At 68.8% G+C, this 56,599-nt stretch carries 55 protein-coding genes and 2 pseudogenes (1 of these 57 running past the window's edge); 38 read left to right on the plus strand and 19 right to left on the minus strand.

Features of this window, described 5'->3' with window-relative positions; all coding sequences use genetic code 11:
* Window positions 1-245: 245 nt before the first annotated feature.
* The 12 genes from AB0K02_RS24200 (at window position 246) to AB0K02_RS24255 (ending at window position 10,782) form a co-directional block, all read left to right on the plus strand.
* A complete protein-coding gene (locus AB0K02_RS24200) occupies window positions 246-734 on the plus strand; it encodes an ATP-binding protein (protein ID WP_365994603.1) in 489 nt (162 codons plus the stop codon).
* A gap of 39 nt (window positions 735-773) precedes the next feature.
* The gene (locus AB0K02_RS24205) at window positions 774-1,316 is read left to right on the plus strand and encodes an AAA family ATPase (protein WP_365994604.1); all 543 of its coding nucleotides are present in this window, start codon (window positions 774-776) and stop codon (window positions 1,314-1,316) included.
* Between the two features lie 729 nt (window positions 1,317-2,045).
* Complete coding sequence (locus tag AB0K02_RS24210) at window positions 2,046-3,575, plus strand: hypothetical protein (protein WP_365994606.1); 1,530 nt, start codon at window positions 2,046-2,048, stop codon at window positions 3,573-3,575.
* Between the two features lie 47 nt (window positions 3,576-3,622).
* On the plus strand, window positions 3,623-4,081 hold the full coding sequence (locus AB0K02_RS24215; protein ID WP_365994607.1) for a roadblock/LC7 domain-containing protein: 459 nt from the start codon (window positions 3,623-3,625) through the stop codon (window positions 4,079-4,081).
* A gap of 1 nt (window position 4,082) precedes the next feature.
* On the plus strand, window positions 4,083-4,454 hold the full coding sequence (locus tag AB0K02_RS24220) for a DUF742 domain-containing protein (protein WP_365994608.1): 372 nt from the start codon (window positions 4,083-4,085) through the stop codon (window positions 4,452-4,454).
* A 22-nt stretch (window positions 4,455-4,476) separates the two neighbouring features.
* Window positions 4,477-5,049 (plus strand): ATP/GTP-binding protein, encoded by a 573-nt coding sequence (locus tag AB0K02_RS24225; protein WP_365994609.1) that lies wholly within the window; start codon window positions 4,477-4,479, stop codon window positions 5,047-5,049.
* Window positions 5,046-5,573, plus strand: coding sequence for a GAF domain-containing protein (locus tag AB0K02_RS24230; protein ID WP_365994610.1), 528 nt, complete (start codon window positions 5,046-5,048; stop codon window positions 5,571-5,573). The genes AB0K02_RS24225 and AB0K02_RS24230 overlap by 4 nt, the downstream gene beginning before the upstream one ends.
* A 56-nt stretch (window positions 5,574-5,629) precedes the next feature.
* Complete coding sequence (locus tag AB0K02_RS24235; RefSeq protein ID WP_365994611.1) at window positions 5,630-6,841, plus strand: acyl-CoA dehydrogenase family protein; 1,212 nt, start codon at window positions 5,630-5,632, stop codon at window positions 6,839-6,841.
* Window positions 6,842-6,901: 60 nt separating this feature from the next.
* Entirely contained in the window at window positions 6,902-8,806 is a 1,905-nt protein-coding gene (locus AB0K02_RS24240) for a glycoside hydrolase family 15 protein (RefSeq protein WP_365994612.1), read from the plus strand.
* A gap of 44 nt (window positions 8,807-8,850) precedes the next feature.
* Entirely contained in the window at window positions 8,851-9,357 is a 507-nt protein-coding gene (locus tag AB0K02_RS24245) for a helix-turn-helix transcriptional regulator (protein ID WP_365994664.1), read from the plus strand.
* A 313-nt stretch (window positions 9,358-9,670) separates the two neighbouring features.
* Window positions 9,671-10,153, plus strand: a complete 483-nt coding sequence (locus AB0K02_RS24250; RefSeq protein ID WP_365994613.1) for a LuxR C-terminal-related transcriptional regulator — start codon at window positions 9,671-9,673, stop codon at window positions 10,151-10,153.
* The gene (locus tag AB0K02_RS24255) at window positions 10,153-10,782 is read left to right on the plus strand and encodes a hypothetical protein (protein ID WP_365994614.1); all 630 of its coding nucleotides are present in this window, start codon (window positions 10,153-10,155) and stop codon (window positions 10,780-10,782) included. The genes AB0K02_RS24250 and AB0K02_RS24255 overlap by 1 nt, the downstream gene beginning before the upstream one ends.
* A gap of 185 nt (window positions 10,783-10,967) precedes the next feature.
* On the opposite strand, the gene AB0K02_RS24260 is transcribed toward AB0K02_RS24255, so the two are convergent.
* The gene (locus AB0K02_RS24260) at window positions 10,968-12,377 is read right to left on the minus strand and encodes a Twin-arginine translocation pathway signal (RefSeq protein WP_365994615.1); all 1,410 of its coding nucleotides are present in this window, start codon (window positions 12,375-12,377) and stop codon (window positions 10,968-10,970) included.
* A 266-nt stretch (window positions 12,378-12,643) separates the two neighbouring features.
* Here AB0K02_RS24260 and AB0K02_RS24265 point away from each other — a divergent pair, with 266 nt between their 5' ends.
* The 13 genes from AB0K02_RS24265 to AB0K02_RS24325 all read left to right on the plus strand — a co-directional run bounded on the left by AB0K02_RS24265 (window position 12,644) and on the right by AB0K02_RS24325 (window position 22,990).
* On the plus strand, window positions 12,644-13,054 hold the full coding sequence (locus AB0K02_RS24265) for a 6-carboxytetrahydropterin synthase (protein ID WP_365994616.1): 411 nt from the start codon (window positions 12,644-12,646) through the stop codon (window positions 13,052-13,054).
* Complete coding sequence (locus AB0K02_RS24270; RefSeq protein WP_365994617.1) at window positions 13,051-13,797, plus strand: 7-carboxy-7-deazaguanine synthase QueE; 747 nt, start codon at window positions 13,051-13,053, stop codon at window positions 13,795-13,797. The genes AB0K02_RS24265 and AB0K02_RS24270 overlap by 4 nt, the downstream gene beginning before the upstream one ends.
* A gap of 49 nt (window positions 13,798-13,846) precedes the next feature.
* On the plus strand, window positions 13,847-14,485 hold the full coding sequence (gene folE / locus AB0K02_RS24275) for a GTP cyclohydrolase I FolE (protein WP_365994618.1): 639 nt from the start codon (window positions 13,847-13,849) through the stop codon (window positions 14,483-14,485).
* Window positions 14,486-14,523: 38 nt separating this feature from the next.
* A complete protein-coding gene (locus AB0K02_RS24280) occupies window positions 14,524-15,054 on the plus strand; it encodes a phosphoribosyltransferase family protein (RefSeq protein ID WP_365994619.1) in 531 nt (176 codons plus the stop codon).
* 73 nt (window positions 15,055-15,127) lie between these two features.
* Window positions 15,128-15,850 (plus strand): thymidylate kinase, encoded by a 723-nt coding sequence (locus AB0K02_RS24285; protein ID WP_365994620.1) that lies wholly within the window; start codon window positions 15,128-15,130, stop codon window positions 15,848-15,850.
* Window positions 15,840-16,874, plus strand: coding sequence for a radical SAM protein (locus tag AB0K02_RS24290; RefSeq protein WP_365994621.1), 1,035 nt, complete (start codon window positions 15,840-15,842; stop codon window positions 16,872-16,874). Before AB0K02_RS24285 ends, AB0K02_RS24290 begins: the two co-directional genes overlap by 11 nt.
* On the plus strand, window positions 16,871-17,983 hold the full coding sequence (locus tag AB0K02_RS24295) for a DegT/DnrJ/EryC1/StrS family aminotransferase (protein WP_365994623.1): 1,113 nt from the start codon (window positions 16,871-16,873) through the stop codon (window positions 17,981-17,983). Before AB0K02_RS24290 ends, AB0K02_RS24295 begins: the two co-directional genes overlap by 4 nt.
* A gap of 80 nt (window positions 17,984-18,063) precedes the next feature.
* Entirely contained in the window at window positions 18,064-18,834 is a 771-nt protein-coding gene (locus AB0K02_RS24300) for a thymidylate kinase (protein WP_365994624.1), read from the plus strand.
* Window positions 18,831-19,607: an HAD family phosphatase gene (locus AB0K02_RS24305; RefSeq protein WP_365994625.1), complete on the plus strand. Its 777-nt coding sequence runs from the start codon at window positions 18,831-18,833 to the stop codon at window positions 19,605-19,607. The genes AB0K02_RS24300 and AB0K02_RS24305 overlap by 4 nt, the downstream gene beginning before the upstream one ends.
* A gap of 31 nt (window positions 19,608-19,638) precedes the next feature.
* A complete protein-coding gene (locus AB0K02_RS24310; protein WP_365994626.1) occupies window positions 19,639-20,607 on the plus strand; it encodes a phosphoribosylaminoimidazolesuccinocarboxamide synthase in 969 nt (322 codons plus the stop codon).
* Between the two features lie 91 nt (window positions 20,608-20,698).
* A complete protein-coding gene (locus AB0K02_RS24315) occupies window positions 20,699-21,361 on the plus strand; it encodes a 3'-5' exonuclease (protein ID WP_365994627.1) in 663 nt (220 codons plus the stop codon).
* A gap of 55 nt (window positions 21,362-21,416) precedes the next feature.
* Complete coding sequence (locus AB0K02_RS24320) at window positions 21,417-22,061, plus strand: disulfide bond formation protein DsbA (RefSeq protein WP_365994628.1); 645 nt, start codon at window positions 21,417-21,419, stop codon at window positions 22,059-22,061.
* A gap of 92 nt (window positions 22,062-22,153) precedes the next feature.
* Window positions 22,154-22,990 (plus strand): class I SAM-dependent methyltransferase, encoded by an 837-nt coding sequence (locus AB0K02_RS24325; protein ID WP_365994629.1) that lies wholly within the window; start codon window positions 22,154-22,156, stop codon window positions 22,988-22,990.
* 87 nt (window positions 22,991-23,077) lie between these two features.
* On the opposite strand, the gene AB0K02_RS24330 is transcribed toward AB0K02_RS24325, so the two are convergent.
* Window positions 23,078-23,638 carry an NUDIX domain-containing protein gene (locus tag AB0K02_RS24330; RefSeq protein WP_365994630.1) on the minus strand — a complete coding sequence of 187 codons (561 nt, stop codon included), beginning with the start codon at window positions 23,636-23,638 and terminating at the stop codon, window positions 23,078-23,080.
* Between the two features lie 354 nt (window positions 23,639-23,992).
* Entirely contained in the window at window positions 23,993-25,315 is a 1,323-nt protein-coding gene (locus AB0K02_RS24335) for a hypothetical protein (RefSeq protein WP_365994631.1), read from the minus strand.
* 308 nt (window positions 25,316-25,623) lie between these two features.
* Here AB0K02_RS24335 and AB0K02_RS24340 point away from each other — a divergent pair, with 308 nt between their 5' ends.
* The gene (locus AB0K02_RS24340; protein WP_365994632.1) at window positions 25,624-26,622 is read left to right on the plus strand and encodes an endonuclease/exonuclease/phosphatase family protein; all 999 of its coding nucleotides are present in this window, start codon (window positions 25,624-25,626) and stop codon (window positions 26,620-26,622) included.
* A 512-nt stretch (window positions 26,623-27,134) separates the two neighbouring features.
* Here the strand turns inward: AB0K02_RS24340 and AB0K02_RS24345 are convergent.
* On the minus strand, window positions 27,135-28,457 hold the full coding sequence (locus tag AB0K02_RS24345; RefSeq protein ID WP_365994633.1) for a hypothetical protein: 1,323 nt from the start codon (window positions 28,455-28,457) through the stop codon (window positions 27,135-27,137).
* A gap of 142 nt (window positions 28,458-28,599) precedes the next feature.
* Between AB0K02_RS24345 and AB0K02_RS24350 the strand changes: the two genes are divergently transcribed.
* The gene (locus AB0K02_RS24350; protein WP_365994634.1) at window positions 28,600-29,073 is read left to right on the plus strand and encodes a hypothetical protein; all 474 of its coding nucleotides are present in this window, start codon (window positions 28,600-28,602) and stop codon (window positions 29,071-29,073) included.
* 401 nt (window positions 29,074-29,474) lie between these two features.
* On the opposite strand, the gene AB0K02_RS24355 is transcribed toward AB0K02_RS24350, so the two are convergent.
* Window positions 29,475-30,368: a Ku protein gene (locus tag AB0K02_RS24355; protein WP_365994635.1), complete on the minus strand. Its 894-nt coding sequence runs from the start codon at window positions 30,366-30,368 to the stop codon at window positions 29,475-29,477.
* Between the two features lie 915 nt (window positions 30,369-31,283).
* On the opposite strand from AB0K02_RS24355, the gene AB0K02_RS24360 reads away from it, so the two are divergent.
* The 5 genes and pseudogenes from AB0K02_RS24360 to AB0K02_RS24380 all read left to right on the plus strand — a co-directional run.
* Entirely contained in the window at window positions 31,284-32,174 is an 891-nt protein-coding gene (locus AB0K02_RS24360; protein WP_365994636.1) for a phosphotransferase, read from the plus strand.
* Between the two features lie 173 nt (window positions 32,175-32,347).
* Window positions 32,348-34,114: an ABC transporter ATP-binding protein gene (locus AB0K02_RS24365; protein ID WP_365994665.1), complete on the plus strand. Its 1,767-nt coding sequence runs from the start codon at window positions 32,348-32,350 to the stop codon at window positions 34,112-34,114.
* A 517-nt stretch (window positions 34,115-34,631) separates the two neighbouring features.
* Window positions 34,632-35,458: pseudogene (locus AB0K02_RS24370) on the plus strand (IS110 family transposase); the annotation flags it as partial.
* A 390-nt stretch (window positions 35,459-35,848) separates the two neighbouring features.
* Complete coding sequence (locus AB0K02_RS24375) at window positions 35,849-37,096, plus strand: IS110 family transposase (protein WP_365994666.1); 1,248 nt, start codon at window positions 35,849-35,851, stop codon at window positions 37,094-37,096.
* Between the two features lie 20 nt (window positions 37,097-37,116).
* Window positions 37,117-37,509 (plus strand): annotated as a pseudogene (locus AB0K02_RS24380) (transposase); the annotation flags it as partial.
* On the opposite strand, the gene AB0K02_RS24385 reads toward AB0K02_RS24380, so the two are convergent.
* Entirely contained in the window at window positions 37,502-37,987 is a 486-nt protein-coding gene (locus AB0K02_RS24385) for a hypothetical protein (protein WP_365994637.1), read from the minus strand. The pseudogene AB0K02_RS24380 and the gene AB0K02_RS24385 sit on opposite strands and share 8 nt — an antisense overlap.
* Window positions 37,988-38,575: 588 nt before the next feature.
* On the opposite strand from AB0K02_RS24385, the gene AB0K02_RS24390 reads away from it, so the two are divergent.
* A complete protein-coding gene (locus AB0K02_RS24390; RefSeq protein WP_365994638.1) occupies window positions 38,576-38,851 on the plus strand; it encodes a hypothetical protein in 276 nt (91 codons plus the stop codon).
* 106 nt (window positions 38,852-38,957) lie between these two features.
* The gene (locus AB0K02_RS24395; RefSeq protein ID WP_365994639.1) at window positions 38,958-39,389 is read left to right on the plus strand and encodes a hypothetical protein; all 432 of its coding nucleotides are present in this window, start codon (window positions 38,958-38,960) and stop codon (window positions 39,387-39,389) included.
* Between the two features lie 9 nt (window positions 39,390-39,398).
* Here the strand turns inward: AB0K02_RS24395 and AB0K02_RS24400 are convergent, their stop codons facing one another.
* Both AB0K02_RS24400 and AB0K02_RS24405 read right to left on the minus strand, forming a co-directional pair.
* A complete protein-coding gene (locus tag AB0K02_RS24400) occupies window positions 39,399-39,734 on the minus strand; it encodes a hypothetical protein (protein ID WP_365994640.1) in 336 nt (111 codons plus the stop codon).
* Between the two features lie 40 nt (window positions 39,735-39,774).
* Window positions 39,775-39,975 (minus strand): hypothetical protein, encoded by a 201-nt coding sequence (locus AB0K02_RS24405; RefSeq protein ID WP_365994641.1) that lies wholly within the window; start codon window positions 39,973-39,975, stop codon window positions 39,775-39,777.
* A gap of 399 nt (window positions 39,976-40,374) precedes the next feature.
* Here AB0K02_RS24405 and AB0K02_RS24410 point away from each other — a divergent pair, with 399 nt between their 5' ends.
* Both AB0K02_RS24410 and AB0K02_RS24415 read left to right on the plus strand, forming a co-directional pair.
* Window positions 40,375-40,734, plus strand: a complete 360-nt coding sequence (locus tag AB0K02_RS24410; RefSeq protein ID WP_365994642.1) for a DUF805 domain-containing protein — start codon at window positions 40,375-40,377, stop codon at window positions 40,732-40,734.
* A 613-nt stretch (window positions 40,735-41,347) separates the two neighbouring features.
* Complete coding sequence (locus AB0K02_RS24415) at window positions 41,348-42,610, plus strand: PQQ-binding-like beta-propeller repeat protein (RefSeq protein WP_365994643.1); 1,263 nt, start codon at window positions 41,348-41,350, stop codon at window positions 42,608-42,610.
* A 389-nt stretch (window positions 42,611-42,999) separates the two neighbouring features.
* Here AB0K02_RS24415 and AB0K02_RS24420 read toward each other — a convergent pair whose 3' ends face one another.
* From AB0K02_RS24420 to AB0K02_RS24430, 3 genes are all read right to left on the minus strand, one after another.
* The gene (locus AB0K02_RS24420) at window positions 43,000-43,554 is read right to left on the minus strand and encodes a hypothetical protein (protein WP_365994644.1); all 555 of its coding nucleotides are present in this window, start codon (window positions 43,552-43,554) and stop codon (window positions 43,000-43,002) included.
* A gap of 134 nt (window positions 43,555-43,688) precedes the next feature.
* Window positions 43,689-45,497, minus strand: a complete 1,809-nt coding sequence (locus AB0K02_RS24425) for an RNA-binding domain-containing protein (protein ID WP_365994667.1) — start codon at window positions 45,495-45,497, stop codon at window positions 43,689-43,691.
* A gap of 248 nt (window positions 45,498-45,745) precedes the next feature.
* The gene (locus tag AB0K02_RS24430) at window positions 45,746-45,976 is read right to left on the minus strand and encodes a hypothetical protein (protein WP_365994645.1); all 231 of its coding nucleotides are present in this window, start codon (window positions 45,974-45,976) and stop codon (window positions 45,746-45,748) included.
* 871 nt (window positions 45,977-46,847) lie between these two features.
* Here AB0K02_RS24430 and AB0K02_RS24435 point away from each other — a divergent pair.
* Window positions 46,848-47,333, plus strand: coding sequence for an ATP-binding protein (locus tag AB0K02_RS24435; RefSeq protein ID WP_365994646.1), 486 nt, complete (start codon window positions 46,848-46,850; stop codon window positions 47,331-47,333).
* A 196-nt stretch (window positions 47,334-47,529) separates the two neighbouring features.
* On the opposite strand, the gene AB0K02_RS24440 is transcribed toward AB0K02_RS24435, so the two are convergent.
* Window positions 47,530-48,762, minus strand: coding sequence for a class I SAM-dependent methyltransferase (locus AB0K02_RS24440; protein WP_365994647.1), 1,233 nt, complete (start codon window positions 48,760-48,762; stop codon window positions 47,530-47,532).
* Window positions 48,763-48,860: 98 nt separating this feature from the next.
* Between AB0K02_RS24440 and AB0K02_RS24445 the strand changes: the two genes are divergently transcribed.
* Entirely contained in the window at window positions 48,861-49,013 is a 153-nt protein-coding gene (locus tag AB0K02_RS24445) for a hypothetical protein (RefSeq protein ID WP_365994648.1), read from the plus strand.
* A gap of 66 nt (window positions 49,014-49,079) precedes the next feature.
* On the opposite strand, the gene AB0K02_RS24450 is transcribed toward AB0K02_RS24445, so the two are convergent.
* From AB0K02_RS24450 to AB0K02_RS24480, 7 genes are all read right to left on the minus strand, one after another.
* Window positions 49,080-50,705 (minus strand): ABC transporter substrate-binding protein, encoded by a 1,626-nt coding sequence (locus AB0K02_RS24450; RefSeq protein WP_365994649.1) that lies wholly within the window; start codon window positions 50,703-50,705, stop codon window positions 49,080-49,082.
* 231 nt (window positions 50,706-50,936) lie between these two features.
* Entirely contained in the window at window positions 50,937-52,154 is a 1,218-nt protein-coding gene (locus AB0K02_RS24455) for an ABC transporter substrate-binding protein (protein WP_365994650.1), read from the minus strand.
* Window positions 52,155-52,684: 530 nt separating this feature from the next.
* Window positions 52,685-53,098: a RidA family protein gene (locus AB0K02_RS24460; protein ID WP_365994651.1), complete on the minus strand. Its 414-nt coding sequence runs from the start codon at window positions 53,096-53,098 to the stop codon at window positions 52,685-52,687.
* A 267-nt stretch (window positions 53,099-53,365) separates the two neighbouring features.
* Window positions 53,366-54,505 carry an FAD-binding oxidoreductase gene (locus tag AB0K02_RS24465; protein WP_365994652.1) on the minus strand — a complete coding sequence of 380 codons (1,140 nt, stop codon included), beginning with the start codon at window positions 54,503-54,505 and terminating at the stop codon, window positions 53,366-53,368.
* A 50-nt stretch (window positions 54,506-54,555) separates the two neighbouring features.
* A complete protein-coding gene (locus AB0K02_RS24470; protein WP_365994653.1) occupies window positions 54,556-55,359 on the minus strand; it encodes an ABC transporter permease in 804 nt (267 codons plus the stop codon).
* On the minus strand, window positions 55,356-56,219 hold the full coding sequence (locus AB0K02_RS24475) for an ABC transporter permease (RefSeq protein ID WP_365994654.1): 864 nt from the start codon (window positions 56,217-56,219) through the stop codon (window positions 55,356-55,358). The genes AB0K02_RS24470 and AB0K02_RS24475 overlap by 4 nt, the downstream gene beginning before the upstream one ends.
* Window positions 56,180-56,599 carry the final stretch of an ABC transporter ATP-binding protein gene (locus AB0K02_RS24480; protein ID WP_365994655.1) on the minus strand. 693 nt of this gene lie beyond the right edge of the window, so 420 of the gene's 1,113 nt are visible here — the last part of the coding sequence; its start codon lies beyond the right edge, outside the window; it ends in the stop codon at window positions 56,180-56,182. Before AB0K02_RS24480 ends, AB0K02_RS24475 begins: the two co-directional genes overlap by 40 nt.

Consider the following 56,599-nt stretch of genomic DNA (forward strand, 5'->3'; position numbering starts at 1 on the left):
CGTTTTCATCGCAGATCTGTGAAGCCAGTTGCGACTGCGTGATGCCCGCGTCGCATATCTGTGACTCGTGACAGTTGCCCAGCAGTGTCCTGTCCGGGGACTGTGCTGCTCTCGGAAATCCGAGACTCAAGCGGCTCAATGGCCGGCGGTCCTGAGGCCGCTGCTGGCGAGCCTGCGGGAGCTGTGTGGGCTGCTCTTCGGATGCCCGCGGCAGCTCCCGCCGTATAAGTGGGAGGTGGATCACGGTGACGGCCGTGAAGACGAGCCCAGCAGTGTTCCTGAGCGCTCTGGAGCGCCAAGACGGCGTCGAGCGGGCCACCGTCGAAGTCAAGTCTGAGGTCAGTTCCGTGCCGCTGGCTCGGCGCTTCGCTCGTGACTGCCTTGCAGGTTGGGGCTTCACTCGGGAGGGCGACCTTACTGAGCGCGTCGTTCTCACCGTCAGTGAGCTTGTCACCAACGCGATTCAGCATGCCCGGACCCGGGCCGCAGGTGAGATCGAACTCGTCGTGCTCTCCTGCTGCTACAGCCCGGGTACCGCTCTCGGGGTTTCGGTGACGGACAACTCCTCCACCTTGCCAGCGATCCGCCCGTCATCGTGCGACACCCGAGGTCGTGGCCTGGTGCTCGTTTCCGCGGAAGCGGACTGCTGGACGACTACGCAGAGCAGCGCGGGTGGGAAGGAAGTCTGGGCGTTCTTCTGCAGCCCGGCTGCCGAGCTCTGCACATCGGCCTGACACGCGCCTAAAGCCCTTCGCTTCGTATGGGAGACGTTGATGATCGTCGCCGTTGGCGGCCTGCCGTGGACTGGTAAGTCGACACTGGCCAGGAACCTGGCTGAGAGGCTGCCCGGGTTCCTGCTCGACAAGATCGCGGTGCGCGATCAGCTGTTCCCCGGCGGGCGCAGCACGGCATCCCGGGAACAGAACGACTGGTCCTTCGAAGTCGTTCTCACGGCTGCTGCGTGGAACTTGGAAGCGACACCTGGCGGGGTTGTCGTACTCGACGGCCCCCCACTCACTCGGGGGCGGGACGTCCAAGCTCTGAATAGGTTCGCGTCGGGTATTGGGCAGCCACTCAAGGTCATCGAGTGCGTGTGTCCGACCGAGATCGCACTCGAACGGGGGCGAGTCGAGCCGGTGCCCCGGCCAGCATCGATCGACGTCCGCGTGCCATGTCGGGAACCGATCCCGGACCCGAAGATTGTCGTGGATACCACCTTGTCTGAGGACCGCTGCCTTGCGCTAGCCCTTCAGGGTTTGCGACGGCCAGACGTCGGAGCGCAAGCCCCTATTGGGCTGGCCGGCCGGTTTGAGTAAGAGGTACTACCCCCAATCAGCAGGTACAGCTGCCACACCTGCCTTCCCGCAATCGACATGGGAGTTCCGCGATGCGTTCCTCGCCGAAGGTTCGTTCCATCGTCTCGACGGTGGCCGCCGTCGGTACCGGGCGCTCACCAGGCTGACGCCGCCGTTACGGCTGCTGACGGGTCGACACGGTCTCACCAGCCAGTCCCTGGACCGACCCGTGCACGGCAGGGCACCAGAACGGCCCCACCCCCCCAACCCTCCGACGGGAGCTTCCCGTCCTGACCGGAGAGCTGATGACTCCCCTACTGAGCACTCGCCACTCCTGGCGGCTGCATTTCAGCGAGACTCCCCCGCCTGACCTCCCGCGTGACTACGACGTGGTCCGGGTCAGCATGGGTCTGGGCATGTCCGCGATCGATCACCTTGTCGAGACCGGGGCAGCCGTCGGGCCGCTGCTGTGCTGCCTCGCTCACCGGATGCTTCTTGTGCCGGTCGAATTCGGAACCGCCGCTCTGTGGGGAGCCGCGCACTCGTTCTGTGACACCGGGCCGTCACTGCGGTGCTCGAGGCAGGGAGCGCAGTCGGTCTGCCACCACCGCTTCTGGGTCGCCCCGCCCGAGTCCCGGGCGTACGCGACCACAGACCCGCGGACTTTGCACGACTGCCTCAGCCTGGTGCGCTCCCAGATGCGGAACGCCGGACGGCGCCCGATAGGGCTTCGCGTACGGGAGATGTGCCATGTCTGATCCCGCCGCCCAGGTACCGGTGCGCAACAGCCGACGCCGACGCGCGCACGCCAGCACCAGAGTGGACCTTCCGCCCGCGTTCACCGCCAGCGCGCTCACAGGAGCGGTTGTGGCCGGTGGCTGGCTGATCGACGACTTCGACGTCCTGCCCACCCCGGTCGGCATCGCAACAGCTGTAGCCGGCGCCACCTGCGTGCTGTGGTGGACCGGAGCGCGTGCACTCGCCACCCGCCGTGGCCTGGCGCGGGAAGATACAGTCCGCCAGGAGCGTGACGACGCCCTCGGGGCCCTTGAAGCAGTTATTGCTGCCATCGATGAGGGCCGGCAGAGCGTCCGCTGGGCGGCCGAGCAGGCTGAACAGGGCGCAGCGCACACCAACTTCCCGCCGCCTGCGGCCCCGTCGCGCACCGGAGATGTGCGCACCGACGCGGTGGCCCTGCTGAAGCAGGCCTTCGAGGAGTCGTGGAAGACGGTGATGGCGGCAGCGAGCCGCCAGCACCAGAAGCTCAACGCCCAGGCGGAACTCGCCGAGATCTTCAAGTCGATCTCTCCTCGTCTGCAGAGTCTGGTCAACCGCAGCATCACCGTGATCTCCGAGGTCGAGAGGAACATCGAAGACCCGGAGCTGATGGCCGAGCTCTTCCGCGTGGATCACTTGCTGACCCAGATCCGGCGCGCTGTCGAAAGCCTCGCAGTCCTTGGCGGCAACACTCCTTCGCGTGACAGCGCACCGGTCCTGCTGGCCACGGCGATCCGGCGCGCCGTCGCGGAGATCCCCGAGTACCAGCGCGTGCGCGTGGCGCCGTCCCAGCACACAGCTGCCGCACTGCCGGGATACGTCAGTCCGAATGTGGTGCACCTGCTTGCCGCCCTGATGGAGAACGCCACCGCCTTCTCCAGTGACCGAGTGGAGGTCTTCACGCACCAGGCCGGCGGCGGGATAGCCATCGAACTGCTCGACCGCGGCACCGGCATGTCGCAGGGCAAGCGGGAAGCACTCAACCGTCTGTTGGCAGCCCCCGAGGCGGAAGATCCCCGCGCCCGCCTCCGGGAGGGCAGGATCGGCCTCCTGGTCGCCGCCCTCCTCGCGAAGCGCCACAAGATCACCATTCAGCTGGGGCCCAACATCGTCGGCGGAACCCAGGCCGTCGTGGTCATCCCCCCGGATCTGCTGGTTTCCTCCGACATGCAGAGCCTGAACAACCGGCCCGCCGCCCAAGATCCGCGTCCCTCCATGCCGTCCAGCCCTGCGCGACGAGTGCACACGATGCCACGCCCGGACGACACAGCCGAGCTGCCCCGGCACATCCGCGCTGCCCTGCCGGGCGACGCGGCCCCTGCCGCCTTGTCCCAGAGCGAAGGCCGACCGCCCCTGCCGCGTCGCGGCGAGGCCGAGAAGCGCGTTCCGCCTCCCGCCCAGCAGGCGCCGGCAGGAAACGCGACCAGTGGACTGATGGCGAACTTCCGCTCCCGCAGGCCGTCTGGAGAAGACGCCACCGCGCTCCAGCCGCCCGACGCCTGAGACACCCCCTGTCCGCATACACCCCCATCCCTGACCAGGAGACATCCATGCAGAGCGACGGCATCCCCACCCCTGGCACGTCCGCGCGCGAACAGCTCAGCGCACTGCTCGCCGCGCTCCTCAAGAGGGCACCCGGGACCACCGCCGCCCTCCTCGCCGCCGGTGACGGGCTGAAGGTGGCCTGGACCGAACAGCCAGTCGATAAAGCTGACAACACTGCGGCCGTCATCTCCGGCCTGTACTCGCTTGCGCGGCAGCAGTTCAAGGACACCCCGGGCGGAATGCGCCAGATAGTCGCCGAGCACGACAGCGGCCTCCTGTTCGTGATGAGCGCGGGCGTGAAGTTCACGGACGACAGGGCGGTGAACACCGTCCTGGCCGTCGTCGCCACACCCGACGCGGACGCAGGTCAGGTCGGCTACGAGATGGAGGCCTTCATCAGGGGTCTGGACGAGCACCTGGTCGTGCAGGCCCGACCCAACGCCTTCAGCGGGCCGGGGGTGTGACGTGGCGTCCGGCAGCGGCTGGACCGACAGCTCTTTAGGGGATATCCGCCCCTACACGATCACCGGCGGCCGCACCCACTCGAATCACCCGCTACACCTCACCACCTGCCTGATCACCCGGCCGGCCGCCCGCGGGGCGGCCCACCCGAGTCCCGAAGGCGAGGCGCTGCTGCTGCACTGCAGCGGCGCCCCCCGCCCCGTTGCCGAGCTCGCCGCCCGGCTGGGCCAGCCCGTGCAGGTGGTGAAGGTCCTGATCGGGGACCTTCTCGACTGCGATGCCCTGGCCCTGGCGAATCCCGAAGGCGCCACTGCCGGTCACGACGACATACAGCTACTGGAGGCACTGCTTCATGGCCTACACACTCGGCTCTGAACCAGGGAGCGCGGCGGCCCCCATGGCGGAGCTGAAAATCGTGGTGGCCGGCGGCTTCGGCGTCGGCAAGACCACGATGGTCGCCACGCTCAGCGAAATACCGCCGTTGACGACCGAGGAAGTCCTCACCGACGCCGGCCGGGGCATCGACGACCTCACCGGAGTGGCGAACAAGACCACCACCACCGTGGCGATGGACTTCGGCCGGATCACGTTCGCCGACCTGCCCCTCCCCATGATCCTCTTCCTGTTCGGCACCCCGGGACAGGAGCGCTTCTGGTTCGCCTGGCCCGACCTCTCGTACGGAGCAGTCGGGGCTGTCGTCCTCGCCGACACCCGGCGCCTGGAGGACTCCTTCGCCGCGGTCAGCTACTTCGAGCAGTTGGAGACGCCGTTCGTCGTCGCCGTCAACGAGTTCGACGGCGCCTACCGCTACACGCCCGACGAGGTACGTCAGGCCCTCGAGCTCGACCCCGGCGTCCCCGTGCTCACCTGCGATGTCCGCCAGCGCGCATCCGCCATGACCGTTCTGATCCGACTCGTCGAACACAGCCTTCGGCGCCGCCGTCATCTCACCTCCGGAGCCCTCGCATGACCTTCTCCGCTGACCTCCCACGCTCCGACGCCCCGCAGACGGAACGGGATGCCCTACTGCGTGCCCTCGGCCTGGCCGGCCCCCAACCGGAGCTCGACGCGTTCGCCACGCGACTGGCCCAAGAGGCCGACGTCCCCTACGCCATGGTCAACATCTTCGGAGCCGAGCAGCAGTTCTTCGGCCTGCACACGCCCGGTGAGGAGAGCGAACTGCCGACCGTCGGCCGCAGCATGCCCCTCGACCACGGCTTCTGCCCCGAAGTCGTCGACCGCAAGATGGCCCTGGTCCTGCCCGACGTGTTCGCCTCGCCGCGGTTCGCGGGCAACACGGTCGTCGACCTCATCGGGATCCGCACGTACGCCGGTGCTCCCCTTCTCCACGGTGACACGGTGCTCGGCACCGTGTGCTTCGTGGGCCCTGTGCAACGGGACCTGAGTACCGGCCGTAGCTCCCTGGCTCTCATCAAACAGCGACGCGACGACGTCATGAACTTCCTTTACCAGCGTGCAGGCATCCAGCCGTAGCCCACCTTCGCACCGCCGTACGCCATGAGCGACCAACAGGGAGGGGAGCCCCCACAGTGTCCGACGCCTATCTCGACGAGCGACACCACCAACTCCGGTCAAAGGTCCGCGCGTTCGCGGAGTCCAAGGTCGCGCCGCGTGTGGCGGACATGGAGCGCACCGGAGGGATCGAGACCGAGCTCGCGTCGGCCATCGCCCGGCAGGGGTGGATCGGCGTCACCGTCGACAAGGCCTACGGCGGCATGGGGGCCGGTCACCTCGCCAAGACGCTCATCATCGAGGAGCTGTCCCGGATCAGCGGTGCGATGGGCGCCGTGGTCCAGGCGTCCCAGCTCGGTGTCGCGAAGATCATCCATTTCGGCAATGAGCGGCAGAAGCGCATGTGGCTACCCCGGGTCGCCGATGGCTCGTGCCTTCCCACCATCGCCGTCACCGAGCCCGAAGCCGGCAGCCATGTGCTGGGCATGCAGATGACCGCACGCCGCGAGGGGCGCCACTACGTCCTCAACGGCCGCAAGATCTACGTCGGCAACTCTCACATCGGCCACCTCCACGGAGTCGTCGCCCGCACCGGCTGCGGCTCCACGGGGCTCACCGCCTTCCTCGTGGAAGCGGACCGCCCCGGCCTCGTCCTGCCGGCACCGGGCAGAACCCTCGGGCTCCACGGATTCAGCTTCGGCGAGCTGCACTTCGACGACTGTCGAATACCGGTCGGCAATCGCCTCGGCCGGGAGGGAGACGGCCGGGACGTCGCCTACTCCTCCAGCGTGCTGTACGGGCGCCCGAACCTCACAGCGGTGGCGCTCGGCATCCACCAGGCGATCCTCGACGAGACCATCCGGTTCACCACCGAGCGCCACCGCTACGGCAAGCCCCTGCACGACCTTCCCACCATCAGGCTCAAGATCGGGCAAATGCAGTCACGGCTGATGACCGCGCGCCTGGCTGCCTACCACGCCGCGCATCTGCTGGACATGGGTCAGCCGTGCGACGCCGAGCTGATGAACGCCAAGTTCATCAACGTCGAATGGGCCATCGACTCCGCCCGCGCGGCCATGGAGATCCACGCGGCAGCCGGCCTGTTCACCGACCGCCCCATCGAGCGCTACGTACGCGACGCCTTCCACATCTTTGCCCCGGCCGGCACCTCCGACATCCAGCTGCTTCGCCTCGGCGAAGTCGCCCTCGGCCTGGACAAGGGCCAGTGGTCGGCCCGTGTGACCGCGACGACGAACCCCGACGACACCCTGGCGACCGCCGGGGTCTGACGGCCCCGGCGGGCCGCCGCCACCACACAACCCGCAGCCGCACCGTTGAAGGACACGACCGTGACCGTGATCGAGGACTACGCCCTGGTGGGCGACATGCAGACGTCCTGCCTCATCAGCTTGGACGGAAGCGCCGACTGGATGTGCTTGCCCGACTTCGAGGCGCCCGCGGTTTTCGCCGCGCTCCTCGGCACCGACGAGCACGGCTCCTGGCAGATCCGCCCGAAGGGAGAGGCCACATCCACTCACCGCTATCTGCCCGGCACCCTCGTCCTGGAGACGACCTGGCGCCGCGCGGAGGGAACCGTCCGTGTGCTGGACTTCATGCCGCCCCACTCCGCCGGCTCTCCCGGCAGCCCCCAGCTGATCAGGATCGTCCAAGGCGTTGCCGGCACAGTCCGCATGGTCTCCCGGGCCCGCATACGGTTCTCCTACGGGCAGGTCGCCCCCCGCCGCGAGCGCATCCCCCAGGCCTTCGGCTCCACCAGGCACCGCGCGGTGGCCGGCGCCGATGCGGTCTGGCTGGACAGCTCTGTCCCCATGGCCGATCAGGACGGCCACACTCGGGCCGACTTCACGGTTCAGGAAGGCGAGCAGGTGGCCTTCGCGCTCACCTGGCAGCCCTCGCACCTCGGCCCGCCGCCCTACCCCGACCCCGACCAGGCACTCACGGACACCACCCGCTTCTGGACGGACTGGTCCGCCCGCAGCACCTACGCCGGTCCCTACAGCGAAGCGGTGTCTCGCTCCCTGATCACGCTGAAGGCCCTCACCTACGCGCCGACCGGTGCCATCGTCGCCGCACCCACCACCTCGCTGCCCGAGGACATCGGCGGCTCCCGCAACTGGGACTACCGCTACACCTGGCTTCGTGACGCCGCGATCACCCTCGCCGTGCTCGTGCGCACCGGATACCTCGACGAGGCCAGGGCCTGGCGCGAATGGCTCCTGCGTGCCGTGGCCGGCGACCCCAGCCAGCTGCAGATCATGTACGGCATCACCGGACGCCGCGATCTCCCCGAGACGGTGCTCGTCCACCTGCCCGGCTACGAGAACTCCCGCCCCGTCCGCGTCGGCAACGGTGCAGCCCGCCAGCTCCAGCTCGACGTCTACGGCGAAGTCATCGAAACCCTGCACCTCGGCCACCTCGCCGGCCTCGACCACCACGACGACGCCTACCAGCTGCAGATCGAGCTCATCCAGTACCTCGAGCACGCCTGGCAGGAAATGGACGAGGGCATCTGGGAAGTCCGCGGCGAACGGCGCCACTTCGTGCACTCCAAGGTGATGGCATGGGTAGCCGTCGATCGCATGATCAAGCTCGTCGAGTCCGGCGACGCCACCGGCCCCGTCGAACGCTGGCGTCACCTGCGCCAGGCCATCCACGACGATGTGTGCACCAACGGGTACGACGCCGAGCGCAACACCTTCACCCAGTCCTACGGCTCCAAGGAACTCGACGCCGCCCTGCTACTCCTCCCCCAAGTCGGTTTCCTCCTCCCGAGCGACAAGCGTGTCATCGGCACCGTCGAGGCCATCCAGCGCGAGCTGTCCACGCCTGAAGGCTTCATCAGCCGCTACCCGACCGCCGGACACGACACCGGGGTCGACGGCCTTCCGGGGGACGAGGGCACCTTCCTGGCCTGCTCGTTCTGGATGGTCGAGGCCCTGGCAATGATCGGCCGAGAAGAGGAGGCGCGCTGCCTGTTCGACAAGCTCCTAGCCCTGCGCAACGCGGTCGGCCTCCTCGCCGAGGAATACGACAGCGATGCACACAGGCAGGTCGGCAACTTCCCACAGGCCTTCAGCCACTTCGCCCTGATCCAAGCGGCACTCAGACTCGACTCCGTCGCCGCCACCGACGGCCCCCGGGACGACGTCCTTGCTTCTCCTCCACAACCACAGCGGTCGTTCGTCACGAATGACCTCGAGGCGCTGCCGGTCTCACCCGGCCGATCCGCCTAACCCCAACCTCAGCAAGCCCGTCATCGCAGCCCCGAAGGAACATGATGTCCGCCAGACCGCCCTCTGCCTCGACTTTCGTCCGACTGACGCCCACCCAAGTCCTGGTCATGGAACACATCGCCGCTGGAGCCACCAACAGCGAGGCGGCAGCCGCACTGGGGCTGAAGCAGGGAACGCTCGAGGGGCACCTTCGGCAGATCGGCAACAAGACCGGCGTCTCAAGCCGCCCTGCGCGGGTCCATGCCGCCTTGAACACCGGTCAGGCGAAGCCACCGTCGGCCCCCCAGGAGCGGCCCGACTTCTCCCCCGACGAATTGCTCCTGCTGTACGCGGTCGCCATGCGCTCCTCCAGGGAGGAGATCGCCACAGCAGCCGGCGGACTGCCACAAAGCACAGTGCACCCCCGCATCAGGAACTTGGTGAAGAAGGCCGGAGCGAAGGATGCCGCCCACCTGATCGGCCTGGCCCACGCCTGGGAGCTCCTCGGCTCGGGCCCCGATCGCACCACGCACGCGGACTCGGCCTCAACGGGGTCTGGCGGACGGCGATGAAGGGGCGGACTCACGCGCACCTATACGGGCAGGCGGAGCCCACTGCTCCAGAGGCCGTGAAGAGCACCACCGGAACGTCGGCCTACCAGATGCGTCCGATGGTCACCGCTGAGGATTGTGCCGCTGTCTACCAACTGGTCGAGGAGCGCAACCAATGGCGAATGCCCAGTTGATCACCGGGCCCGGCATGGGCGAGGCAGCGCCCGGAGTGCCCAAGGAAGCTCTCGCGCCGGGGGAAGGCCCCGGCCGCCCTCGGCGCAACCCGATCCGCGTCCCCGCAACCACATCCCACCACCGTCGACCAGGACTTCAGATGACCACCGCCCCAACCAGACCGGCAATCCTCACCCCGGAACAGCGTCGCGTTGCCGCACAACTCGTCTACGGCATGCCGAACGTGGCGATCGCCCGCAAGGTCTCCCTGTCCGTGGACGGGGTGGCCAGCCACCTCAGCTCGGCGCGTAGGAGGCTGGGCTGCCCGGGCTCCTCACGCGCCGTCCTCGTGCACGCCCTGCTCACAGCACGGGAAGTTCCCCCGCCGGCCAGCCTCACGCCAGCCCCCGACCTCACCGAAATCGAGCGGAAGACCATCTGTGCGATCGCAGAGCACACCCGCAACGCGGACATCGGCAACGTAATCGGTGTGTCGCCCGATGATGTGCGGGCCGAGATCGACGCTGTCATCGTCAAGGCCGCCGCTGACAGCGCGGCCCACCTGATAGGCCTGGCTCACACCTGGGGCATCCTCGGCGACACGACATCCCGCTCCGCTTCATCCACGGCAGGACCGGTCTGATGGGCGCCGCGGGCACCATCGGCGGGCTGACGGTCAGTAGGTACAACCAGCGGTCGGCGTACGAGATGCTGCCGATTAGCACCGGCGCCTCCCGAGCCGAAGCCTTGGCCCTCGCGCAAGAGGCTGCGCTCCGTCTCGCGGAGCAGCACATCGACCACCCCACCAGTCAACTGGTCGGCCTCATCCGGTCGCAGGCTGACATGCTCGGCCTGTACGAGGACGGAGCCCTCGTCGGCTGCATTGTCGTGCCCCCGGAGCCTGAAATGCGGCACTGGGGTGCTGAGGGCCGGGCCCCCGGGCTCCTCGTGTCCCTGGTACCGCCGGTCCCGGGTGAGAACACCCTGGGAGGACGGCTGCTGACCCTGTGGCTCGCCGACCGGGCGGCACGAAGCGGCCTGGAGTGGGTCTGGTGGGAGATCCCGGCCCCCGCAGACGCCACCAGCGAAGCGAGCACATCGCTGACGGACACTCTGCAGGACCTCGGGTGGGAGTACCTGCCACCCGTCCGCCGCGCTGACGGTGAGCGCGTAGCACGACTGAGGCTGCGCGCCGAGGCCCGAAATGCGCCCGCCGTGGCGATCTCCGCCCCCGACACGGCACTGCGCATGCTGGCGGTGAGCGGACGATGAAGCTCCGTGTGTCCGCCGAGATCCCCGCGGCCCTCGCTCTACCGGCCGCAGATGGTCGGACGGCACCTGAAGAGGTTCGGCAGCTTCAACGCCGTGTACGCGGGGTGCGTCCGCCGGCGGCTGAAGGCGGCATAGTGAGCGGCGAAGCCGTGGTCTGTGTACGCCCCCTCGGCTGCACCAGGCGGCTACGCGGCTGTCCCGTCGGCGCGGATCGGGGCCGGGAGCGTGCGCAGACGCTCGGCGAGCTCAGTGGCCGAGGAGATCGTCGAGCCGTCGAGCAGACGTCCGAGGCGGGCCAGGCGGTTGCGGGCGGTCGCGCGGAGCCTGTGTGGAGGGATGAGGTCGAGCACACCCAGCGCGCGGGTGGCCGCCTGGTCCGGTGTGTCCCGGGCTTCGGCGAGCGCGAGGACGAGCGTGGCCGCGACCCACGCTGGCGTTTCGGCGGGCGCGGCCGCGATCGACTCGTGGGCGACGTCGGCAGCGCGGTCGCGGCGCTCGAGGGTCAAGTAGGCCTCGGCGACGTGAAGACGGTGCTCGGCGCGGTCGTATCCGAAGCGCCCTGGCAACTCGGCCGCAGCGCGCATGATCTCGTCACTCTCGCTGACCACGTCGTCGGCTTCCGAGGCCCGCTGCAGGGCGGCGAGCGCAGGAAGCAGCGCCCAGCCCAGGAGCTGCGCCCGGCGCAGACCCTCGGGAGCATGCTGGAGACCGTACTCGGCATGGCGGCGGGCGTGGTCCCAGTCCCGGCGAGCGGTGGCGACCATGGCCAGGGCCCCACTGGCCCAGGCAGTCAGCGCTGGCTCGTGGGTGGATTCGCCAAGAGCGCCCGCCAGGGTGAGGTGGGTCCGGGCCCCGGCGCGATCGTCCAGGTGATAGGCGAGGTTGCCGAGGAGGGCCGACAGCCAGCCGACCTGCCGACGAAGACCATGCGCAGTTTCGCGGTCAGCCGCTGCCGTCGCGGTGGAGAGCAGGTTGCGGGTCCCGCGGACTTCTTCGAGCAGGACAGCCGGCGGGTGTTTGCTGTAGTTGAGGGCGTAGTGCTCCACGGCCGCCTCGGCCAGGGCAACGAGCGCCGGGGAGCCGCCCGGGGCGTCCAGCACAGCCCACTGAACGGATTCGCGGATGGCGGGCAGCCCGCTGGCGGTCGTCATGGGTTCCTTCCGGCCGATGTTCAACTCTTCTGGCTGATGCTGACCGTAGTGGAGTGGCGGCGGAGTCGCGCACGTGCTGCACCACAGGCAGCGTGTTGCCAGGCCGAGTTGGTCGGGGCGGGCCCCGTACGCCCGGGAGATCATCAGCCGGTACTCGTCCCCGGGATCCGCCTGGCCGTGCTCATAGCGGCAGAGCAGGGCCTGGGTCAGGTTCGGCGGGAGCAGGCCGTCGGCCCGGTAGACGGCAGCCACCTCCCGGATCGCCTGGGGCCGCGACCACCCCAGAGCCAGACGCCACGCCTCCAAGGCCGTCAGCTCCGGCAGCGCCGATCGAAGGTTCGTGACGATCCGCTCCTGAGCGTGCCCTTCGCGCTGGCACTGAGCACGGATCCGGGATGCCTCCCGCTGGATCTCCGCACGACGCTTTCGGGAAACCCCGCCCACTGCCCGCCCCTCCGCAGCTCCGCCACATCCTTGAGCCGTCCAGTTCGTCAGGAGACCCCGGACGGACATTGCGCAGACCCGTCAATGTTCCTACAGAAGCCCGGCAATGACGACCACTCAGGTCTGGGCGCATCGTGGGAGGCAGTCCTCGCACGATGCCGATGCCGGTGTGTACGGCGCGCTGGGGCTCGGGCCCGCTTGTCGACCCATGTGCGGATCCCTCCGGCGGCTGGAGCCGCCCCTTCTCAAACTCGCGAAGGATGATCATGACCCTCGGTTCCGTTCCACTCCCGCCCGGTGCCTTCACCATCGGCAAGACGTTCACCTTCGAAGCCGGCCACCGGCTTCCCGGACTGCCGCCCGAGCACAAGTGCTCCCGCCAGCATGGTCACAGCTACGAGGTGGAGGTCATCCTGACCGCTCCCACCCTGGAGGAGCCGGGCTTCGTCACGGACTTCGGCGCCCTCGCCCCGTTCAAGGTATTCCTGCACACCGAGCTGGACCATCGCAACCTGCACGAGATCCTCCCCTTCGAGCCGACCTCGGAGCGCCTGGCCCAGTTCCTCGCCGGCTGGTTCATCCAGAACCTCGAATCGAAGATATCCGGCCGCCTGATCGCCGTCCTCGTCCGCGAGACGACAAGCAGCTGGGCCCGCTTCGATGTGGAGAACCGATGACCACCGCCGGGCCGATCGACGTCGGCTTGGCGGCCACCGATGCCGGGTTACGGCTGATCGTCGCGGAATGCTTCGGGGTCGAGGTTCCGACCTTCCAGGGGGAGGGCCCGAGCTGCGGGCATCCCGCTCTGTTCATCCGCCTGTCCCGGTGCAACCTCACGTGCACCAAGTGCGACACGAAGTACACCTGGGACAGGAGCCAGTTCGACCTGCGTAAGGAGTCGACCAAGCGGACGGTGGCGGACCTCGTGGCCTGGGCCACGTCGTCGCCAGTGAAACTGGTCGTGATCACCGGCGGGGAACCCCTGCTCCAGCAGACGCGCCTGGTGCCGCTCGTCCGGCAGCTGCTGGCCGCCGGGAAGCGGGTGGAGTTCGAGACGAACGGCACCCTCGCGCCCGTCCCCGAGCTTGTGGCCGACGGGGTCCGCTTCAACGTCTCACCCAAGATCGCCAGCTTCGGCGTGGACGAGGCCAAGAGCATCGTGACCGCCGCACTCGAGGCGTTCGTGGCCTCCGGGCGGGCGGCATTCAAGTTCGTCGCGTCCTCGGTGGCCGACCTCGACCGCATCGCCGAGCTGGCCGACGCCCACCAACTGGCACCGGTGTGGGTGATGCCCGAGGGCACCACCGCAGACGCGATCACCGAAGCGACCCGAGTCCTCGCGGACGCAGTCGCGGCGCGGCACTGGCACTTCACCACCCGACTGCACGTGCTCGCCTTCGCGGACGCACGAGGCCGCTGATTCCTTCCTACCATCCCGTTCCCTAGCCCCCCGAAAGCGAGAGAAGTCCATGACGACCTCGGTCGCCGGCCCCGACGCTGATCGGAGCACAGCCTTCCTTCTGCCCGGTCGGCCCACCGCGGCCATCGACATCGCCCGCGTCACCGACCTGATCGCCCAACTCCTGGTCGAGCTGGGTGAGGACCCCGCCCGCGAAGGGCTGATCGGCACCCCGGACCGCGTCGCGGCCTGGTGGAGCGCCTTTCTGTCCCCGGACGACTCCGCGATGGCCACCTGCTTCACCGAGTCCCAGCTGAGCGGGCAGCTGGTCATCGTGAGCGGCATGAGCGTGTGGTCGCTCTGCGAGCACCACTTGCTTCCCATGCAGTTGCAGGTCATCGCCGGATACGTACCAGACGGCGAGGTGGTGGGCCTGTCGAAGTTCGGGCGGACAGCCCAGCACTTCGCCGGCCGGCTCCAGGTCCAGGAGCGCTTCACCCGGCAGGTCGCCGAATACCTGGCCAGCGTGATCGGACGCGAGGACGTCGCCGTCGTCGTACGCGGGGTGCACCTGTGCATGAGCATGCGCGGCGTGCGGATGGAGGCCGCCCGCACCACCACGGTGCACACCGGAGGCCGGTTCGGCACCGACCCGGTGCTGAACCAGCAGTTCGTCAGCCTCGCCGCCGCCCAGTGGAACGCGGCCTGATCCCGACCGGCAAGCAGACCAGGAAGGAGGTGCAGCAGATGGCCACGTCCCCGATGCCGCCCGCGCCCAACGTTGACCGGCCCGCTCCCCTGTACCTGACGTGGGACGACATCAGCGCCGCTATACAGGCCCTCGCCGATCAGGTGACGTCCGGCGGGGTGCCGCAGGCCGTGGTGGGCATCGTGCGCGGCGGCATGGTCCCGGCCGTGTGGCTCGCTCACCGTCTCGGGATCCGCGACGTTCGGACCGTCGAGGTCACCCGCACCACGGGAGACGGCATCCACGCCGACAAGACCCCGCTGCCGACTGTCCGCAACCCCGCCTCGCTCGGCGACCTGACGGGCCTGGACGTGTTGCTCGTCGATGACATCGCCGGCAGCGGCACGACCCTCACCAAAACGGCCGACCTGCTCCGCGACCTGGGACCCGCCCGGGTACGCACCGCGGTCCTCTGCGTGAACCGGGCCAACTGGACGCAGGAGGCCGACCCCGACCGCGTCATCGACCACATCGCATCGCTGAACGACACCTGGATCGTTTTCCCCTGGGAGGGACAGCATGAGCGCTGAACTGAGCGAGCAGTACCGCCCCCGACCGGGCGCTCCGGTCGCCCGGGCTGGTGTTCGTGTGCCGGAGGCCTGCATGACCACCACCAGGGTTCCCAGGCCCCGGCGCGACAGGAAGGCGAACGGCGGGCCTCTGTGGGTGAGCGTGGAGGGCATCAACGGGGTCGGGAAGACCACCGCCGTGCGTGCGACGGCCACCGCGCTCGGCTCGCGGTGCCTGCGGCTGGACGAGCTGACCGACCAAGCCGCCGACACCCTGGCTGGCCAGGTGATCGCCACCCTCGCCGCAGGCGGGGACGTCTGCCTGCGCACCGGGCACCCGGTCGTGGAGACGCTCGCGCTGCTGGCGCTGAAGTTCCGGGAGTTCGAGCGCCTCACCCCCGAGCGGCTGGACGGCGTCGACGTGATCGTCGAGGACCGCGGCGTGGACAGCGTGGCCGTGTGTCAGGGGGCGATCCTCCACGACGAGCACCGAGCCACGCCCGCCCGGACGGTGGCTGAGCAAATCCTGGCCACCGCGCGTCGGTGGCGGTCGATGCCGGACGCCACCCTCCTGCTGACCGGCGACCGTGAGGTGTGCGTGGCCCGGTTCGCCGCCCGGATCGGGCGCACGCTGCCGCAGAGCGCCTTGGAGGTGATCGAGCAGACCGACCATCTGTACCGGGAGCTGGCCGCTGCCGACCCGGACCGGTTCACCGTGATCGACGTGACCGGCCACGGCCCGGAGGAGACCGGCAAGGCCGTCGAGGACGCCGTGCGCGCCCTTGTGGAGCAGCGGGAGGTCAGCCGTGCTGCGTGACATCACCGTGCTGTGGGCGCTGCGTTCGCCCTGCTCGTTCGGCTGCCCCCACTGCTACTTCGGGGAGCTGGCCGAGCACAAGGAGACGCTTCCCGAGGGTCCGGGCGTGCTGTCCCACATCCCTGTCCGCGACCTCGACCGCACCGTCATGGAGGAGTTCGCGCAGTCCTTGGCCGGCTCCCCGGTCGAACGGGTCGTCCTGGCCGGCGGCGAGCCGCTGGACTGGCTGCCCACCCTGAGCCTGATCAAGACGATCAAGGACGCAGGGTGCGAGGTCGTCGTCGCGACCAACGGCGTGCCGCTGACCCGGCCGGGCATCGCCCGGCGGCTCGTCGAGCTCGGCGTCGACGGGGTCTCGGTGTCCCTCGACAGCGCGGACGCCGCCGTCAACGACCGGCTGCGGCCATCCCGGTCCGGGCGGGTCGGCCACCACGAGGTCCTGGACGGCATCCGCACCCTGCTGAGCAAGCGGGGCTCCGGGCCGGGCCCGCGGGTCGGCATCTACACCGTGGTCATGCGCGACCGGCCCCAGGAGATCACCGACGTCGCCCAGCTCGCCTCCGACGTCGGCGTCGACTACTACGTCCCGCAGCCCATCTCCCTCCCGCCCGACCACAAGCTCTTCGCCGAGCGGTGCCACACTCCCGAGGACGTCCCCGCGGTCGAGGACCAACTGCTGCGCCTCCAGGCAGACCCCCGCGGGCTCGCCCTCCCCGACCCCGCCTACATGCGGCAGTTCCTCGCCTCGATCTCCACCCAGGACAGCGGCCGCGTCAAGGAGTGCTTCGGCGGGGCGCAGCTGTTCTTCATCCAGCCCGACGGCTCGCTGTGGGACTGCCCGTCCGACCGGCGGATCGCCGCCACCGCCTCCTCGGAGCAGCGCACGATCGTCGGCGCCGACGCGCGGACCCTGTTCGCCGACCGCCCGGCGTGCACGGACTGCTCCCACTTCTCCCGGGACTGCGTGAACATGGTCCCGCTCGTACTCGGCATGCCCCGCCTCCTCGCGCGGGAGGCAACGTGACCGGCCTGCCCGCGCTCCCCGAGACGGAGTGCCTCGGCGACAGCATGCCGGCCGCGCTGGCCGGCATGCCCGACCCCACCCGCGCCGAGTTCACCGGCCGGTTCGAGCACGACCTCACCCAGGTGTTCGCCCGGCGGCACGCAGTCGCGGTGTCCTCCGGAACGACGGCCCTGCACACCACGCTCTCCGCGATCGGTGTCGGGCCCGACGACGAGGTCCTGCTGCCGGCCCTCACCGTCATCATGACCGCCCAACCGATCGTCCAGCTCGGCGCTAAGCCGGTGTTCGTCGACAGCGACCCCGACACCCTCGACCTCAACTACGCCGACGCCGCCTCCAAGGTCACAGCCCGGACCAAGGCGATCGTCCCGGTGCACCTGTGGGGCAGGATGGGCAACCCGGCCAACCTCCGCGCGTTCGCCACGGAGCGAGGGCTCACCATCGTCGAGGACGCCGCCCAAGCCGCGGGAACCTCGCGCGCCGGCGTCCCGGCCGGCGCGGTCGGCGCAGCAGGGTGCTTCAGTACGAAGGACGGCAAGATCCTCTGGAGCAACGAGGGCGGCTTCGTCCTGACCGACAAAGCTGATCTCGCCGCCCACATCCGAGCCTTCCGCGGCCACTGGCTGACGCCCCCGCCCGGCAGCCGCCCCCAGGAACACCTCGGACTCCCTGGGCGTATGCCTGAGCTGATCGCGCTGCTCGCCCAGGCCAACCTGCAACGGTTCCCGGCCCTGCTGGAACGACGCCGCGCCCAGACCGCCTACCTGCTGCGCGCCCTGGCCGACGCCCGCGGACTCACGCCGCTCCAGCCAGCGACGGACGAGACGTGGAACCACTACTCCCCGCTCCTGCACGTCGACCTGCCCCATCCCCGGGCGTTCGCCGAGTACCTCGCCCAGCTCGGAGTGCCCAGTTCCACCGGCAGCTTCCGGCTGGTGCCGTGCGACACCCGGCCCATGTTCACGGGCGGCGATCGGGCACCGTGCCGCGGCGCCGCCGAGATCCTGGACCGCACCCTCGCCATCGTCCTGACCGAGCGCGACGACGAAGCGACCCTCGACCGCTACGCCGCCGCCATCACCCGGGAGGCCGCCGCATGGCACGCGTGACCGACACCCCGCAAGCCCGTACCCGCCGGAGAACTGCGTCCGGCGACCCGCCGTCCTCGTCCCCGAACGGATACCGAAGCATGACGATCACACCGGTACGCCCCGCGTGCAGCCGTGGCCCGCTGATCTCCGCCGAGGGCCTCAACGGAGTCGGTAAGACCTACCTCACCAACCGTGCTGTCGATGCCCTCGAGACCAAGCCGTTGATGCTGGACGAGTTCTCCCAGCGGGCCAACGGGCGCCCCGGTCTCGGGGAGGCCCTGCTGCGCGCGCTGCGCGAGGCCAGCGCCGGGGATCCGTTCCTGCGCGGCGGCACCCCGATGGCCGAGGCGCTGATCCTCATGGCCATCAAGCGGCACGACCTGGACACCGTCCTGCCCGACCTGGCCCGCGGGCAGACCGTCGTCGAAGGCCGCAGCGTGGACACCACAGCGGTGTGCCAGGCGCTGCTGCTGCACCCCGACGACCCGGACGCCGCCCTGAAGACGGCGACCGACCTGCTGGACCTCGCCTCCTCCTACCGGCCGCTTCCGGACCTCACGATCCTCGTCACCGACGACGCCTCGAAGGCCTTGGAGCGCGCCCAGCGACGCGACCGGTGCGTTTTCACCGGCGAGCAGGCGGACTTCATGCGCGCGGCGTGCACGCTCTTCGAACAGCTCGCCGCCACCGACCCAGCCCGCTACCGGGTCGTGGACCGGCGAAGCGTCGACGAGTACGAGGCGGCCGAACAGATCCGAGCGTGGATCCAGGGCTCCGGCGGCGCCCTGTCCTGCCTGATGGAGCCGTGGCAGAGCCCAGACACGACGTGCATGTGCTGCGGCCGACCCAACACTGCGGAGGCGGCATGAGCGCGGAAGCCCAGCCTCCCGCGTGCCCGGGCGGCCGCGCCGCGGGCACCTGCGTGCCCTCGATCGGCGAAGGCGCCCAGGCCCTGGTCCTCGACTTCGACGGCACCCTCGCCGACTCCCGGCGCGGGCACGAGGACGCGCTGCGCGCAGCCCTGCGGCCGTACGGCGTCGCTCTGGACCCCAACTGGTACGGCCTGCACATCGGCCTGTCCATCCACGACCTCCTGGCGGTGCTGCCCGGCGGCCGGGATCTGCCCCACGCCGAGATCATCCAGCACAGCCGCACCCATCTGCTGGCCACGGTGCACTCGATCACGCCGATCCCGTGCGTCGTTGAGCTCCTGCAGCAGGCACGCCGTGCCGGCCTTCCCTGCGCCGTGGCCTCGGGCGCCACCCGGCAGCTCGTCACCCCGGGACTCGACGCCCTGGGCCTGAAGGATGCGTTCGCGGCCGTCGTCGCGCGCGAGGACGTCACCCGCGGCAAGCCGGATCCGGAGCTGTTCCTCACCGCCGCCCGCCGCCTGGGCGTCGCGCCGAGGCGCTGCCTCGCGGTCGACGACGCCCCCGACGGCGCAGCCTCAGCCCGAGCAGCGGGCATGCAGGTGCTCACGGTGATCGACGGCCACCTGGCCCGCGCTGGCAACGCGACTGCGGAATACATCCCCTCGCCCGCCGCAGCGCGGATACCGCGCGGGAGCACACAGCCGAGCGGCGCCGGTCCGGCTTCCGCCAGGGGCACCGAGGTGCCCCGGCCCGCAGACCCCACCCGATGACGGCGCGAGGTCGTCGAACCCGAGGAGCACGATGCCCGTCCTGAACTCGACCAAGAACCTGTACGTCATCGAACCGCCGACCGCGCACCGGGAAGGCGTCGGCGTCTTCGAATACACCGACCACTACACCGTCTTCCACTACGGCCGGATGCCGGACGCGATCCCCGGCAAGGGCGAGGCAATCTGCCGCATGGCCGTCTTCAACTTCCGCCTCCTGGAAGAGGCCGGCGTACGGACGCACTTCCGCCGGTTCATCGCCCCGAACCGCATCGAGTTCACCCTCGCGCGCCTCCCGGACCCGGCCGCTGCCCGCCCCCTCACCCCGGCGCTCGGCAACTACCTTCTCCCCCTCCAGGTCCTCTTCCGCAACGAACTCCCGCCCGGTAGCTCCGTCCACCGGCGGCTCGCCGCCGGCGACCTGACCCCGGCAGACGTCGGACTCGACGCCGTCCCACCGGTCGGCGAGAAGCTGAAGCGGCCGCTCATCGAGTACGCGACGACCCGGGACGACGTCAACCGCTTCCTCACCCCCACCGAGGCCCAGTACCTCGCCGGACTGCACGACGAGCAGTTCCAGGCCCTGCGCGGGACCACCCTCAAGGTCAACACGGTGCTGACCAGGCACGCGGACAAGGTCGGGCTGAGCCACTGCGACGGCAAGGTGGAGTACCTGATGTCGAGCGATCAGGAGCTGGTACTCGCCGACAGCCCCGGCACACCGGACGAGAGCCGCCTGATGCTGGACGGCGTGCACTGCGGCAAGCAGATCCTGCGGGACTGGTACGTGGGATCCGGGAACGAGATCCCCACCAGCAAGCTGATCGCCGACGGCGTGCCCCGCAGCCAGTGGCCGCGGCCCGCCTCGCTCCCACACGAGTTCCTGCCGATCATGTCGGACCTGTACCGGTCCCTGAGCGAGACCTGGACGGGCGAGCAGCACTGGAATGCACCGGACCTGCCCGCCGCGACCCGGGCCGTCACCGACCGCACCAGCCAGTGACGGCACATCACGACAGCTGCTGCTCGGGCATGCTAGCCCCGGCGCGGACCGGGGCGAGCGGCGCGACGGAACCTACGAGAACGGTGAACATATGGGCGCCTTGACCGAGGACCCGGCCTTCCGGGCGACGACATTCGTGGTCATCGACTTCGAGACGACAACCCCCACCGGCTACCCGGCCCAGCCCATCGAGGTAGCAGCCCTCGCCCTGCGCTGCCCGGACGGCGTCTGGAGGGAGACCGGCCGCAGCACCTCCCTGATTCGGCCGCCCGCGTTCGCCCCGGTGACCCCGGCGGACACCGCCCAGACCGGCCTGACCGCCGAGCAGCTCCAGACGGCCCCCACCCCGGCCGAGGCCTTGGGGGCGCTGGACCGGAGGCTCACGGCCGGCACCCCGTACCTGCTGGTGGCCCAGCACGCGGCCACCGAAGCCGGCGTCATCCACCACCAGGCCGAGCACTGCCCCACGCTGGCCCGAACCGACTTCCTCGACACGATCCCCCTGGCCAAACGGCTCATCCCGAACCTGCCGAACTACAAACTCGACACGCTGCTGGCGCACTTCGGCATCCCGCAGCCGTCGGACCGGCACCGGGCCTCCGCCGACGTCGCGGTCACCGCGAAGGTCTTCCTCCAGCTCATCAGCGCCGCCGACGAAGACCCTCAGCTCGGCGTCCTTGCGGCCCTGGTGAAGGTGGCCGGTCGCACCGCCAAGCACAACCTGCCCGTCCAAAGCGGGCTGTTCGACATCTAGCCCACCCGCAGAACGACGCCGTGCAGGACCACTCGGAGATTGGACGGTACCCATCATGACGATCAAGGAAGAGACCGGCGACAACGAGATCCACGAGGTCCCCTTCTGGTTCGACCCTCTGTGCCCCTGGGCCTGGATCACCTCGCGCTGGCTCCTGGAGGTCGAGAAGGTCCGGCAGGTGCGCGCCGACTGGCGAATCATGTCGCTCGCCTACCTGAACCTCGACCAGCGAGGAGGCAAGGGCCTCAGCGAGGACTACCGGAAGCTGATGGAGACGGCCTGGGGGTCGGTGCGGGTCTGCGCCGCCGCCACCGAGCACGCCGGCCGCCTCGTGCTGGGCCCGCTGTACACCGCCATCGGCACCCGGCTGCACAACCAACGGCGCCGCGAGGACCCCACCGTGATCACTGAAGCTCTAGCGGAGGCGAAACTGCCGGCGTCGCTGGCCGCGGCGGCCACCAGCACGCAGTTCGACCAGCTCATCAAGGACTCGCACCACGAGGCGTTCGACGAGGTCGGAATCGACGTCGGGACCCCCGTCCTGCGGATCGCCGGTACGGCCCTGTTCGGCCCCGTGGTCTCCCCGGCGCCCCGCGGCGAAGCCGCCGGACGGCTCTGGGACGGCCTGCTCGCCGTGGCCGCAACGGACGGCTTCTTCGAACTCAAGCGGACCCGGGACCGAAAGCCCTCCTTCGACTGAGCCAGCATCCCCAGCTCGGGCCTGCGCACAGCACGGCCGAAGCCGCAGGTGGCCGACCGGCCCGGGACCAACGACGATTCAAGGACACCGCGTTGACACAAGACGCACTGACCGGCTGGGACGACGAAACCACCGCCGAGGCCTACGCCGCGTTCGCCCACACCTTCCCCATGTACAGCGCCTCCAGCCGCGACCTCGTCGCCCGCGCCCGCCTCACCGACAGCCACGTGATCGTTGACCTGTGCGGCGGCACCGGAGCAACCGCCGAAGCCATCCTCGCCCTGGCGCCGCCCAACGCCCAGGTCATCTCCCTCGACAACGCTCCGTCCATGCAGCGCATCGGCCGCCGCACCCTGAACGATCCACGCCTGTCCTGGGTCACCGCACCCGCCGAAGGCCTGGCCGAACACGCCCCCGCCCACGGCGTCGACGCGGTCGTGTGCAACTCGGCCATCTGGAAGACGGACGTTCCTGCCGTGTTCGCCGCGGTGCGCCGCGTTCTGCGGCCCGGCGGCCGGTTCGTGTTCAACGTCGGCGGCGGATTCGCCGGAGTCACCCACCCGGACGCACCGACCCTGCCCACCAGTCCCTCACTCGGCACCCTGATCGAGCGGATCGCCGCCCGCGACTACGGCACGCCCCCGGCGTCGGCGAACGGCGTCCCCCGGTTGCCGCTCACGGCCGTCACCAGCCACCTGACCGCTGCCGGGCTCACGCTGGTGGAAACGGACGTCACGGCCCAGCACGTCACCATGGCCGAACGGAGAGCCTGGCTGTCCATCCCGGTATTCGCCCGCCCGGACAGCGGTTTGTCCTACGAACAGCAGATGGCGATCCTGCAGGAGGCGTACGCCCAGACCTGCCCCGACGACGTCACTGTCACGAGCTGGCTCGTCGTCGTCGCTCAACTCGAGGAACCCCAGGCGTGATCGGAGATGTGGGACGGAGCCCACCGATCTTCCGCAGGTGCGCAACTCCGGTGCTGCGACCGGCACGAACCGCACGGCTCTGCGGGGTCAGCCCGCATGAGCCGGCCTGCTGACTGCCCGGGAAATGCGGTGGCCGACCAGCCGTTCGGCATCCGCGAGCGGATACCAGGCGGCACCGGTCACCTCCGCTGCCTGAATCCGGCCCACGTCCGCGTGGTCTGTCGTGAACGCGAACCCGATGTCGAGGTGGTAGTGATCCGGCTCCCCCTTCTCCGGGCGCGCCGGAACGCGCCCGTACTCGACATACGCGGGAACCGGATCAGCCAGGAACACGGCCCCGGAGTCGAGTCCGGTCTCTTCGGAGAGCTCGCGCACAGCAGCGTCGGTCAACGTGGTGTCCGTCGGCTCAAGATGGCCGCCGGGCTGCAGAGTGATCCCATAGGCCCGGTGCTCGATCAGCAAGATCTCGGAGCCGCCACGCACCAGCAGGGCACCAACCGTCACGTGCATCGGGAAGCTGCGCCGAGAGGCGAAGTTCTCACCGCTGGCGAGCATCTGCACCGGCTGAGACAGCAACTCGACCTCATCCGGGTGGCGCCCCAGGTAGGCGGCCAGGGCGTCCGAGATGGCGGCATCACTGATCGCCACGAGCCACCTCCGCTCCGGTCCAGGAGCGAAGCTCCCGGCCACCGACCGCTCGGATACGGGCAGCGAGCACGTGCACAGTCAACTCCAGCGAAGGTCTGGGCGTACGAGGAGGTTCGCACTCTACAAGTCGGGCGCGAGTCAGTGCGGGCCAACGCACCTATCCCGGACGCGCGATCACCATCCTCGGCGATTCGGCCAACCGCCCACGTTCGCAGACTTGTTGCGCGGGCTGGGTGCATGCATCCTCCACGCGCCGCTATCGGCTCTACCTCGGGAATTCAGTCTGGCCGTTAACACCCACACTCCGCCTCAACGGACTCCGGCACGATGCCCTGGGGGCAGAGGCCCCCGCGCTCAATCGGCTGCCGGCGCCCCCAGCCACTCCAGCCGCGGGGCCAGCAACTCGGCTGCCCTGCGCCCGTGTTCCCCGCTCAGAGCCAGCGAACCGGGCAGCCACGCGCGGTCGCCCCACCGGAAACCGGGCTCGCCCGCGGCGGCCAGCTCCTCCGGAGTGAAGGGTCGCGCCAGCGGCAGGGCGGAGCGACCCAGCGGGTCGGAGTCGTAGGGGTAGGCGCCCCAGGCAGCGGCCTCGGCGTGGGTGGGGCGGGTCCAGAACCCCCGGAGCACGGACGAGAGGACCGGGCGGATGTCCTCGTTCGCCGCCTCGGTCTCCAGGGCCTCGGTGAAGGCCCGGACCGTGGCCCGGTAGACGTCGAAGCCCCATTTCGTCACCGCCGTGTTGCTGTCCTTCAGCTCCGCGGTGAGCGTCCCGTCCGCGGCCTCCCGGTAGCCCGACACGATGCTGTGGTCGGACATGCAGAAGGTCTCGATGATGTACGGGCAGTCCGGCACGCGCCACTGGACGCCCGGCTCGCCCGCGGTGTTGTACATGTAGGGGCTGACATGCTCCGGGGCCACGCCCCCCGCCTTGCGCCGCTCGTGCCCCCAGAAGTAGGCGTGGGGGAGGGGAAGTCCCGCACTGTCGAGCACCGAGTGCAGGGCCGCGACCATACGGCCCGTCCAGCCCGCGTCCACCAGCCCGGTGGTGGCGGAGGCCATGCCTTCCTGGCGCGCGTAGGCCAGCACCAGATCGCGCATCCGTCCGATGCGCGGGGCGATGGCGCGGGCGACCTCGGGCAGGGCGACGAAGCGGCGCAGCGCGGCGTTCTGGGCGGGTGAGTCCGCCCGATCGGCGGGGTTGGAGGAGGCGCCGACACGGGCGAGGAGCGGGGGCGCGATGCCGGGATCGAGGCCCAGCCGGGCGCACACGTCGGCCGCGTTGGAGCGGATGAAGCTGTTGAAGAGCCAGTCGGCCTCGTCCAGGCGGTACGGATCGGAGGCGGAGAGGCTCCAGGTGCGGCGGCTGCTGTAGACGTAGCGCAGTTCGATGTCCGTACCCAGCCGGGGTGCCAGTGTGCGGGCGATCTCGTGGAGCACCTGGGCGTCCCGGGAGAGGAAGCAGAGCCGGTCGAGGTCACGCTCGCGCGCCTCCTCGAGCAGCCACAGCACATAGCCGGTGAGCACGGGCGCCGCGACGCCGGCCGCCACGTCGCGGATGGCCGTCTCGTGCTCGTCGGCGACCGGTACGGCTTCCCGGGCCGCGCGGGAGGCTCGGCCCATGGCGGCGGCCAGCCCACCGCCGTTCGCCAGTGCCACCTCGTAACGTGTGTCCTTCACTGCGGTTCCCTTCAGTGACCCCGTACTTCCGTGCCCGTCACCAAGCGGCCAGCCACAGGGCCACCTCCGCATCGTCGCGCGCGCCCGTGGCTGAGACCGAGCTGATTCGCAGCGTGCGCGATGCAGGACGGCCGGGCCGGCACCGAACTCGGCATCCTGGACTGATCGGAGCCGGCCGGGATCCGCCGGGAACCAGCGGCAGCGGGTGCGCCTGGCAGTCGGTGGAACGCCGAGCGCGCCTCACCGTCACCATCACAAAACCTGGTTACGCTGCGTATCCCGGCCATGGCGAGCCCTGGGAGGCACCTGTGACACAGATCCGGATTGCCACGTTCAACCTGGAGAACTTCGATGAGGCCGCTGCGGGCGCACGCCCGTCGCTGGCCGAACGCATCAAGCTGATGAAGCCGCAGATCACGCGGCTGCGGGCGGATATCGCCTGCTTCCAGGAAGTCCACGGGCAGGAGCGCCCCGGGCAACCGCGCGCCCTGCTCGCACTGCAGGAGCTGCTCGCCGGCACCAACCTCGACGGCGCGCCCTTGGTCAGCACCAAGCCGGCGAACGACGCCGTCTTCGACGTGCGCAACCTGGTCATCGCCACCCACCTGCCGGTCATCAAGCACCAGCAGCTGAAGAACGACCTGGTCGCCGAGCCCCGCTACCAGCGGCTCACCGCCACACCCCCCGACCAGGAGCCGGTCCCGATCGGGATCGAGCGGCCCATCCTGCACGCGCAGATCGACATCGACCACGCAGAACCCGGCCGCCTCCTACACGTCATCACCGTGCACCTGAAATCCAAGATCCCCACCAGCATCCCCGGTCAGGTGATCGATCCCCAGAAGGGCATCTGGCGCACCGCCGACAGCTGGGCCGAGGGCAGCTTCCTGTCGTCCATGAAGCGCATGAGCCAAGCCCTGGAAGTCAGGCGCCTCATCGACCAGATCCTCGACGACGACCCGGACGCGCGCATCATCGTCGCCGGCGACTTCAACGCCGAACCCGAAGAAGTCCCGGTGCTCGCAATCTGCGGCAACGTCGAGGACACAGGCAACGGCGACCTCGCCACCCGGGTCCTGGTCCCCATCGAGCACACCATCCCCACCGAGGCCCGCTACACCCTCTTCCACCACGGCCGCGGCCAGATGATCGACCACATGCTCGTCACCCGCAACCTCCTCGCCCACTACCGCGGCTCAGAGATCCACAACGAAATCCTCCACGACGACTCCATCGCCTTCGCCACAGACATCAAATACCCCGAGTCCGACCACGCCCCCGTCGTCGCCACCTTCGACTTCAACTGACCTCACAGCGCCCCGCCCAACACGTTGAGAGATCAGGCCCGATCGTCCTTGGCACGCAGCCCGGCCCACGCGCAGAGTGGTCCTCAACCTGGTGTCCGCACATGGCTGCTACTGGTCAGCCGAACCTGGACAGGCACCGGTCATGCTGCTGCTTCGGGACATGGGCTGACCGTGGCGACCCGGGCGCCTATGGACGGGGTATCCCAATTCCTCACGAGGCGGTGGGCTTGGCCAAGGGGCCGAACATCTGCGACGCGAAACGGGTGACCGGTCAGCATGAACTGCTGAGAAGGCAGGAGCGGCCCCACGTAAGGTGCGAAGTGAACGCGGGGCCGCTCGGTTAGCCGTCCTGTCATGGGCGAGCCTCCTGGCGACTGTACGGTCGCCACCGCTGATCCGCCCGTTGGGCGGTCACCAGCAGAGGCGTCGCGGCACTCGTCCCACCCACCACAGAGTTCGATCGGGTCCCTCCCGCGCCCAGTGGATCCCTCACCGAAGGTCAAAGGGCAAGCTCAGAGCCGGTGCACCCGCGCCGACTGCTCGACCCAGTGCCAGTTCACCGGCGCGAAGCGCTTCTTCAGTGCCGTGCGCTGGGTTCTGAACGTTTTGAGCGCGGTCTCCACGACTCCCTGTAGCTCACCCAGGTCCTCCGGTACCGGCACGCGCAGCACCAGGTTCTGCGTGCGGTGGACGAGGAGGAGATCACCGGCAGGCGTGCAATCCATGAGGGTAAAGTGCGTGAGGGCCTTGAGCGCCGTGTCCTCGGTGGACATCCTGGCCCGCAACTGTCCGTCCGGGCCCCATGCGTAGAGGCCGTAGCGGTTCAGGTGGAAGGCCCTCGCCCGGTGCGGATCGGTGACCACGGTGAAGCAGAAGCCGGTGAAGGGGCTGTCCTTGTAAAGGTCCATGCCCTCCAAGCGTCCCGCCAGTCGGCCCCGGTCGTCCAGCAGGGCGAAGGTGAACGCCCCACCGCGGTTGCCGGAGCGGTAGATGCGGCTGAAGACCGGCACGACGAAGAGGTCGTCGCCGAGCGGCGCGGGCCGTCCGAGCGTGCAGTCGCTGTACTCGTAGGGGCTGCGTGCGTACGACGAGACCAGCTCGGTCAGCGAGGGCGAAGGCCGGTTGTCCCTGCCGACCGGGGCTCCCTGGAAGCGGACGTGCGGGCTCAAGTCCGCTTCCGTCTGCCGGGCGGTTCGGGCATCGAGTGAGGCGATCGCCTGCAACGTGGCCTTGGCCCCGGGGGCCAGGCTGCTCCCGGGTTCCGAGAGGGCGACGATGTTGGGGCGCGCCCCGGCCCAGTTACTCAGCCCGTACTCGGAGGTCACGCCCAGGAGCCGGCCTGACGGAGTGACCGAGAGGGAGACGGCGTAGGGGTCACCCGGCCCTCCTTCCTCGATGGAATAGCCGAAGGGCATCCGCCAGGCTTCCAGGACTCGGCTCAGGTCGGCGGAGAGCAGGAACGTGCTGCCCGGACTCTGGCTGAGGGCGACCGTGCCGTCGGGCAGTACTGCAAGAGTCATGTCCCCGGCTTCGGGGAGCGCCGAAGGCGAGCCGTCCAGGTGCGGCTGCGCGAACAGGGCCGTGTCCACAGGAGAGCCGTCCGGCGCGTACCGGGTGATGAACCCGTACGTGAAGTTCTCCTCGGCGGGATCACGCGGGGATTCCGGCAACGTCCGGTAGCGGCGCACTCCGCCCAGCACGTACGTATCGCCGAACGGAGCCGACCCGACGTCGAACACCGTGAAGTGCAGTCCGTCGGAGGGCTTGGCGGTCAGATCGACGCGGTGCGCGTTGACCATCAAAGCGGGCAGGGTCAGAGGAAAGGCGTGGACCATGATCGGAATTGTCCGACGCCCCACTGACATTGAGACTTGGGCATGGCGCTGGCCGCGGGTTACAGGGTCCTGACGGGGCGCCGATCAGGGACCAAGTCCGAAAGACACAGGGTGGTTTGGCCGCCTGTGTCAGGATCGCCATATGATCGAGCTAGGTGTGCGGATCGAGTTCTACGAGACGGTCAGGGCCGTGGGCGAAGCCTCGACGCTCTACGCAGGTGCCCTGTACCGAGACGACGGTTACCTCGCGGCGGCGGTCCCAGCGGTGGGCGACAGCATCGCCCTGGCTGGGCTGCGCGTCGCATCGCGTGAGGATGCGGTACCGCTGCCGTTCACCGGTCCGCCTTTTGTGCCCGTGCGCGCGGTCGAGCACTACCTGCTCCCCGTGCGCGACGGGAACCCGCCAGCGTACTGGGAGGCAGAGGGTGGGTACGCGGAAGCGTCCGCGAACCTCGTCATTCACCTCGAGATGGGCTACTCGCGCGAGCGATTGCGCACGATGGTCCGCCAGTTCGTCGCAGACGGCTGGTCGTACAGCGGCAGCGGAGAAGGATCCGAGCTGGAGAAGTACGGGCGGGAGGCGTCGGCCGAGCTGCGTCAGAACCCGATGCCGTAGAGCGGGCGAGCGGGCGCGAAGACGTGGCGGGCCTCGAGCCGAGGACAATGCCCTGCCCGCCATACAGCCGGTCTATGGCCTTGGGAACCGTTGGGCCGTTTTCCATTAGACATTCGGCATGCGGGCTGGAACAGCCAGCACGGGGACGGGACGCCGTGTCTGGTTTCGCAGGAAGTTTGTTGGTCGCTGGCGAAGGGCGGCGAAGGCCAGGCGCGGCCCATTGGATGGCGTCAGAAGCCGTCGCTCCGATCCAATGGTTCGTCCCGTCTTTGCCGATGGGGCCGGTGTAGCCCGCGACCACAAAGGTTGGCCAAGGCCCAGTCCAGTCCGGTGGCACCCCAGCCGCTGACGATGAGGGCATGGCCCCACGGCGCATTGCCGTTAGGCGCCAGCTTTACAACCTAGGAGGCGCGCGGCTTCCGGCCTGTGGTCTTCTTGGCCGCGGTCTTCTTCGTGGCCGCCTTCTTCGCCCCGGCCTTCTTCTTCGGCATGTCGTGGACGGTGGCGGGCTCCTCGCCGCGGGACTCCTTGGCGGCTTTCACTGAGGCGTTGAGCGCTGCCATGAGGTCGACGACCTGCGCGGCCGGCTGCGGCGCCTCCCCTGCTGGCTCCAGCTTCCGGCCCTCGGCCTTCGCTGTGATGACCTCCTCGAGGGCATCCCGATAGTGGTCGGTGTAGGCGGGCAGGTGGTCCTCAGATAGGGCGTCCATGAGGCGCAGGGCCTCGTCCACCTCCGAGTCGCCCAGCTCCACCGGCGGCGGCGCGAGCTCCTCGGAGGAGCGGATCTCGTCCGGCCAGTGCATCGAATGCAGGACGATCGCCTCGCCCTTCACGCGCAGGAGGCCGAGTCGCTCGCGGCCGCGGAGGGCGAACTTCGCCACGGCCACCTTGCTGGACCGTTCGAGGGCCTGGCGCAGGAGCTTGTACGGCTTGGCCGCGACCTGACCATCCCCCTCCAGGTAGTAGGAGTCGCCAATCCGTACGGGGTCGATCGTCTCCGCGGGGACGAACGCGACGAGCTCGATCGCCTTCGCAGTCGGCAGCGGCATGTCCGCCAGGTCGTCGTCCGTCACGGGAACGAGGGTGTCCTTCGAGACCTCATAGCCCTTGATGATCTCGTCGTCCCGCAGCTGTTTCCCGTCCAGCTCGCAGATCTTCCGGTAGCGGATACGGCCGCCGTCCTCCAGGTGGATCTGGCGGAATGGGATGTCGTGGGACTCGGTGGCGTTGATGACCTTGATCGGGATGGTCACGAGACCAAAGCTGATGGCGCCGCTCCAAATCGGACGGGGCATGACGAACCTCCGTGACAGCCCCGAGCAGAGCCAGCCTACGACAGCGTGCTTCGTAGGTAGGCCGTCACGATGTCCCGGAGGTACGGGGCGGGAGCGGTCATGTCGCTCCTCGTGACCTTTTCGCGGGGGCGTTGCGCGCGGCGCTCCCGGAGGCGTAGCTGGCGGACGCTCGTCGTACGTAGCGGCGCATCTGCTCGAGCGGGCACGGATGGGGCGAGCACCACCCGGGCGTGCGTCGAAGGTGCTGACGCTAGCCGCTGTCGTGGCCGCTCACGGGATTGCCGCCCCGGCCGGTGGCCCGGCCAGCAGTGAGATCAAGCCACTTTGGCGGGCGCCGGATTTCGGGGGCGGCGCGGTAGCTCGAGAATCCTTTCTCCGGGCTGCGTCCCAGGTCATCAGCCCGCAGCGGCGTGGCTGTCCCTTCACGGCCCGGCCGGTTGGGAATGACCGGATCACGGTGGCGGCCTCCGCTGAGTGTCAGTGGCGTGGACGAGGGTGCGTCCGCAGAGCACATCCGCGCCTCGCCGAAGGAGACCGGTGCCCTCGACGCCGTCATTCAATCCGCCGTTCGGGCTACTGCGGTGCCGCTGCCCCCGTGAGGGTGAATCGAACATGCAGGTGCCAAGCACCTAGGCCGACAGCACTTGCCCCGTCTACCTGGCGTCGAACTTTCGCTCGCCCCATAGCCCGAGGCTGCCCGTGTCGGCCCTGTGATCAGGGACGTTGTCCGGGTGCTCTACCCGTTTGCCGCTACCGAGGAGGATCCGTGAATCCCGTCCGTGTGCTTACCGCCCTTCGCCCCGTATTCGAGAATCCTCCCGCGCAGGCCGCCCAGGCCATCGCGTTTCGGCGTCCGGTCGATGCGCGTCGCGCCCTGTTCGCCTCCGCATCACGACCGTCATCGGGGTGGGGGGCATGACCGACCCGAGCACGTCCGCCCCCGCCTTGCTCGCGTGGGCCAGCCGGGCCCTCGGCGCCCGGCCGTCCGTCCGGGACGCCTCCCACCCACGGGAGAACTCCCGCGTCTGGCAGCTCTCCCTGCCCGGAGACGTCCGCTTCTACCTGAAGGTGTCCCCGCGCTCGTTGATGTACGAGCGCGAGACCCTGGCGCTGCGCCACGCGGCTCCGGCCCTCGGCGGCGGCCGCGCGCCACAGCTGCGCGCCTCGAGTGCGGAACACCTGGCCCTGCTCCTGACCGCGGTCCCGGGACGGCCGCTCAAGCAGCTGACGCTGACGCCCGCCGAGGAAGTCCGCGCACACAGGCAAGGCGGCACCTTGCTGGCCCGCTTCCACGCGGCCGGCGCCCTGTCGGGCCCCCGGCGCACCGAGGCCGAGCAGGCGCTGCAGGCCGCGGCGGATGGCGCCGAGAACCACCTGCGCACGGCTGGGGCCCGGCTGACTCCGGCGGAGCAGAAGCTGGTGCGGGACCTGGCCGAGCAGCTGTGCACCCTTCCGCCGCTGCCGATCGCGTTCATCCACGGCGACGCCTGGGACCGGAACCTGATGTGGTCGAGCGACCGGGGACAGGCAGGATTGATCGACTTCGAGAGATCCCGGTTTGCGACCGTGGTGCAGGACTTCGTCCCTCTGGCCTGCGCCACCTGGGCTGATCGGCCCGACCTACGTACCGCGTGCCTCCAGGGCTACGGCCGAGACCTCACGCCCAAGGAGAAGCACGCGCTGAAGTGCCTGGCGGCGCTCGACGCGGTGAGCTGCCTGGTCTGGGGGCCCGCCTACGACGACCCCCATGTCACCGCGCGCGGGCGGCGCACCCTGGACCGGCTCATGGCGGGGGTGTTCGCGTGAGCGCACCACATGAGAAGACGACCGCATTGGAAGCGCACGGGGCGAGCACGACCGACGAGTGCGTGTCCGTTCCCGCAGCACGGACGGGGGTTCCACAGCCGTCCGCGCCGCCGGAGCTCGACTACAACGGGCGCAAGCACCGGCGGGCGATGGACGACGCCACCTTGTGGGACATGGCCCGCCGTATCCCAGCGGCACTGATCCAGACGGCCCGCCTGGCCTGGACGGTCGACCGGAGCATGGCCCTGACGATCGTCATCTGCCAGCTGCTGTCCGGCATCGGCACGGCCGTGATGCTCACCGCCGTCGCCCACGCCTTGCCACAGCTCATGGTCTCCGACCCCCGCGAGGGCCTGGTCCACGCGGGGCCCGCACTGACCGTCGCCGTCGTGGCGATGGCCACCGGCGCAGCGATGTGGATCCTCGCGGACTGGGCGACCCGGCGCCTGAACCCGAAGATCGCCTCAGCTGCGGATCTGGAGCTGGTCGATCTCCATATGCGGGCCGAGCTCGCCGCGTACGACGCGGAGGGCTTCGGTGACCGGAGCCAGGCTGCGGAGATCGGCGCGCTGCGCGCCGTCGACCTCGCCGACGACGCCAAGACCCTCACCAACGGGCTCGTCCAGCTGGTGTCCGCGGCAACCGTGCTCACCTCCCTTCACCCGCTGCTGCTCGGTGTGCTGCTGCTGTCGGTTGTCCCCCGAGGTCTGGGCGGAGTGATCGCCGCTCGGGTCGACTACCGGGTCCACGACCGGACGATCTCCGCCCGGAATGTGCGCGGGATGATGCGGTGGTGGCTGACGACGGCCGAGCTCGCCGACGAGCTGCGGGCCAACACAATGCGCGGATACCTGCACTTTTGGTACCGAGCGATGTGTGACCGGGTCGAATCTCGGGAAGTCGCCGGGGCCCGGCCCTACCTGCGGATCACACTGCTGGCCGCGTCCCTCGGCGGGTTGTTCACCCTCGGCATGTGGGCCTCGCTCGCCGGGCTGGTCCTCGCCGGGGCCATGTCGACCGCGATCGCTGGCACTGCGGTCGTCGCCTCCCAGACCGCCGGCCGCGCCCTGAACTCGATCATCAGATACAGCACGGTCATGTTCCACCACGGCCTCTACCTCTCCGACTACTACACCTTCATCGACGAGGTCCGCGCCATGACCACGGCCCGCGGCACCGCGCAGGCCAAGCCCCCGCAACAGATCCGACTGGAAGGCGCCTCCTACACCTACCCAAGCAAGGAGACCGCGGCCGTCCAGCCGATCACGCTCACCCTGAACCGCGGCGAGGTCGTCGCCCTGGTCGGGGAGAACGGGGCCGGCAAGTCGACGCTGATCAGGATGCTCACCGGGCTCACCGTGCCCACCGACGGAAAGGTGCTGTGGGACGACACCGACCTGGCCACCGCCGACGCGGAGACGGTCTGGCGGCACGTGGGCCTGGTCCCACAGAAGAACGGACACTGGCCGCTCGCCGCCCGGGAGAACATCACCTTGGGCCAGCCCCGCGAGCACGGTGACGATCGGATCTGGGACGCGGCGGAGCGGGTCGGCATGACCAAGGCGCTGCGCGAGCTGCCCGATCAACTGGAAACACTGCTCGCCCGCTCGGTGTGGGGCGGCCACGAGCTGTCCGGCGGCCAGTGGCAGCGCCTGGCGTGCGCGCGGGCGATGTATCGCGAGCCGGCCGTGCTCGTCCTGGACGAGCCGACCAGCGAGATGGACGCCCGCGGCGAGCACCAGATCTTCCGCGAGCTGCGAGCCATGGCTCCGGACCGGATCACCGTGGTGGTCACGCATCGGTTGGACAACGTACGTATGGCCGACCGGGTCATCGTCCTTGACCAGGGCACCATCCGAGAACAGGGCTCCTTCGACGAACTCGTCGCGACCGAGGGCAGTCTGCTGGGCGAGCTGTACGCCCTCGCCCAGGACCGCTGACCACCACAGACATCGCACATCATCGCGGGGCCGGCGCAGCCGGCGCGGCCCCGCCTCTCCCCCGACATTCGAGGAGCACCTTGCACAGCGTGGAGCCCGAAGCCGTCCCCCGAGCCTGGGCCCAGTACGGGGACCATCATCTCCAATGAGGCACCCTTGTCCCGGAGCTGGACCGGATCTCTTGGGGATTCTGGCCGACCGGGCCCGGCGCCGGCGCGCTCGCCCGGCGTCGCGGCCACAGCGCCGTCTGCTGCGCCCGGCGGCACCCGGAAGCCGACTCCCCCCCCGTTACCTTTTTCTTGGCTCCGCAATGGGGCCTCCGGCCTTCGGGTCCGGCATGACTTCCCCCTCCTGTTGTTGATGATCCGGGGGTGGTGTCACCGGGTCCGGAGGCATCGACGGACCGCTGATGAGGGGCTTGAGCACCGGCTTCACCCAAGGCCGGAAGAGCTCTCCGTAACGTGGATGTGGCAGCTCGGTGCCCAGGCAAGGCCGGACGTGAACGTGATGGAGGGGCATGCACGTGATCGACACCGGCGACATCGACGTCTTCCTCGGCCTGGACGTCGGCAAGGGCGAGCACCACGCCACCGCCGTCACCCCGGCCGGCAAGAAAGCCTTCGACAAGCGCCTGCCCAACACCGAACCCAAGCTCCGCGAGCTGTTCGCAAAACTCCAGGCCAAGCACGGAACGGTGCTGGTCGTGGTCGACCAGCCGGCCTCGATCGGCGCCCTGCCGCTGGCCGTGGCCCGGGATATGGGCTGCCCGGTCGCCTATCTGCCGGGCCTCACGATGCGGCGGATCGCCGACCTCTACCCGGGCGAGGCCAAGACGGACGCGAAGGACGCGTTCATCATCGCGGACGCGGCCCGAGCGATGCCACATACGCTGCGGGCGATCGACGGAGAGGACGAGACGATCGCCGAGCTGGAGATGATCGTCGGCTTCGACGACGACCTGGCTGGCGAGGCGACCCGGGTCGCGAACCGGCTGCATGGCCTGCTGACCCAGATCCACCCGTCGCTGGAACGGGTGCTGGGGCCGTGGTTGCAGCACCCGGCCGTCCTGACGCTGCTGGAACAGTTCGGGTCACCGGCCCAGACCGCAAGGCGGGGAGGCGGCGGCTGGTCACGCTGCTGCGGCCGAAGGCACCGAGGATGGCCGAGCGTCTGGTCGAGGACATCTTCGCCGCGCTGGACGAGCAGACCGTGACCGTTCCGGGGACCGAGGCGGCCGCGCTGATCGTCCCGAGCCTGGCCGCCTCCCTGGCGGCCGTGCTCGACCAGCGCAAGCTGCTGGCCGGGCGGATCGAGGAACTGCTGGAGGCCCACCCTCTAATGCAGTGCGGAGCGGATGCCTCGGATCCTTCTGGCCGGTGAGGTCCGCCTGAAGACTGGCACCGTCTCCGCGGCGGGTTTCGTGACGGCCTGGTGGGCACCGGGCTGACTCCGAACCCTCTTCGGCACGGCGATGCCTATGGAAAGACTGGCAGCGCCCGGCGTCCTCCGGCCGCCACGAAACTCGCCTGTATGTGAGGCACGTTGATTCCCGTGGTGCGAGCCCACGGCATGGTGACCTCCCCTTCGTCTCCGCGAGCCAACGAGCTCTGGGCGAGACCGAGGCCCGTGCGGTGCGCTGGTGCCACGAACGGCTTGTGAGATGGCGGACCGACGAGTCCTGGCATTAGAGCGTCGCGTGGCCCGCATGCGCTCGTCACCAGCGCAAACAACCGACTGAAGGGAGAGAACGTGAAGGTGTTCTGCGGGATCGACTGGGCGGAGAAACATCATGACGTCGCCCTGGTCGACGAGGCCGGGAAGCTGCTCGCCAAGGCCCGCATCACTGATGACGCAGCCGGCTACCGCAAGCTGCTGGACCTGCTCGCCGAGCACGGCGACACCGAGGCCGAGCCGATACCGGTAGCCATCGAGACCTCCCGCGGTCTGCTCGTCGCGATCCTGCGGGTCGGCGCACGGCAAGTCTTCGCAATCAACCCACTCGCCGCATCCCGCTACCGCGACCGGCACGGCGTCTCCCGCAAGAAGTCCGACCCCGGCGACGCCCTCGTGCTGGCCAACATCCTGCGCACCGATATGCCCATGCACCGCCCACTGCCGGCCGACAGCGAACTCGCCCGGGCTATCACCGTGCTCGCCCGCGCTCAGCAGGACGCCGTGTGGAATCGCCAGCAGATCGCCAACCAGCTCCGTTCGCTGCTGCGCGAGTACTACCCAGCCGCCCTGGATGCCTTTGTGACCGGCCGCAAGGGCGGCCTCGCCCACGCTGAGGCCCGTGCTGTCCTGGCCATCGCGCCTACCCCGACCGCTGCTGCGAAGCTAACGAAACCCCAGATCAGGGCAGCTCTCAAGCGCGGCGGCCGTCAGCGATACGCCGAAGCGGAGACCAAGCGCCTCCAGGACATCTTCCGAGCCGAGTACGCCCATCAGCCTCCGCTCGTCGAGGAGGCCATGGGCAAGCAGATGCTCGCCCTCCTCCGCCAGCTCGACGCCGCCGCCGAAGGCGCTGACGACCTCGCTGAGGCGGTGGAGGCGTCTTTTCAGCAGCACCCGGACGCTGAGGTGATCACGAGCTTTCCCGGCCTCGGCGCCCTGCTCGGTGCCCGGCTGCTTGCCGAGATCGGAGATGACCGCAGCCGGTTCGCAGATGCCCGAGCGCTGAAGGCATACGCCGGGTCAGCCCCCGTCACCCGAGCATCAGGCAAGAAACGCTACGTCGGGCGCCGGTTCGTCAAGAACGACCGCCTCACCCACGCCGGCTATCTGTGGGCCTTCGCCGCCATCACCGTCTCGCCCGGCGCCAACGCCCACTACCGGCGTCGCCGCGAGCGCGGCGACTGGCACGCAGCCGCCCAGCGCAACTTGTTCAACCGCATGCTGGGGATGCTCTATCACTGCCTGCAGCACCGAGTAGCCTTCGACGAGCAACGTGCCTTCGCACCGTTCGTCGAGGCCGCAGCTTGACTCTTAGCGCCGTGAGATGTCTTTCGAAGGTCCTGACGTCGATGCCGGGAGTCGGCGTCAGGACCGGAGCACGAATCCTGATTGAGGTCGGCGACGGCAGGACCTTCCCGACCGCCGGCCACCTCGCCGCCTACGCCGGTCTCGCCCCGGCCACCCGGAGCTCAGGCTCCTCGATCCGCGGCGAACAGCCCTCCAGGAGAGGAAACAAGCAGCTCAAAAGGGCTTTCTTCCTCTCCGCGTTCGCCGCCCTGGGCGACCCCGCGTCCCGGGCCTACTACGACAAGAAGATCGCCCAGGGCAAGCACCACACCCAGGCTCTGCTCTGCCTCGCCCGACGCCGGGCCGACGTCCTGTTCGCGATGCTCCGTGACGGAACCTTCTATGAACCGCAGTCGTCGGCCGCAGTCACCTGACCTGCGGGTCTGCGAGGAGGACGACTCGATCGGCCTCGACATCGAAGCCGAGCACTGGATGGCCATGGTCGCCTTCCGGGTCCATCAGCACGGGCTTGTTCAGCCGCCTTCCGATCTCCCGGAGGAAGCCGCAGAACACATCAAGTCGCTCCTGGCCCTGCAACTCCCGCAGGTCGACGTCGAAGTCGACTTCGTCGTCGGCAGAGAACCGGAAGATCGCCAGCACATCGGCCGTCGGCCAGACCCGCAGGTTCGGGCACTCGGCGTCCGCCGGGCGGGACAGCACGACCTCCGCCCGGGGCACCGGAAGCACCGCTTCTCCCTCGGAGTACTGGCACTTCCAGCCCTTCTCCTCGACCAGGTCGAGGACCGCCTGCCAGTCCTGCACCGAGGCATTCGGGACACGCATGTCCGGCAACGACCCCATCAAGTCCGGGTCGAAGAAGCACTTCACGTCATCCCACAACAGGTCAGCCACCCGGCCATGCTGCCCGCCTCACCGACCCAGCGCACCCCCGTTTCCCTTGACCAAAGACATAGGGGCACCCCCCCGGGAAGGGCCCCGGGCAGCACGGTCGGACAGCCGAAGCCCCGGCTCCACCGGTGAAGGCCCCGCCGATGAAGGCTCGTTGATATCGGGCTGTCGCCTCCACGGGCCAGCGCGTCGGGTGAGGATGAGCACGAAGGCGGCAGCAAGGGGGGCTGACGGATGGATGCATGGATGTGCGAGGCGTGCGGCGAAGCGGTGTCCCAATCCGAGGAGGAGACCACGGCCGCAGCGGTGCGCAGGCACGCACGTACGCACGCGCACCCGGAGGCGAGCGTGCGCAGAGAGGGCCCCGGAGGGATCAGTCAGCGGTGGCGCACCCCCGAGGAGCGTGAGCGGCAGCAGGAGAGGGAGCGGCGCGAGCGAGAGCGCAGGCGTCGCATTCCTCGGCTTGCACCAGCCGCCGGTGCAGAGCACGACGCGCGCCGGCCGCGAGGGCCCGCCTCTGGCTGGATCGACCGCACCAGCAAGCCGCAGCAGACGAGAGCGGCACGCCGTCGGACGGGCACGCGGACTGCCTTGGAATGGCACCGTGTCAAGACCGTGTGCGGTCTGGCGTTCATCGCGGCAGTGCTCGGGTTCTTCGTCATGGCAGTGTTCGGTGACCGCGCGTACTGCTGGGAGCACCCACACGCCGAGCCGAACATGCGGAATGGGGCGGAGTGGTGCTCGGTGGTCGGCGGGACGCTGGTTGACGCAGTTCTGACCTGGACCGGATTCGCGCTGTTCTTGGGCGGAGTTCTGACCATCATCGGAACGCTCGTGTGGGCCTTCCGCCCCTCGGCGCGAGGCTGAGAACGGGCCTTGGGCTGGCTGCGAGGATCCCCAAGCCCTGACTTCCGCCGCGCTCCGGAGCCCGAGCCGCGGGGCAATGTCCGAGGCGCGCATTACGCTCGATCGCATGACCGACGCCGCCTCTACCGACGCCCCTGCATTCGACCCGTACGACTTCCCGCCCGATCTGATCAGGGCCCAGCGGGAGGCCGCTGAGGTGCGTGAACAGCTGCACCGCTTCCAGGCCACGCTCCCCTGGTCGCGCGAGCCTCACGAGGGGTGGGAGGCGTCGCACGAGGGCGGCGGTCTGCACGGCTTCCAGTCCTCCCGCCCGCCCACCGACGGGTGGACGGACGAGCAGAAGACCGAGTACGACCGGCTGTGGGAGGAGTCTCGCAGGGCGAGCGAGGTCGTCTACACGCATCCGCACTGGCAGACGTGCGGCGTGGACGCGTACAAGGCGCGCCAGGCCCTGAAGCGTGTCCCGGAGGCGCAGCCCGTCATACCGGCGGACACGGCCCTGTCAGCTGCACAGGAAGACGTCGCGCTGGCCCACTGAGCCGGGCCGCTACCGGCGGGGCCGGGTCGGCGGCGGGGTCGGACCGGTCTCGCCCGCCGCCTCCGGGCGCGGGGCGTGAGAGGCCCGAAGCCCCGGCTGCGGCCACTGGTACAGGCGCGTCGTGACGTGCGTGTCCCCGCGAAGATCGACACTCACCTGGTAGAAGACCCGGCCGTCGGCCCAGTCCTGCCGGGCCTCGATCGTCGCGTACCGCCACACCCCGTGGGAGTAGACCCGCAGAGCCGGCCGGTTGGTGCGGGGCCACGTCGTGACGCGCGGCGCAGGCCCATCGTCCGGCGACCAGGGGCGCGCCTCGACGGCTCCGGGAATCTCCTCGCTGCTCACGCTGCCGAGCGTAGACGGGCTGCGTATCAGCCGACGCCAGTCACGGTGACAACCGCATGGCGAGTGGTGCCCGCGCCTCGACCACCAGGTCCCCGGTGGTGGCGACAGAGAAGTCACCACCGGTTGTGCGGCCACGGCCCGCGGGCTCGGTCGTCTCCAGATGGGCTGGGACTTGAGCGGCCAGCGGAGCGCTCCAGGTCTGCGACAAAGCGGTGCGCCCGTCGGGGAGGCGTACGGCCACGTGCCGTTGTCCTGCATGCCTTCCACACAACGTGTTTCGCCCCGCCGGGCCGTGCGGCTCGGCAGCATTCGTGCACAGACCACCCGCACGGCAGTCACCCACCCGTAGGCCGTGCACGATGCGGCTACCGGGCCGCTACAGTCCCGGGTTCCAGGCAAGGCGGTGCGCGCTGGCTGAAAGGCTCCGAAATCCGCTCGCCGAAGAGGTCCTGCCCGCGTTCGAGGTCGCTTCTCTGTGATCTTCGGACTCGGTATGGACACGGTTGAGCCGCAGGTGGATGACCCTTCGGGGTGCTGTCAGGAACCGACTTGACCTTCTCCTTATGTCGGCTTTACATTCCGCCTGCTTGACCGAAAATGGATGCGTCCCTGTCAAGGGGGCCATGGGGAGGGGACCGCAGTGAACTGGTACCTGGCAGTGCTCAAGAACTACGCCGGATTCGGCGGCCGTGCACGCCGCAAGGAGTACTGGATGTTCTACCTGATACAGGTGATCGTCCTCCTGGCCCTGGCGGGCGTGGGCCTCGCCATAGAGTCGGACATCCCCTACATGATCTACGTCCTCGCGACGCTGATCCCGACGTTCGCCGTGTCATTCCGTCGACTGCACGACACCGGACACTCGGGCTGGTGGATCCTCATCGGTCTGATCCCTCTGGTCGGCAGCATCATCCTGCTCGTCTTCCTGGCCTCGGAGGGTCAGTTCGAGGCCAACAAGTACGGCGAGAACCCCAAGCTGGCTCCGGCTGCTGCTGCCTGAGTAGACGCTTCTGGGCCGATCGCACCGGATCACACCACCGCAAGGGCCGGGTGCAGCAATTGATGCTGCCCCGGCCTTTGCCGTGCGTGCACCATGCAGTCCGCGGGGCTGACCGTCCGGCCCAAGTGCTCGCAGGAGTCCGTTCGCAGAGCACAAGACACTAGTGCGCAGGTGTGCCCACCTTCCGCGCCATGACGAACACCATCTCGCCGAAGGCCGGCCGTCTGAGCCGGCTCACCCCGCACGTCATCACCCGCATCGCGAAGGCGACGCAGGCCGGCCAGACCCGCCCGAAAGCCGCCGCGCTCGTCGGCGTCGACTGCTGCGTTGTCTCGCGCAGGCCCTGGCAGGAGGATCACCGGTGGCAGCACGAGCGAGAACAACATCGGCGAGCTCACCTCACGACAGCGCCGCTCGATGCCGACACGATCTGGGTTCGCTCGCTGCCAGGCCGAAGGACCAGACGGCGCCTTTCGGATCACCCCCGACCAGTTCGAGACAACCTGGCCCACTCCGTGCAGGTTTGCTGTCGGGTGGTCAGACAACCTCCGGTCTCCAGGAGGCCCAAGCACTATGGTCGTCGTGATCGCGAAGATCAAGAGATGGGGGAGAGATGGGCACCAGAGCCAGGTCGCGGCGATGGGCCGTTGCCGCGGCAGGAGTCACACTGGCGGCAACGGCGTTGGTCGCCTGTGGAGACGGCGGCTCATCGGACGCGAAGTCGTCCGGCGAGTCCGCGAAACCTTCCCAGGCGACTTCCAAAGGGCCAAGCCGTCCATCGTTCGACCCGCCCGTGCGCTTCGGTGGGCCTACGGTCGAATTGCCGAGTGCAACCCAGCCGAGTACGACGAGCGGGGAAGCGACACGGCCTGCGGTCACGCTTGCCGACGGGGTTGCCTACATCACCGCCGAGGGGGGACTGGAAGCGATCGACACCGGGACTGGTGCACCGCGGTGGGACGTGAGTACGAAGCACGCCCCAGAAGCGGGCGGTTTCGGAAGCAACCGTGCCGCTCCCCTGGTCTCGGCTGACGGCAAAACCGTGTACGCCGCGTGGAACAGGGATGTGGAGGGTGAAGGGACAACGCCGGACCGATCCGTGATCGAGGTGCTGGCTGTCGAGACGGCCACCGGCAAGACGTCATGGTCGGCCGAGATCACAGCCGCTCCCAGCTCCACCGGGCTCAGCGCCATCCCCATCGGGGCCGACGAGATGCTCGCGCCGCAGGTCATCGGAGTCGATGCCGGCACAGCGCTCGTCACTGCGGCCGACACCACGTATGCCGTTGAACCCTCCGCGGGCACCGTCCGCTGGAAGAAGCCCGACTTTCGTGCGGTGACCCTCGCCGACGGCGTCGTTGCCGGCGGTGAGAAGACGGGGTTCGGCGAAGGAAGGCTCTTGGGACTCGCGGCGGCCACGGGCGAACAGCGGTGGACCGTGGCGGAGGCGCGGCAGCCGGCCGCAGCCGCGCCGCGGTTGCTGAGCGCAAGCCTCAATGACACAACACTCGTCATAGATGCGGTCAGCGGTGAGCGGCGAGTGGCACTCGATGGCGAGGGCTGGCGGTGCCGCCACGACGCACAGTCCCTGGTCCTGTGTTCCAAGTACGGGTACGGGGCGGCAAACCGCGGGATCACCGTGTTCGACGCCGCTTCGGTTCAGACGCAGTGGATGTTGCCCGACGGTTCCGGACGGACGGTGCCGAAGGTCAGCGGATTCTGGCACGGTGCCGTGTATGGGGAGGTGGGTGACGAGCCGATCGTCCTGGACGGCAAGACGGGACAGGACCGACAGACTTCGGCCGGCGCCGCGCCAAACGAGATCGATCGGTACGGCGGTGTAGCGGGATCCACGTTCCATCGCGCCGCAGGCTGACATGGGCGTCACCCCGAGGTGACCTCAACGGTCGCCGCCAGTTGTGGCGCCTGCGGCGGAGCACGGCGCCGCTAACTGAGCAGAACCGTGCGTCGACGTAGCTGTCCTGCCCCGGCAGGGGCAGGACGCGGATCGGCAGCCGATGCCTACAGCACGAAGAAGACCTCTTCCACATCCGTCTCCTCCCGCCATCGCCGCACCAGTTCCTGCTGCTCGCCGGCCTCCGCCCAGGGGCAGATCTGAGCGCCGGCCTGGCTACCGTGCGTCCCCAGCCACCGGGTGAACTGTCCACCGCCACGCCGGGGTCCGCCCACACGCCGTCGCTGGCGGCGCCGGTCCCGAACTGCAGGGTGACTCGGAACTGAGCGGCAGCGAACGGAAGCTGCTGCTCACGCACCGGCTTCCCGGTGCTCGATTCGGCCTTGCCTGAGCGTCTCCAGCATCGCCAGGCGCGTCTCCTCCACCCGGGCGGCGCTCCTGGGAGGCGTCGTGTACGCGGTGTGCCGCTCGTGTTCCGCAACCCGCTCCTGGAACCAGGCTTGCCGCGACCGTGCGATGGCCGCGGTCGGCGCGGTACGGATCGCTTCCTCGGCAACTGCTCGGTCGGGCTCCTCCATGGCGTACTGCATCTCCATCCGGTTCAAGACCTCCCGGCCTACGGGGATGGACTGCAACCACAGCATCAGGCCCGGGTCCTCCGCCATGTGCAGTCGGAGCCGCTCGCGAAGGGCGGCAGTCTCCGTGAGGAGCAGGTACATCTCAGGGTCGCTGCTGGCGGCGTGCATCTCTGCGGATGCCTCTGGGCTCTGTCGGATGTACCTGAAGACGGCCTCGAGCATTCCTGCGGTGCGCATGAGGTCGGCGGAGTCAGGGTCGTACGGACGGGGCCCGGGATCGCTGGGCTCCCACGTGCGCGACACCTCAATCTGCTTGTCGATGTCCATGTGCTCTCTCCCCTTTGCCAGCCCCTGGCGTCAGCGTATGCCGAGGCGCCGACAAGGCCTTCGGAGGCTGTCCACGTGCTCCAGGGCCAGGGCCTTCGGGTCGTCAATGCCAGTGCTCGGGGTGGGGTGTGGGTCTACTGCAGTGCGTCCAGGTCGGCGTCGACGTAGCCGAACGCACGGGCCATGTGGACGAGCGCCTGCCGCAGCAGGTTCCTGCGCTGGTTGGCGGCCATGCGGGGTGTGGCGGTGATTGTGACGGCCATGCTCTGCCTGTGGTCCTCTCCGTCACCGAATGGCGTCAAGTCGAGGGCCGACACCAGGGGCGGCAGGACGCCGTTCGGCTCGGGCCGCTCGCTGCTGAGTCGCAGCTCGCTGGTGGGCGGTGCGGACCATCGCAGGCCGGGAGTGCCGATGGCTTCCGGGAGCAGCTCGGCGGCGGTCTCCCAGGCTCCGAGGAGCACGGCCTGGGCCTCTTCCAGACCCAGCTGTGTGTCCCAGCCGCCGGGCGAGAGAAGCGCTGCCCACGCTTCCTTGTCGTCGACGAGGAGTTCGGCGCATGCAATGACGGAGGAGTCCATCGGGGTCGGCAGGGAGAGCATGGCGGCGGCTCGCAGCGCGGTTGCGCCGTCCGGCGCGGTGAGGGTGCACGCGTAGGCGAGCGATCGGGACGAGTTTCCCGAAGCCGTCCGCTCCCACCGCTCAGCACGCAGGTCCGTGCCCCGGCGCTTGGAGAGCATGGTCATGGCGCCCGCCAGCGAGCTGAACGGAAGCTGCTGCTCGAGCTGATGGCGCCGCGTCCTGGTGATCTCCAAGGCGTCCGTGCCGGCCCAGGGCAGGTTCACCACGACGCGAAGGCGCAGCGCGGGGGTCTGACCGCTCGTCCAGGCCGTAGCGGAGCGGCCCTGCTGGAGGCTGAAGTGCGGTCGCGGCTGCCACCGCCACTCGTCGTTCCCCAACCGCATGAGGCGGCCCGCGCCCCAGTGTCCGCCGGCGAGTTCCAGGCACTGGGCATCAGCTTCGATCAGCCACGGTATTCGTACACCTGCGGGCGGGACGGGGAACCCGATGGCCGCGAGCGCATCCTGGCCGACGTCCGCCCGGCCCGCGTCCGTGATCGCCTGCCAGACCGGTGCCGCGACCGCGACCGGTGGGCGGTCGGCCACCAGGCACAGCACCCACCCCAGCTTGCCGGGCTGCGTGTGGTGGAAGTCCTGAAGCGCCGCCGTGCCGTGCTCCCGTGCCTCTCCGGCCGGCGCGCCCAGCCCGTGAGCCGCGAGCTCTCGGTGGGCCTGGCGCATCTCCCATTCCCGGTCGGCGAGGCCCTGGCCCACCCGCAAGACATCGGCACGCGTCGCGGCCGCCGCCTCCTGGACCAGCGCCGCGAGGGCCTCCGGGGTGGGCATGCCGGAGGCCTTGACCCCTGCAGCGAGGAGCTGCTGGACCTCGGTCCGCGGCAACCAATGGGTGCCGTCGCCGTCGCGGATCGGCACCGCGACCGTGTCCGGCCTGGGCGCGCCGTTCTTGCCCGTCGGGGCCGCCACGACGAACAGCTGGCCTGGAGCTTGGACCGGGATGTGGAGGAACGCCACCCGCTGCCCGTCGTCGGGTCCGGACCAGCCGATCCGTAGCCCGCGTACCGCTGGCGTGATCCGCTGCAGCAGCACCTTGCGCACCTGGTCCGGGCTGACGGCGTCCGGATCCACGCCGACGATGTGGTCCAGAATCTCCTCACCGCGTTCTGGACGAGTCGCGATGCCGATCACGATCACGCCCCCGCCTCCGTTGGCGAACGCGGCGACATCCTTGGCGAACTCCTCGGCGACGGCCGGCGCCGACAGCTGGTACGGCTGCTTCTTCGCGTCGATCCACTGCGACTCACGCAGTTCGAGCAGAGCATCGGGGTGGTGGGCGTCGAGCGCGGCCAGCGCGCCCGCGAGGTTCATCGGCACTCCGGAAGTATCCACCCGTGAACAGCTGTCATCTCCCTTTCGCATAAGGGCGACCACCTCCGCTTCTCAGCTGCCCGGTGACGGACCGTTCCTCTGCGCTCGCCTTGCAGCGCCGGTCCCCGGGTACCGGGACCGATCACACCGAGGAGTTCCCCCGTCCGACGTGCTCGGGATTGACTGGGACCAAGGCGGCCACTCGATCAGGCACCGTGGTGAGCGCGACGCCAGCCAGGTCTATCCGGTCACGCTCGAGGCCGACGAGGCGGGAGAGATGGTGATGGCACGCCGTACTGCGCGATCCGCTCACCGCCGAACTTCGCGTATGCGTCGTCCTCGTATCGGCCCCAGTACGTGACGTCGGCGAGCCCGTCGGCCGGCTCGTCGTCCATTCCCGTCCACGCATCCAGCCCTGCGGCATTGCCGATGACCATGCCGCACCGGTCGACGGGAAGGTCCCCGCGGCGGACGGGCACCGATCGGTCCCGCGGTCTCGGGCCATGGGAGTCCGAGGCTGATCTCCAGGGTTGCGATTGTCGGTTCCTCATCGAACGGGGACGGCGAAGTGCTCGTCCTCACGCTCAGCGGCCGATCGTCGGCGGCCGCGACCGCGACTGCTTCGCACAGCCACTCACGAAGATGGCCTCCGCCTGCCACCCTGGAGCACGACCCAGCGCATGGAGCACCTGGCCTGGCACACCCTGATCCTCTACGACACTCCCGAGGCGCGGGCCGCCAGGGAGCACGAGTGCCGCAAGGAACTGAGGGCCTGGAGAGCGTTGATGTGCTGGAGGCCTCTTCCTGTTCATGGCTCTGGGCGTGATGTGGGAACCGGTGACTCCGCGGAGGCGTAGGGCTGCGGGCAGGCATCACCGTCTTCGCCATCACCGCGTCCACCATGGTGATCTTCATACCCATGCAGCTCAGCAGACCTGACCCGCCACGCGCCTGATCACGCCTACCTCTGACGGCGGCTCGGAGCAGCCGGACCGGGTGCCCCGCCCGTTTACCGTGCGCCCCGCTCACCAGGGCATTCAGCGGCGCCAGGCCCACGGTGCACACGAGCGGGAGCGGTGGCTTCGGAAGGAGGTCACCGACCTGCCCCCACCGGACCTGCGTCCATACGGGCTTGGGTGCGTTCTGACGCCCACAGAGCGACACGATCCACACAATCCGAAAATCACCGACGCTATTGACCGGTCAATTGGTTGATTGTAAGGTCGATTCATAGCGGCGCTGCTCTACCTGCAACTCAGGTGGGAGATAGAAACGAAGTTCAGGCGGGCCCTGCCCTCTGTCACGCCAGTGAAGCAGTGCAGAGACCCCCGACCGCATGGGGAGCACACCATGTACCTCGACAGCACCCACCCCGCCGAGACGGCAGTCCATGATGTGCGCCCGGTCCCTGGGATCTGCAGCCTCAGCATCACGGCGCCGGCCCACGCCGTTTCGGTCGGCACCCTGCGAAGCCGCGCCTCCGCGCTCTTTGCCGGGTGGGCGATGAGCGACGATGAGCAAAGCACTGCAGCGCTGGTGATCAGCGAGCTGCTCACTAACGCTGTCATTCACGGGCACGACCAGATGACACTCCAGGTCGCCCTGACCACCTCCGAACTGGAAATCATGGTCACCGATCACGGCAGGCCCAAGAACTCCGCCCCACCCGGCGACCCCGAGGAGCACGGCCGAGGGCTGTCCCTCGTCGCCGCCCTCACGCACGACCTGCGCATTGACCAGATGGCAACAGGATGGCGCACTCGGGCGCGCATCGACCTCGCCACCGCACCACCGGCAACTGCCAGTGCCCGCCCAACTCAAGGCAGCATGACGTGAATGCCCATGGTGGAGACGGACACATCCTGGCGGTCATGGCCGACGGCGGCGCGGCTCCGGTGGGGTGAGCGGTCCGCCTGTCGGAGAGCGGCCATCAGATCGCCGACCGTCTGGTGACCGCCCGCTCAGGTGCGCCACTCAGGCCGCGACCACGGTTTCGAGCCGTCATGGCGTGGCGTGTCGCAACCGAGGCGTCTCACCGCAGGCCTGCCAGGAACTCCACGAGCCTGCGGAGGCGGGACGGTCGGGGACCGGGATCGGCGGTGCGTTCGACGACGAGGTGGTAGGCCTGCAGTGCGTTGACATGGAATGCGTGTGTGCCGCCCCACAGGAAGAGCCGGAACGCCCGGTAGGTCTTCTCGCCCCATCTGGCGATGATGTCGTCTTTCGCGGCGTCGAGGCGATTCGCCCACTCCAGCATCGTCAGCTCGTAGTCGTGGGTCTCCCTGGTCACGTCCAGCACCTCGAAGCCGTGGTAGAGCATCTCGGCGATGACGTCTTGGAGCGTCATGTAGGTGTGCCTGCCGCCCCAGATGTGGTCGCGGGTGAACGAGCTCACCGAGAACTTCTGGATGGACGCGGAGGCGTCGAGGTAGAGGCGTCCGCCGGGCTTCAGCACGTCCCACGCTTTCGCGGCGAATCTGCGGTAGTCCGGGAGGTGCTCGATCACGCCGTAGATCACGGCGTGGTCGTACGGTTGCGATGGGCGATGGGCGAGGAAGTCCTCCAGCAGCACCTCGCCGGGAAGGTTGTTGTCGGCGATCAATGCCCGGATGTGGTTGGCGGAGTCCTCTGCGAGCGTGAGCGTCGTGACGTGCACGCCGCGTTCGCCGCAGTACTGGGTGACACCGCCCCAGCCCCCGCCGATGTCGAGCAGTCTGGCGCCCGGCTGAAGGTCCAGTGCGGCGAACATGGTTTCGAGCTTGTGCTCGGACGCTTGCTCGATCGTCTCGTCAGGGTGCTGGAAGAGGCCCTGCGAGTAGAAGCGGAACCGCTTGTCGATGAACGTGAGGTAGAAGTCATCGCCCCGGCTGTAGTGCGCGGAGACAGCCTGCTTGTTCATCTCGAGGGGTGAGCGTATGAAGTCGTACAGGAACTGCAGCCGCTGGCGCATCGGCACCTGCTCCCTCAGCGCGGCGCGGACACCGAACAAGGCAGCCAGGTCACCTTCGACGTCAATGTCGCCCGACACGAAGGCCTGGCCGATCGCTATCTCGGTGAGCGGCGTACGCAAACCGCGTTCCGAGCGGAACGTCACCCGATATCGGGGCTCGCCCACGCCGGCCGCCACGATGGCACCGGAGGGCAGCTCTATCTCCCCCGGCAGGTCGGCGGCGGCCAGCAGCGCCGCGAGACCAGTCCGGGGCAGTCCGGTTGCGCCTGTGGCGCGTCGGTCGAGATTCGGGCTCATGCTTGCGGGTTCAGTCATGCGAAACTCCCTTTCCAGGTTGTGCGCTGCAGGCGCGGCGTTTCAGCACCTGAGGTCAGCCCGCTGCCGTTGGCGCGAGCGCAGGTGCCGGCAGAGACGTGGCGTCGTTCGAAGTGGCCGAGGAGGAGGTCCTCAGGTGGGGTGCGGCATTCATCGGCGGCGGCGCAGGGCTCGACGCCGACTGCACGAGGCGCCCCGGCAAGCCGCTCCCGCGCAGCGCACAGGCACGCGGATGTCTGCTCGCCGGTTGAGGTCGCCCGCCGTTCGGTGATCGTGTCGGATGTACACGATCTGCGGCAGGGTCCTTGGGCTTCAGGTCAACGGTGCCGCACGGTTTCGTCGCTCATGCCGTGGCTGAGTTCCCACAGTTGCAGGGTGGCGGAGGAGTTCATGACGTACACGCTGCCTGTGATGTCGTTGCGGGCGGCGAGGTACTGGTTGCTCTGCCACAGCGGCAGGACGGGTACGTCGTCGGCGACGATGTCCTGGATGTCGGTGAGGTTTTCGGAGATGGTGAGTCGGTCGGCCTCGCGCCGGTACTGCGGGATCAGGGTGTTGCGGATCTCGCTGTTGGCGTAGGGCAGCTTGAGAGAGTTGTCCTTGTCGAGGAACGGCGCGAGATAGTTGTCGGCGTCTGGGAAGTGCGGGAACCAGCTCATGCCGTAGACGTCGTACTCGCCCTTCTGTGCGGCCTTGTGGAAGGTGTCCCAGGGGGTGCCCTGGATGCTGACGTCGAACAGCCCGCTGTCGTTGAGCTGCTTCTTCAGGATTTCGAACTCCCGGGCGGTGGTAGGGCCGTAGCGGTCGGTCGTGTAGTGCAGCGTGAGCTCCACTGGGGTGGTGACGTTCGCCTCGGCCAGCAGCATGTGGGCCTTGGAGACGTTCGGGGCGCCGTACTTGTTGAAGAACGCGTTGGTGTGGCCGACGATTCCGGCCGGTACCAGCGAGTACAGGGGCTGCGCCGCGGTGCCGTACACGCTGGAGACCAGCTGGTCGCGGTCGATGATCCGCGCCATGGCCTGGCGGACGGCCTTGTTCTTCACCGATGGCGCGTTGGTGTTGAAGCCGAGGTAGCGGATCTCGAGGCCCGGCATCTCGACCAGGTTCACGCTGCTGTCGGTGTTGTTCTGGAGCGTGTGGATCTGCTCCGGTGTCATCGTACGGGCCATGACGTCGATCTCGCCCTGCTCGAAGGCGGTGCCCATGGCGTCGGCGTCTGTGAACGGCTGCAGCACCACCTTGTCGTTCTTCGGCTTCAGCCGCCCCTTGTAGTGGGGGTTTGCGGTGAAGGTGGCCTTCACCATCTCGTTGGCCTTGACCTCGGCCTGCATCGTGTACGGCCCGGAGCCGTCGATCGAGAAGCCGTGGCGCAGCGTGTTGCTGTCGTAGTCCTTGGGGTTCACGATGCCGGCGGCCGGCGTCGACAGTTTGAACGGGAAGATGGCGTCCGCGGTCCTGAGGTGGAAGATGACGAGGTCGTCCTCCTGTGTTTCGACGGTGTCGATGGTGGACAGCAGCGCGAGGACACCGCTGTCGGCCTTCAGGGCGCGCGCACGGTCGATGGAGAACTTCACGTCGGCAGCGGTGATCGGGTCGCCGTCGGAGAATTTCAGGCCGTTGCACAGCTTGCACACATAGCGCTCGTTGCGGCTGTCGGTGAAGCCGCAGCTCTCGGCAGCCTCCGGTACCGGCTCTCCCCCGCCACGGGGCTGGACCATCAGCGTCTGCACGGTCTGTCCCAGCAGGTTCCAGGCACCCGCGTCGTGCGCGTACGCGGGATCAACCGGAGCAGGAACATCACCGGAGGTGAGGAAACGGTCCGTAGTACCGACGACGATTGTGTCACCGCCGTCGTCGTCCTCACTGCTGAATCCGCCGCAGGCAGCCAGCGAAGGGGTGAGCAGAGCAACGACGGCCAGCAGCACCACAGTCTTACGGTTCATCCTCGAATTTCTCCAGAGCTGTCAAGTCCTCGTCAGTACGCACGAGTGGTCCGACGGATGACATGGATGTGGCGAAGTCGCGCCCCCGGGCGGCGTGTTGCAGCCGGAGTGCTGGCACAGGCAAGGGACTGGCCCCACCAAGCGCCTTGGTGAGCGCGAGGTCGGCATGCTGGTGGGGTTGCACGGTTTGCCCCTTGTTTGGCCCTGACTCTTTGTTCGGGCTCCCAGCGTTTACGGGGTGAACTGCGTGTTCAGCGTCGGGTTCCTCTTCAGGTCGCACACTGAGTTCTCGTACGCCGGAGGCACATCGGTCTTGGTGGTGAGAACATCGAATCCGTGCTTGTCATTGGCTTGGGCTAGGGTGATGTTCTGTGTCACGTGGTGCGAGCGGCCGTTCATCGCCACTTTGCCGTTCGGCGCGTCGATGGACAGGCCGGATTCGAGGGCGGCGATGACCTTGTCCTTGTCGAGGCTGCCGGCCTTGTTGACCGCCGCGGCCCACAGGTGCCAGCCGTTCCACTCATTCACCGCGGTCGCGGTCACGTATCGGTAGTTCTTGCCGTACTCCTCCTTCCAGGTCCTGAGGAAGGCGGCGTTGGCCGGGGAGTCGAGCTCCTGGAAGTAGGTGTGGGCGACCGTGGTGCCCTTGCTTTGTCTCGGTGCCAGCATGAGGTTCTCGCTGCCTCCGCCGAACGTCGTCGAGATGACCTTCATGCTTTTGTTGAGTCCGTTCGCGACGAAGTCCCGGTAGAAGGCAGCGTGGTTGGCGCCGACGAGCAGGGAGATCACGACGTCAGGCTTGGCAGCCCGAAGGTTGTCGATCACCGGGCTGAAGTCCGAGCTCTCCAGCGGGACGAAGTCCGCGCCGGCGAGCCAGGCACCAGATCTTCCTTCGTACTGCTTCACCCAGTCGGCCGACACCCGCCCGAAGCCGTGGTCTGGCGCCACGATGTAGATCTTCTTTCCGAATTTCTTGGCGGCGTACGGGATCAGCGGCGCCAGCTGCTGGGACGGGACAGGTCCAGTGGCGAAGAAGTTCTTGTCACAGACACCACCTTCATAAGGGGTGTTGTAGAAGTAAAGCGTCTCTGTGCGGTCGGCGACGGACCGGATCGCTTCACGGGAGGCGCTGGTGGTGCCGCCCATGATGACGGAGACCTTGTTCTGCAGGGTGAGCTTGTTGGCGTACTGGGTGTACCTGGCGTTGTCGGACTGCGCGTCATAGCTGATGAGGATCAGCGGTCTCCCCAGCACACCCCCGTTGTCGTTGATGTCGTTGATCGCGAGGTTGGTGGCATCGATTTTGGACTTGCCGTAGACGTTGAGCGGCCCAGTGATGTCGAGAATGCTGCCGACGGCAATCGGCCCATGTGAGTCTGATCCCGTTTCGCCGGCGCTGGGCCCAAGGCAGGCGGCAGCCAGCAGCACTACCGATGAAGCGAGCGCCATATTCCTGAGCGTGTGCGGTCTCTGAGAGCGTCGCATGGGGGCACCTCGATCTGTTTGATTGCGGAGATTCCGTCACCGCGAAGCGGTTAGGAGGCCCATGTGTTCGGAGCCGGGACGGGAGCAGGCGCGGTGGGTCGGTCAGGGTCGTCGATGCCGGTGACGTGGCGATCGGCATGGGCACAGCGTGCTGCTGGCCTGCCCCACCCGAACGGAGCGGCTTGGCGCCGCCCCGGGTCCGAGCTACAGCGAGGTGCGCTCCGACGGATCACAGGGACGTCGTGGAGTCACGGCCCACCCTCGCCTGCTTGCAGCCAGACGTGTGGGACAGGCAGGGAGACAGGCCGGCCGGGCAGAGGGAGCGCCGCAGATGCAGATCTCGCCACATACGACGAGATCTGCATCTTCACGGCATGGTGCGCCCGGTTGGCCTCAGGCACGCTCATCACCCCGCGGCGCCTACCTCTTTGCGGATGCCCTCACCGTCGGGTGGCCGTGACTTACGCGGACGCCGATGGTCGCCGCTCGTGGTCTCAACCGACGACGGCGAGGGCGTCGATCTCGATCAGCAGCCGCGCGGGCAGGCCGACGTAGATGGTTGCGCGAGCTGCTTGGGGCTCTTGCAGGTCGGCGAAGTACTGGTTGTAGATCTCGTTGAACTCGGCGCTGTGGGCCCTGTCGGTGAGATAGATGCGCAGCATCATCACGTCTTCCCACCTGGCGCCGCCTTCTTCGAGGACGGCCTTGACGTTGGCGAGGGTCTGCAGAGCTTGTTCACGCAGGTCGGGGCCGGCGAGGGTGCGGGGCGGGGCGATGTTCGTGGGCAGGTAGCCCACTTGACCGCCGACCTGGAGGATGTTTCCCTTTCGCACCCCGTGCGGGAACGCGGCGGACGGGGCGTTGTGGGTGGGCGGCATGATGGCTGTCTTGGTAAGAGTGTTGTTCATGAGGCCGTTTTCCTTGGCGGGATGTCGGTGATGACCTGGGTTGCCAGGGCTGGGAGCGGATGGGGGCGCCGGGTCCGTTGAAGGGCAGGTGAGCTCGAGCGGGCATGGCTGATTGCTCGGCAGCCCTGCACGCTCGATCGCTGGCCAGTGATGCGTCGGCGCCGAGGTGTCTGTCCGTTGCTGACGGGTTCTCGCTGGTTGTGCTGCCTGCGCGTCATCGCGCAGAGCGCCCTTGTGAAGGGTGGTCCCGGAGCCCCTGGTGGGCGCTTACTGCTGGCCGGGGCGGCGCGCAGCCTTGAGTGCGAGAGCTGCCTCGGCCGGTGCGACACCGTCGGTGAAGCGGCCCGGGCGGAACGGCGCGAGGAGGGGGGATTCCTCGCCGTGTACTTCCGCGGCGACCAGGTCTGCGAGCAGGGGCGCAAGCGTGATGCCGCTGTGGGTGGCGACCGCGTAGATGCGTTCCGCCGGGTCGGTGAAGCCGGCCACGGTGACGCCGTCGGCCGGCATGGCCCGCTGGCCCACCCGGATCCGCTCGATGCGCGCGCCCGTGGTTCCGGTCAGTACGCCGGGGAGTCTGGCGAGCATCTCGGCTCCGATCTCGTCTCCCGGCGGGGTGTCGGCGTCGGCGGCCTCGTCCAGGTCCAGTGCCTGCATAAGGAGCCTGCCGCCGCCGTCGGGCCTGAGGTTCAGCCGGTCGGTGGTCAGGACTCGCGTCAGCCGGGCCGGGACTGCTGTGGTGCTGGCCAGGAAGCCGTTGGTGACCGTGCCGAACAGGCGGGTGTCGAGGACCGGGATGTCGACCAGCATGTTGGTCCAGCGGCCGGTGCAGGCGATCACGACGTCGGCGGTCCGCGTGCTGCCGTCGGCGAGTGTGACGGTTGCCTCGTTGGCGCCGGAGGTGATGTCCCGTACTGCGGTGCCGGTTTCGATGCGGGCTCCGCCTGCGCGTGCCTCGCTGAGGAGGCGCGCCAGCAGTGGGGCCGGGAAGACGTGTGCCTCTTCGGGGAAGTACACGTACTCGGTGCCCTCCGGCTGGGGCGCGAGGTCGGGTTCCAGTTCGATGGCCTGCGCCGGGGTGATCCGTTCGGCCGGGTACCCCCGGCTCTCCAGTCGCTCCAGCCGGATCGCCAGCTCGGCCTGATGCGCCTCGTCGCCGGCGCACTCCAGGTGGCCGGTGGCGAAGAACCCCTGGCCTCCGAGCGCGTGATGGGCGCGGACCGCGGCGTGGTTCAGTTCGAAGTACGGCTCGGGAATCTTGTTGTTCGAATTGACCCAGGTGAACGACGTGCTGGTGGTTCCGGCGCCGGGATAGCGTTCTTCCAGCAGGGTGACGTGCGCCCCGCGGCGGGTCAGCCCGGCGGCGACAGCGCTTCCCACGACGCCCGCGCCGATGACGACAACTCGCACGGGTACTCCTTTCGTTCCGTCCCTACCTCGGGACGGGGGTTGATGCGTGGTCAGCGTTCGTCGTCGGCGCCGAACAGGCGCGCCACGCCGACGAAGCGCTCGATCACGACGATGGCGATGAGGGCGAAGAGCACCATCAGGGTGCTGACGGCCGTCACGCTGGGGTCGTAGTCGTATTGCATGTAGTTGAAGATGCGGACGGGCAGGGTTTGCATGTCTGACGTCACGACGAACAGGGCGACGGTGAGATCGTCGAACGAGGTGATGAAGGCGAAGAACGCCCCGCCGATCAGTGCCCCGCGCACGGCGGGCAGGGTCACGTGCCAGAACACGGAAAGCGGAGCGGCGCCGAGTCCTGCGGCGGCCCGCTCGGCCGAGCGGTCGAGGCCGGCCAGGCCGGCGAGTGAGAGCCGCACGGTGTAGGGCACGGTCAGCACCAGGTGCGCCATCAGCAGGGTGAGTGGGCTGGATGCCAGGCCCAGTTGGGCGTACCACTGCAGCAGTCCGATGCCCAGCACGATGGTCGGGACGGCGAACGCGCTGGACAGCAGCCCCTCCAGGAGGGCGCGTCCGGGGAACCGGTGCCGGTGGATGGCCAGACCGCCGGCCAGGCCGATGACGACGGAGACGATCGCTGCTGCCACGGCGATCCCGATGCTCAGGCCGAACGACGACATGAACTCCGGTTTGCTCAGTACGTCGGCATACCAGTGCAGCGTCAGGCCCTTGGGCGGGAAGGTGACGTAGGGGGTGGTGGTGAGCGAGGAGGCGATCGTCGTCAGTACCGGGGCGAGCAGGAACAGCGCGACCAGGGTGGCGAAGGCGGCTCCGAGGATGCGGATCGAGCGGCTCACGAGAACACCTCTTTTCCGCGGCCCAGCAGTCGGGAATAGGCGATGAGAACTCCCGTGGTGACGACGACCAGGATGAACCCGATCGCTGCCGCGTAGGGCCAGTCCAAGGTGGTGGTGGCCTGGGTGTAGACGAAGTACGGCATGAGCTTGACCTTCGGTCCTCCGAGGATGGCGGGGGTGACGAAGCTGGAGGCGGTCAGGCTGAACACGATCACCGAGCCGGCCAGCATGCCGGGGACGGACAGCGGGAGAGTGATCCGCCAGAAGCAGGTCCAGCCGGTGGCCCCGAGTCCCTTGGCTGCCGGCAGGAGTGTGGGGTCGATCCGGTCCAGGCTGCCCATCAGGGGCAGCACCATGTAGGCCAGCATGACGTGGACCATGCCGATGAGCACCGCGGTGTCGGTGTAGAGCAGTTGCGGGGCTTCGAGCCCGACCGCCTGCAGCAGTTGCGCCAGCGGGCCCCTCGGGCCGAGGACCACCGTCCAGCCGTACGCCCTGATGACCATGCTGATGAGCAGGGGTGAGAGCAGGAGCAGCGCCAGCCAGTTGCGCAGTCGCGGGGAGCGGCTGCGCAGGTACAGGGCGTAGGGATATCCGATGGCCAGGCAGCCGATCGTGGTCAGCAGGCTGATCCGCAGGGTGTTCCACAGCACGTCCCGGTAGAAGGGGTCGCCGAGGAAGCGGGTGTAGTTGTCCAGGGTGAGGGTGCCCTGCTGGGTGCGGAAGCTGTTGATGGCCATCGCGGACAGCGGGGCGAGGAACAGCAGGGTGAAGACTGCTGCGGCGGGGGCGGCGAGCAGCAGTCCGGTCCGCCAGCGGTTTACGGCCGCACGGCCAGCGAGGCGTCCGACGAGCGCCATGTACAGGTCACCTCCGCTCCTTCGAGAGGAACCTGCGCGTCGAACGGCAGCGTCGCGCTGATGGTGCCCGCCTTCGTGACCACGTCGCAGCGCACCCGGGTGCCGAGGAATCGGGTGTACTTCACCGTGCCGGTCAGGCCGTTGCCGGCGCCGGGGGTGATCTGGACCGCCTCCGGACGCACGTAGAGGCGTACGGCCTGGCCCTCGGCGGGCAGGTTGGCGGCGGGTGTGGCGGCGACGAGGTCATCGGCCAGGCGGCACAGGTAGCCCGTTGGGGACGGGCCTGCGGCGTGTCCGTCGAGCGCGTTCACCTCGCCGATGAACTCCGCGACGAAATCGGTGGCCGGCCGCTGGTAGATCGACCGGGGGTCGTCGAGCTG

It is taken from the genome of Streptomyces sp. NPDC049597 (assembly GCF_040675505.1).
Lineage (GTDB): Bacteria > Actinomycetota > Actinomycetes > Streptomycetales > Streptomycetaceae > Streptomyces.

What these genes read in the sequence shown, in the direction of transcription:
- AB0K02_RS24205 (WP_365994604.1), top strand. Translation starts at nt 774, where the DNA reads ATGATCGTCGCCGTTGGCGGCCTGCCGTGGACTGGTAAGTCGACACTG.
- AB0K02_RS24210 (WP_365994606.1), top strand. Translation starts at nt 2,046, where the DNA reads ATGTCTGATCCCGCCGCCCAGGTACCGGTGCGCAACAGCCGACGCCGA.
- AB0K02_RS24215 (WP_365994607.1), top strand. Translation starts at nt 3,623, where the DNA reads ATGCAGAGCGACGGCATCCCCACCCCTGGCACGTCCGCGCGCGAACAG.
- AB0K02_RS24225 (WP_365994609.1), top strand. Translation starts at nt 4,477, where the DNA reads ATGGCGGAGCTGAAAATCGTGGTGGCCGGCGGCTTCGGCGTCGGCAAG.
- AB0K02_RS24230 (WP_365994610.1), top strand. Translation starts at nt 5,046, where the DNA reads ATGACCTTCTCCGCTGACCTCCCACGCTCCGACGCCCCGCAGACGGAA.
- AB0K02_RS24245 (WP_365994664.1), top strand. Translation starts at nt 8,851, where the DNA reads ATGTCCGCCAGACCGCCCTCTGCCTCGACTTTCGTCCGACTGACGCCC.
- AB0K02_RS24250 (WP_365994613.1), top strand. Translation starts at nt 9,671, where the DNA reads ATGACCACCGCCCCAACCAGACCGGCAATCCTCACCCCGGAACAGCGT.
- AB0K02_RS24255 (WP_365994614.1), top strand. Translation starts at nt 10,153, where the DNA reads ATGGGCGCCGCGGGCACCATCGGCGGGCTGACGGTCAGTAGGTACAAC.
- AB0K02_RS24265 (WP_365994616.1), top strand. Translation starts at nt 12,644, where the DNA reads ATGACCCTCGGTTCCGTTCCACTCCCGCCCGGTGCCTTCACCATCGGC.
- AB0K02_RS24270 (WP_365994617.1), top strand. Translation starts at nt 13,051, where the DNA reads ATGACCACCGCCGGGCCGATCGACGTCGGCTTGGCGGCCACCGATGCC.
- folE (WP_365994618.1), top strand. Translation starts at nt 13,847, where the DNA reads ATGACGACCTCGGTCGCCGGCCCCGACGCTGATCGGAGCACAGCCTTC.
- AB0K02_RS24280 (WP_365994619.1), top strand. Translation starts at nt 14,524, where the DNA reads ATGGCCACGTCCCCGATGCCGCCCGCGCCCAACGTTGACCGGCCCGCT.
- AB0K02_RS24285 (WP_365994620.1), top strand. Translation starts at nt 15,128, where the DNA reads ATGACCACCACCAGGGTTCCCAGGCCCCGGCGCGACAGGAAGGCGAAC.
- AB0K02_RS24300 (WP_365994624.1), top strand. Translation starts at nt 18,064, where the DNA reads ATGACGATCACACCGGTACGCCCCGCGTGCAGCCGTGGCCCGCTGATC.
- AB0K02_RS24305 (WP_365994625.1), top strand. Translation starts at nt 18,831, where the DNA reads ATGAGCGCGGAAGCCCAGCCTCCCGCGTGCCCGGGCGGCCGCGCCGCG.
- AB0K02_RS24310 (WP_365994626.1), top strand. Translation starts at nt 19,639, where the DNA reads ATGCCCGTCCTGAACTCGACCAAGAACCTGTACGTCATCGAACCGCCG.
- AB0K02_RS24315 (WP_365994627.1), top strand. Translation starts at nt 20,699, where the DNA reads ATGGGCGCCTTGACCGAGGACCCGGCCTTCCGGGCGACGACATTCGTG.
- AB0K02_RS24320 (WP_365994628.1), top strand. Translation starts at nt 21,417, where the DNA reads ATGACGATCAAGGAAGAGACCGGCGACAACGAGATCCACGAGGTCCCC.
- AB0K02_RS24345 (WP_365994633.1), bottom strand. Translation starts at nt 28,457, where the DNA reads ATGGTCCACGCCTTTCCTCTGACCCTGCCCGCTTTGATGGTCAACGCG.
- AB0K02_RS24350 (WP_365994634.1), top strand. Translation starts at nt 28,600, where the DNA reads ATGATCGAGCTAGGTGTGCGGATCGAGTTCTACGAGACGGTCAGGGCC.
- AB0K02_RS24355 (WP_365994635.1), bottom strand. Translation starts at nt 30,368, where the DNA reads ATGCCCCGTCCGATTTGGAGCGGCGCCATCAGCTTTGGTCTCGTGACC.
- AB0K02_RS24360 (WP_365994636.1), top strand. Translation starts at nt 31,284, where the DNA reads ATGACCGACCCGAGCACGTCCGCCCCCGCCTTGCTCGCGTGGGCCAGC.
- AB0K02_RS24365 (WP_365994665.1), top strand. Translation starts at nt 32,348, where the DNA reads ATGGCCCGCCGTATCCCAGCGGCACTGATCCAGACGGCCCGCCTGGCC.
- AB0K02_RS24395 (WP_365994639.1), top strand. Translation starts at nt 38,958, where the DNA reads ATGACCGACGCCGCCTCTACCGACGCCCCTGCATTCGACCCGTACGAC.
- AB0K02_RS24415 (WP_365994643.1), top strand. Translation starts at nt 41,348, where the DNA reads ATGGGCACCAGAGCCAGGTCGCGGCGATGGGCCGTTGCCGCGGCAGGA.
- AB0K02_RS24420 (WP_365994644.1), bottom strand. Translation starts at nt 43,554, where the DNA reads ATGGACATCGACAAGCAGATTGAGGTGTCGCGCACGTGGGAGCCCAGC.
- AB0K02_RS24425 (WP_365994667.1), bottom strand. Translation starts at nt 45,497, where the DNA reads ATGAACCTCGCGGGCGCGCTGGCCGCGCTCGACGCCCACCACCCCGAT.
- AB0K02_RS24435 (WP_365994646.1), top strand. Translation starts at nt 46,848, where the DNA reads ATGTACCTCGACAGCACCCACCCCGCCGAGACGGCAGTCCATGATGTG.
- AB0K02_RS24440 (WP_365994647.1), bottom strand. Translation starts at nt 48,762, where the DNA reads ATGACTGAACCCGCAAGCATGAGCCCGAATCTCGACCGACGCGCCACA.
- AB0K02_RS24450 (WP_365994649.1), bottom strand. Translation starts at nt 50,705, where the DNA reads ATGAACCGTAAGACTGTGGTGCTGCTGGCCGTCGTTGCTCTGCTCACC.
- AB0K02_RS24455 (WP_365994650.1), bottom strand. Translation starts at nt 52,154, where the DNA reads ATGGCGCTCGCTTCATCGGTAGTGCTGCTGGCTGCCGCCTGCCTTGGG.
- AB0K02_RS24460 (WP_365994651.1), bottom strand. Translation starts at nt 53,098, where the DNA reads ATGAACAACACTCTTACCAAGACAGCCATCATGCCGCCCACCCACAAC.
- AB0K02_RS24475 (WP_365994654.1), bottom strand. Translation starts at nt 56,219, where the DNA reads ATGGCGCTCGTCGGACGCCTCGCTGGCCGTGCGGCCGTAAACCGCTGG.